Annotated in this window: 49 protein-coding genes and 1 pseudogene (1 of these 50 only partly in view); 27 read left to right on the top strand and 23 right to left on the bottom strand. The window is 71.3% G+C overall.

The features are described 5' to 3' along the window. Window positions 1–78: 78 nt before the first annotated feature. From ACIQMJ_RS37365 to ACIQMJ_RS37350, 4 genes are all read left to right on the top strand, one after another. Entirely contained in the window at window positions 79–2,184 is a 2,106-nt protein-coding gene (locus ACIQMJ_RS37365) for an RtcB family protein (protein ID WP_499765741.1), read from the top strand. Between the two features lie 152 nt (window positions 2,185–2,336). After that, the gene (locus tag ACIQMJ_RS37360) at window positions 2,337–2,831 is read left to right on the top strand and encodes a GNAT family N-acetyltransferase (RefSeq protein ID WP_499765740.1); all 495 of its coding nucleotides are present in this window, start codon (window positions 2,337–2,339) and stop codon (window positions 2,829–2,831) included. A gap of 112 nt (window positions 2,832–2,943) precedes the next feature. Further along, on the top strand, window positions 2,944–4,386 hold the full coding sequence (argG, locus tag ACIQMJ_RS37355; protein ID WP_499765739.1) for an argininosuccinate synthase: 1,443 nt from the start codon (window positions 2,944–2,946) through the stop codon (window positions 4,384–4,386). 246 nt (window positions 4,387–4,632) lie between these two features. Then, on the top strand, window positions 4,633–5,280 hold the full coding sequence (locus tag ACIQMJ_RS37350; RefSeq protein WP_499765738.1) for a bile acid:sodium symporter family protein: 648 nt from the start codon (window positions 4,633–4,635) through the stop codon (window positions 5,278–5,280). Between the two features lie 73 nt (window positions 5,281–5,353). On the opposite strand, the gene ACIQMJ_RS37345 is transcribed toward ACIQMJ_RS37350, so the two are convergent. Both ACIQMJ_RS37345 and ACIQMJ_RS37340 read right to left on the bottom strand, forming a co-directional pair. Then, window positions 5,354–6,394 (bottom strand): NAD(P)/FAD-dependent oxidoreductase, encoded by a 1,041-nt coding sequence (locus ACIQMJ_RS37345; protein WP_499765737.1) that lies wholly within the window; start codon window positions 6,392–6,394, stop codon window positions 5,354–5,356. A gap of 96 nt (window positions 6,395–6,490) precedes the next feature. Further along, window positions 6,491–7,054 (bottom strand): superoxide dismutase, encoded by a 564-nt coding sequence (locus ACIQMJ_RS37340; RefSeq protein WP_499765736.1) that lies wholly within the window; start codon window positions 7,052–7,054, stop codon window positions 6,491–6,493. Between the two features lie 123 nt (window positions 7,055–7,177). Between ACIQMJ_RS37340 and ACIQMJ_RS37335 the strand changes: the two genes are divergently transcribed. Together ACIQMJ_RS37335 and ACIQMJ_RS37330 are read left to right on the top strand one after the other, a co-directional pair. Next, entirely contained in the window at window positions 7,178–8,542 is a 1,365-nt protein-coding gene (locus tag ACIQMJ_RS37335; RefSeq protein ID WP_499765735.1) for a 3' terminal RNA ribose 2'-O-methyltransferase Hen1, read from the top strand. Then, window positions 8,542–11,031 (top strand): polynucleotide kinase-phosphatase, encoded by a 2,490-nt coding sequence (locus ACIQMJ_RS37330; RefSeq protein WP_499765734.1) that lies wholly within the window; start codon window positions 8,542–8,544, stop codon window positions 11,029–11,031. The genes ACIQMJ_RS37335 and ACIQMJ_RS37330 overlap by 1 nt, the downstream gene beginning before the upstream one ends. A 3-nt stretch (window positions 11,032–11,034) precedes the next feature. On the opposite strand, the gene ACIQMJ_RS37325 is transcribed toward ACIQMJ_RS37330, so the two are convergent. Genes ACIQMJ_RS37325 through ACIQMJ_RS37310 form a run of 4 tightly spaced genes read right to left on the bottom strand, consistent with a single transcriptional unit; the run spans window position 11,035 to window position 14,950 of the window. Continuing rightward, the gene (locus tag ACIQMJ_RS37325) at window positions 11,035–11,499 is read right to left on the bottom strand and encodes a DUF3995 domain-containing protein (RefSeq protein ID WP_499765733.1); all 465 of its coding nucleotides are present in this window, start codon (window positions 11,497–11,499) and stop codon (window positions 11,035–11,037) included. Between the two features lie 33 nt (window positions 11,500–11,532). Next, complete coding sequence (locus ACIQMJ_RS37320) at window positions 11,533–11,985, bottom strand: hypothetical protein (protein ID WP_499765732.1); 453 nt, start codon at window positions 11,983–11,985, stop codon at window positions 11,533–11,535. A gap of 40 nt (window positions 11,986–12,025) precedes the next feature. Beyond that, entirely contained in the window at window positions 12,026–12,649 is a 624-nt protein-coding gene (locus ACIQMJ_RS37315; protein ID WP_499765731.1) for a hypothetical protein, read from the bottom strand. Between the two features lie 57 nt (window positions 12,650–12,706). Continuing rightward, window positions 12,707–14,950 (bottom strand): hypothetical protein, encoded by a 2,244-nt coding sequence (locus ACIQMJ_RS37310; protein ID WP_499765730.1) that lies wholly within the window; start codon window positions 14,948–14,950, stop codon window positions 12,707–12,709. 430 nt (window positions 14,951–15,380) lie between these two features. Between ACIQMJ_RS37310 and ACIQMJ_RS37305 the strand changes: the two genes are divergently transcribed. From ACIQMJ_RS37305 to ACIQMJ_RS37290, 4 genes are read left to right on the top strand one after another with little or no spacing between them, the layout of a single operon-like run. Further along, on the top strand, window positions 15,381–16,511 hold the full coding sequence (locus ACIQMJ_RS37305) for an ABC transporter substrate-binding protein (protein WP_499765729.1): 1,131 nt from the start codon (window positions 15,381–15,383) through the stop codon (window positions 16,509–16,511). A gap of 3 nt (window positions 16,512–16,514) precedes the next feature. Next, window positions 16,515–17,426 (top strand): ABC transporter permease, encoded by a 912-nt coding sequence (locus tag ACIQMJ_RS37300; protein ID WP_499765728.1) that lies wholly within the window; start codon window positions 16,515–16,517, stop codon window positions 17,424–17,426. Further along, window positions 17,414–18,217, top strand: a complete 804-nt coding sequence (locus ACIQMJ_RS37295) for an ABC transporter permease (protein WP_499765727.1) — start codon at window positions 17,414–17,416, stop codon at window positions 18,215–18,217. Before ACIQMJ_RS37300 ends, ACIQMJ_RS37295 begins: the two co-directional genes overlap by 13 nt. A 1-nt stretch (window position 18,218) precedes the next feature. Continuing rightward, window positions 18,219–19,262 carry an ABC transporter ATP-binding protein gene (locus tag ACIQMJ_RS37290; protein WP_499765726.1) on the top strand — a complete coding sequence of 348 codons (1,044 nt, stop codon included), beginning with the start codon at window positions 18,219–18,221 and terminating at the stop codon, window positions 19,260–19,262. Between the two features lie 15 nt (window positions 19,263–19,277). Here ACIQMJ_RS37290 and ACIQMJ_RS37285 read toward each other — a convergent pair whose 3' ends face one another. Further along, window positions 19,278–19,892, bottom strand: coding sequence for a hypothetical protein (locus tag ACIQMJ_RS37285; protein ID WP_499765725.1), 615 nt, complete (start codon window positions 19,890–19,892; stop codon window positions 19,278–19,280). Window positions 19,893–20,112: 220 nt separating this feature from the next. Further along, window positions 20,113–21,543: an LVIVD repeat-containing protein gene (locus tag ACIQMJ_RS37280; RefSeq protein ID WP_499765786.1), complete on the bottom strand. Its 1,431-nt coding sequence runs from the start codon at window positions 21,541–21,543 to the stop codon at window positions 20,113–20,115. A gap of 222 nt (window positions 21,544–21,765) precedes the next feature. Here ACIQMJ_RS37280 and ACIQMJ_RS37275 point away from each other — a divergent pair, with 222 nt between their 5' ends. The 5 genes from ACIQMJ_RS37275 (at window position 21,766) to ACIQMJ_RS37255 (ending at window position 26,038) form a co-directional block, all read left to right on the top strand. Then, window positions 21,766–22,389, top strand: a complete 624-nt coding sequence (locus tag ACIQMJ_RS37275; RefSeq protein WP_499765724.1) for a DUF305 domain-containing protein — start codon at window positions 21,766–21,768, stop codon at window positions 22,387–22,389. 188 nt (window positions 22,390–22,577) lie between these two features. Beyond that, complete coding sequence (locus tag ACIQMJ_RS37270; protein ID WP_499765723.1) at window positions 22,578–23,486, top strand: ABC transporter ATP-binding protein; 909 nt, start codon at window positions 22,578–22,580, stop codon at window positions 23,484–23,486. Between the two features lie 4 nt (window positions 23,487–23,490). Further along, window positions 23,491–24,216: an ABC transporter permease gene (locus tag ACIQMJ_RS37265; protein ID WP_499765722.1), complete on the top strand. Its 726-nt coding sequence runs from the start codon at window positions 23,491–23,493 to the stop codon at window positions 24,214–24,216. Window positions 24,217–24,224: 8 nt separating this feature from the next. After that, window positions 24,225–25,424 carry a sensor histidine kinase gene (locus tag ACIQMJ_RS37260; protein WP_499765721.1) on the top strand — a complete coding sequence of 400 codons (1,200 nt, stop codon included), beginning with the start codon at window positions 24,225–24,227 and terminating at the stop codon, window positions 25,422–25,424. Continuing rightward, window positions 25,421–26,038: a response regulator gene (locus ACIQMJ_RS37255; protein ID WP_499765720.1), complete on the top strand. Its 618-nt coding sequence runs from the start codon at window positions 25,421–25,423 to the stop codon at window positions 26,036–26,038. Before ACIQMJ_RS37260 ends, ACIQMJ_RS37255 begins: the two co-directional genes overlap by 4 nt. Here ACIQMJ_RS37255 and ACIQMJ_RS37250 read toward each other — a convergent pair. The 8 genes and pseudogenes from ACIQMJ_RS37250 to ACIQMJ_RS37215 form a co-directional block, all read right to left on the bottom strand. Beyond that, window positions 26,011–26,406, bottom strand: a complete 396-nt coding sequence (locus ACIQMJ_RS37250; protein ID WP_499765785.1) for an allophanate hydrolase-related protein — start codon at window positions 26,404–26,406, stop codon at window positions 26,011–26,013. The genes ACIQMJ_RS37255 and ACIQMJ_RS37250 overlap by 28 nt on opposite strands. Before the next feature lie 491 nt (window positions 26,407–26,897). Then, window positions 26,898–27,041 (bottom strand): annotated as a pseudogene (locus ACIQMJ_RS37245) (XdhC family protein); the annotation flags it as partial. A gap of 31 nt (window positions 27,042–27,072) precedes the next feature. After that, window positions 27,073–28,497 (bottom strand): NCS2 family permease, encoded by a 1,425-nt coding sequence (locus tag ACIQMJ_RS37240; protein ID WP_499765719.1) that lies wholly within the window; start codon window positions 28,495–28,497, stop codon window positions 27,073–27,075. 183 nt (window positions 28,498–28,680) lie between these two features. After that, the gene (locus ACIQMJ_RS37235) at window positions 28,681–29,163 is read right to left on the bottom strand and encodes a nucleoside deaminase (protein ID WP_499765718.1); all 483 of its coding nucleotides are present in this window, start codon (window positions 29,161–29,163) and stop codon (window positions 28,681–28,683) included. An 81-nt stretch (window positions 29,164–29,244) separates the two neighbouring features. After that, entirely contained in the window at window positions 29,245–31,470 is a 2,226-nt protein-coding gene (locus tag ACIQMJ_RS37230) for a molybdopterin cofactor-binding domain-containing protein (RefSeq protein WP_499765717.1), read from the bottom strand. Continuing rightward, window positions 31,467–32,822 carry an 8-oxoguanine deaminase gene (locus ACIQMJ_RS37225; protein ID WP_499765716.1) on the bottom strand — a complete coding sequence of 452 codons (1,356 nt, stop codon included), beginning with the start codon at window positions 32,820–32,822 and terminating at the stop codon, window positions 31,467–31,469. The genes ACIQMJ_RS37230 and ACIQMJ_RS37225 overlap by 4 nt, the downstream gene beginning before the upstream one ends. Next, the gene (locus ACIQMJ_RS37220; RefSeq protein ID WP_141982755.1) at window positions 32,819–33,304 is read right to left on the bottom strand and encodes a (2Fe-2S)-binding protein; all 486 of its coding nucleotides are present in this window, start codon (window positions 33,302–33,304) and stop codon (window positions 32,819–32,821) included. Before ACIQMJ_RS37220 ends, ACIQMJ_RS37225 begins: the two co-directional genes overlap by 4 nt. Window positions 33,305–33,306: 2 nt before the next feature. Further along, window positions 33,307–34,179 carry an FAD binding domain-containing protein gene (locus ACIQMJ_RS37215; protein WP_499765715.1) on the bottom strand — a complete coding sequence of 291 codons (873 nt, stop codon included), beginning with the start codon at window positions 34,177–34,179 and terminating at the stop codon, window positions 33,307–33,309. A gap of 174 nt (window positions 34,180–34,353) precedes the next feature. Here ACIQMJ_RS37215 and ACIQMJ_RS37210 point away from each other — a divergent pair, with 174 nt between their 5' ends. Then, on the top strand, window positions 34,354–35,832 hold the full coding sequence (locus tag ACIQMJ_RS37210) for a PucR family transcriptional regulator (RefSeq protein WP_499765714.1): 1,479 nt from the start codon (window positions 34,354–34,356) through the stop codon (window positions 35,830–35,832). A 60-nt stretch (window positions 35,833–35,892) separates the two neighbouring features. Here ACIQMJ_RS37210 and ACIQMJ_RS37205 read toward each other — a convergent pair whose 3' ends face one another. Both ACIQMJ_RS37205 and ACIQMJ_RS37200 read right to left on the bottom strand, forming a co-directional pair. Next, window positions 35,893–36,246: an Imm1 family immunity protein gene (locus ACIQMJ_RS37205; protein ID WP_499765713.1), complete on the bottom strand. Its 354-nt coding sequence runs from the start codon at window positions 36,244–36,246 to the stop codon at window positions 35,893–35,895. A gap of 2 nt (window positions 36,247–36,248) precedes the next feature. After that, window positions 36,249–37,661 carry a DUF1996 domain-containing protein gene (locus ACIQMJ_RS37200; protein ID WP_499765712.1) on the bottom strand — a complete coding sequence of 471 codons (1,413 nt, stop codon included), beginning with the start codon at window positions 37,659–37,661 and terminating at the stop codon, window positions 36,249–36,251. 342 nt (window positions 37,662–38,003) lie between these two features. Here ACIQMJ_RS37200 and ACIQMJ_RS37195 point away from each other — a divergent pair, with 342 nt between their 5' ends. Further along, the gene (locus ACIQMJ_RS37195; protein WP_499765711.1) at window positions 38,004–40,001 is read left to right on the top strand and encodes a tetratricopeptide repeat protein; all 1,998 of its coding nucleotides are present in this window, start codon (window positions 38,004–38,006) and stop codon (window positions 39,999–40,001) included. 117 nt (window positions 40,002–40,118) lie between these two features. On the opposite strand, the gene ACIQMJ_RS37190 is transcribed toward ACIQMJ_RS37195, so the two are convergent. After that, the gene (locus tag ACIQMJ_RS37190; protein ID WP_499765710.1) at window positions 40,119–41,267 is read right to left on the bottom strand and encodes a hypothetical protein; all 1,149 of its coding nucleotides are present in this window, start codon (window positions 41,265–41,267) and stop codon (window positions 40,119–40,121) included. A gap of 354 nt (window positions 41,268–41,621) precedes the next feature. Between ACIQMJ_RS37190 and ACIQMJ_RS37185 the strand changes: the two genes are divergently transcribed. The 7 genes from ACIQMJ_RS37185 (at window position 41,622) to ACIQMJ_RS37155 (ending at window position 50,286) form a co-directional block, all read left to right on the top strand. Then, on the top strand, window positions 41,622–44,507 hold the full coding sequence (locus ACIQMJ_RS37185; RefSeq protein ID WP_499765709.1) for an ATP-binding protein: 2,886 nt from the start codon (window positions 41,622–41,624) through the stop codon (window positions 44,505–44,507). Between the two features lie 467 nt (window positions 44,508–44,974). Continuing rightward, window positions 44,975–45,106, top strand: a complete 132-nt coding sequence (locus ACIQMJ_RS37180) for a hypothetical protein (RefSeq protein ID WP_499765708.1) — start codon at window positions 44,975–44,977, stop codon at window positions 45,104–45,106. 169 nt (window positions 45,107–45,275) lie between these two features. Next, the gene (locus ACIQMJ_RS37175; protein WP_499765707.1) at window positions 45,276–46,205 is read left to right on the top strand and encodes an SMP-30/gluconolactonase/LRE family protein; all 930 of its coding nucleotides are present in this window, start codon (window positions 45,276–45,278) and stop codon (window positions 46,203–46,205) included. Window positions 46,206–46,417: 212 nt separating this feature from the next. Beyond that, window positions 46,418–48,862 carry a sensor histidine kinase gene (locus tag ACIQMJ_RS37170; RefSeq protein ID WP_499765706.1) on the top strand — a complete coding sequence of 815 codons (2,445 nt, stop codon included), beginning with the start codon at window positions 46,418–46,420 and terminating at the stop codon, window positions 48,860–48,862. Window positions 48,863–48,903: 41 nt separating this feature from the next. Beyond that, a complete protein-coding gene (locus tag ACIQMJ_RS37165; protein ID WP_211363642.1) occupies window positions 48,904–49,341 on the top strand; it encodes a roadblock/LC7 domain-containing protein in 438 nt (145 codons plus the stop codon). Then, the gene (locus ACIQMJ_RS37160; RefSeq protein WP_053718070.1) at window positions 49,341–49,712 is read left to right on the top strand and encodes a DUF742 domain-containing protein; all 372 of its coding nucleotides are present in this window, start codon (window positions 49,341–49,343) and stop codon (window positions 49,710–49,712) included. Before ACIQMJ_RS37165 ends, ACIQMJ_RS37160 begins: the two co-directional genes overlap by 1 nt. Next, window positions 49,693–50,286, top strand: coding sequence for a GTP-binding protein (locus ACIQMJ_RS37155; RefSeq protein ID WP_073886767.1), 594 nt, complete (start codon window positions 49,693–49,695; stop codon window positions 50,284–50,286). Before ACIQMJ_RS37160 ends, ACIQMJ_RS37155 begins: the two co-directional genes overlap by 20 nt. A 39-nt stretch (window positions 50,287–50,325) precedes the next feature. Here the strand turns inward: ACIQMJ_RS37155 and ACIQMJ_RS37150 are convergent, their stop codons facing one another. From ACIQMJ_RS37150 to ACIQMJ_RS37140, 3 genes are all read right to left on the bottom strand, one after another. After that, window positions 50,326–51,693 carry a tryptophanase gene (locus ACIQMJ_RS37150; RefSeq protein ID WP_499765705.1) on the bottom strand — a complete coding sequence of 456 codons (1,368 nt, stop codon included), beginning with the start codon at window positions 51,691–51,693 and terminating at the stop codon, window positions 50,326–50,328. An 8-nt stretch (window positions 51,694–51,701) separates the two neighbouring features. Further along, on the bottom strand, window positions 51,702–52,700 hold the full coding sequence (locus tag ACIQMJ_RS37145) for a tryptophan dimethylallyltransferase family protein (protein ID WP_499765704.1): 999 nt from the start codon (window positions 52,698–52,700) through the stop codon (window positions 51,702–51,704). 538 nt (window positions 52,701–53,238) lie between these two features. After that, window positions 53,239–54,102: a 3-hydroxybutyryl-CoA dehydrogenase gene (locus ACIQMJ_RS37140; RefSeq protein WP_499765703.1), complete on the bottom strand. Its 864-nt coding sequence runs from the start codon at window positions 54,100–54,102 to the stop codon at window positions 53,239–53,241. A 118-nt stretch (window positions 54,103–54,220) separates the two neighbouring features. Between ACIQMJ_RS37140 and ACIQMJ_RS37135 the strand changes: the two genes are divergently transcribed. Continuing rightward, on the top strand, window positions 54,221–55,249 hold the full coding sequence (locus tag ACIQMJ_RS37135) for a serine hydrolase domain-containing protein (RefSeq protein WP_499765784.1): 1,029 nt from the start codon (window positions 54,221–54,223) through the stop codon (window positions 55,247–55,249). A 57-nt stretch (window positions 55,250–55,306) separates the two neighbouring features. Here the strand turns inward: ACIQMJ_RS37135 and ACIQMJ_RS37130 are convergent, their stop codons facing one another. Beyond that, window positions 55,307–55,768: a CAP domain-containing protein gene (locus tag ACIQMJ_RS37130; protein WP_499765702.1), complete on the bottom strand. Its 462-nt coding sequence runs from the start codon at window positions 55,766–55,768 to the stop codon at window positions 55,307–55,309. Between the two features lie 145 nt (window positions 55,769–55,913). Between ACIQMJ_RS37130 and ACIQMJ_RS37125 the strand changes: the two genes are divergently transcribed. After that, a complete protein-coding gene (locus ACIQMJ_RS37125) occupies window positions 55,914–56,429 on the top strand; it encodes a SigE family RNA polymerase sigma factor (protein WP_499765701.1) in 516 nt (171 codons plus the stop codon). Beyond that, window positions 56,426–56,807 carry the 5' portion of a hypothetical protein gene (locus ACIQMJ_RS37120; RefSeq protein WP_499765700.1) on the top strand. The gene runs 272 nt beyond the window's last position, so the window shows 382 of its 654 coding nt (coding positions 1–382); its start codon is at window positions 56,426–56,428; its stop codon lies off the right edge, out of view. The genes ACIQMJ_RS37125 and ACIQMJ_RS37120 overlap by 4 nt, the downstream gene beginning before the upstream one ends.

Here is a 56,807-nt window from a genome sequence, read left to right as displayed (position 1 = left end):
CACGGGGCACGGGCGCGCGAATCTCGGTCGCGGAGCCGCCCGATCGGGCCTAACTTCTGCGGCGAGCAGAGGAGAACCGTGGAGCAGATCAGCAAGCGACTGGTGAACTGGGCGTCCATCCTGGACCAGGGCACGCGCGAGCAGGCCGAGAAGACCGCGCGGCTGCCGTTCATCCACCCGCACCTGGCGCTCATGCCCGACGCGCACCTCGGGAAGGGCGCCACCGTCGGCAGCGTCATCCCGACCCTGGGCGCGATCATCCCCGCCGCCGTCGGCGTCGACATCGGCTGCGGCATGATCGCCGTGCGCACCCAGTTCACCCTGGACGACTTCCGGTCCCGCCCGCTCGCGCCGCTGCGCGAGGCGATCGAGGACGCCGTGCCGCTGTCGGCCGGGAAGTACAACACGCGGATGACGGACACCGCGCGCGAGCGCGTCGAGGAGCTCACCCGCCGCGCGGAGGCGGCGGGCTTCGACCCCGGCCGGTACGCGGCCAACTGGGAGTTGCAGCTGGGCACGCTCGGCAGCGGCAACCACTTCATCGAGGTCACGCTGGACGAGACCGGGCGGGTGTGGCTGTTCCTGCACTCCGGGTCGCGCGGCGTGGGCAACAAGATCGCCCAGAAGCACATCCGGATCGCGCACGAGCAGTGCAAGCGGCGGTGGATCGACCTGCCCGACCCGGACCTGGCGTACCTGGTCGAGGGCGAGGACGAGTTCTGGCACTACATCCGCGAGATGCGGTGGGCGCAGGAGTTCGCCTGGCTCAACCGCGAGGAGATGATGGACCGGGTCGTCGCCCGCGTGGCCGAGTGGACGGGCCGTGAGGTGGAGCGCCGGGAAGTGGTGAACTGCTTCGCCGGCGAGACGCAGGTCATCACCCGCACGGGCACGCGTCCGATCGAGGCTCTGGCAGGCGGCGTGCACGAACTGCTCACCGCGGACGGCGAGTGGGTCAAGGCACCTGTCCGGTCGTTCGGGCGGCAGGAGGTCCACGAGGTCGTGCTGGGCCGTTCCGGCGTGATCAAGACGCTCCGCGCCACCGCCGACCACCGCTGGCTCCTGCGGTCGCGCCGTGGGCACGAGTACGAGGCGACGACGGCCGAGCTGAAGCCCGGTGAACGACTCCGGTTCACGTTCCCCCGTCGGCCCGACGGTCTCGCGGTGGACCGCGAGGCGGCGGCTCGTGGGTTCGTGTACGGCGACGGGCACCGCGTCGGCAACCGCTCCTACGCGAACTTCTGCGGCACGAAGGACTTGGCGATGCTTCTCCTGTTCGAAGGGCTCGGGCGTCCGCCCCGCACGTACGGCGCGATGAAGCGGATCGCCGGGCTCCCGGTCGAGTGGAAGACCCGACGGCCGTCACTCGACGCACCCCCGGGCGTGCTGTACGGGTGGCTCGCCGGCTACTTCGCGGCGGACGGTGACGTCGACGCGACCGGCCGGCCGACGCTCGCCTCCGCGTCTCGTGAGGACCTGGAGTACGTGCGCCTGGCCTGCCAGGCCGTCGGCATCGGCACGTTCGGCATCAGGACGCGGATGCGCACCGGCTCCGGCACGGAGCCGACCGCGCTGCACCTCGTCGGCCTGATGCGCGGCGACCTCGATCCGGAGTTCTTCCTGATCGAGGAGCATCGCGCCCGGTTCGTGGCCGGGCGGCACGCTGCCGAGCGCCGTGGCTGGACCGTGCTCTCGGTGCGGCCGACCGGCGAGACGACCGAGGTGTACTGCGCGGTCGTCGACGACACGCATTCGTTCGCGTTGTCCGACAACATCCTCACGGGAAATTGTCACCACAACTACACGGAGCAGGAGACCCACTTCGGCAAGAAGGTGTGGTTGTCCCGCAAGGGTGCGATCAACGCCGAGAAGGGGCGGGCCGGTCTCATCCCGGGGTCGATGGGCACCGCGTCGTACGTCGTGGTCGGGAAGGGCAACCCGGTGGCGCTGAACTCCTCGCCCCACGGCGCCGGCCGCGAGTACTCCCGCTCGGCCGCGCGCCGGGCGTTCGACCGGGACGACCTGCGCAAGGCCATGGTCGGCATCGAGTACCGCGACACCGACGCGTTCATCGACGAGATCCCGGCGGCGTACAAGGACATCGACGTCGTGATGCGTGACGCGGCGGACCTGGTCGAGGTGCGCCACACGTTGCGGCAGATCGTCAACGTGAAGGGCGACTGACCGGCGGGTTGGTAGGGTGGCGGTGAAGATCACCGGAGCAGGAGCGGGGGTTGGTGAATATGGCTGTCGGCAGCCGTCTTCAGCATGCCCTCGCCCGGTGCGCGCGTGGCTGACGCGTGGCCGGGTCATCCCTTGATGACCAGGAGTTTCGAGTGTCTTCATCGTTCATCCCCGAGTTGATCACGGCACGGCTGGAGCTGCGGCCGTGGGTCGCGCGCGAGGTCGGGGCGGTGGTCGGCGGCGAGCGGTTGCCGCACTGGGCCGACGACTTCCCCGCGGAAGGCGACCGGGTGGTCGCCGGGCTCTTCGGTGACCACCCCGAGTGGCTGGGTGGTCACGGTCACCGGTTGGTGGTCGAGCGCGACAGCGGTCTGGTGGTCGGCTCGGTCGGGTTGTTCTGGCCGCCCGTCGACGGCGTCCTGGAGATCGGGTACGGCATCGTGCCGTCACGGCGGGGGCGCGGGTACGCCTCCGAGGCCGCCCGCGCCCTGACCGGGCACGCGTTCACCGCGTCCGGCGTGCACACCGTCCGGGCCGAGGTCGAGTTGTCGAACCCGGCCTCGGCGCGGGTCCTGGAGAAGGTCGGTTTCCGGCCGTTGGACGAGGTCACGGGGCAGGGCACCGCCTCGTACGCGATCACGCGGTAACCGTCCGGCGGGGTCGGTGGCGAGTCGGCCGCCGGCCCCGCGTTACCGCCGACGGGGGAGCACGCACCCCCCGGCTATGCATGGTCATGCAGCGTCGTGCATACTTCTAGTCGTGTCCAAGGTGCTCACTTACCTCCCCGCCGGCGAACACGTCGGCATCGCGTTCTCCGGTGGTCTCGATACGTCCGTGGCGGTCGCCTGGATGCGGGAGAAGGGCGCGGTGCCGTGCACGTACACCGCGGACATCGGTCAGTACGACGAGCCCGACATCGCATCGGTGCCCGGCCGCGCCGAGGTGTACGGCGCCGAGATCGCCCGGCTGGTCGACTGCCGCGCCGCCCTGGTCGAGGAAGGTCTCGCGGCGCTGGCCTGCGGCGCGTTCCACATCCGCTCCGGCGGCCGCGCCTACTTCAACACCACGCCGCTCGGCCGGGCCGTGACGGGCACCATGCTGGTGCGCGCCATGCTCGACGACGACGTGCAGATCTGGGGCGACGGCTCCACCTACAAGGGCAACGACATCGAACGGTTCTACCGCTACGGCCTGCTGGCCAACCCGTCGCTGCGGATCTACAAGCCGTGGCTGGACGCCGAGTTCGTCAGCGAGCTGGGCGGTCGCACGGAGATGTCGGAGTGGCTGCTGGCCCGCGGCCTGCCGTACCGGGCGAGCACGGAGAAGGCGTACTCCACCGACGCCAACATCTGGGGCGCGACGCACGAGGCCAAGGCGCTGGAGCACCTCGACGCGGGCATCGAGATCGTGGACCCGATCATGGGCGTGCGGTTCTGGGACCCCGAGGTGGAGATCGCCACCGAGGACGTCTCGATCGGCTTCGACCAGGGCCGCCCGGTGACGATCAACGGCAAGGAGTTCTCCTCCGCCGTCGACCTGGTGCTGGAGGCCAACGCCATCGGCGGCCGGCACGGCATGGGCATGTCCGACCAGATCGAGAACCGGGTCATCGAGGCCAAGAGCCGGGGCATCTACGAGGCGCCGGGCATGGCGCTGCTGCACGCCGCCTACGAGCGGCTGGTCAACGCGATCCACAACGAGGACACCCTCGCCGCGTACCACACCGAGGGCCGCAAGCTGGGCCGGCTGCTGTACGAGGGCCGCTGGCTGGACCCGCAGGCGCTGATGGTGCGCGAGTCGTTGCAGCGCTGGGTCGGCACGGCGATCACCGGCGAGGTGACGCTGCGCCTGCGCCGCGGCGACGACTACTCGATCATGGACACGACCGGGCCCGCGTTCAGCTACCACCCGGACAAGCTGTCCATGGAGCGGACCGAGGACTCGGCGTTCGGCCCGGTCGACCGCATCGGCCAGCTGACCATGCGCAACCTCGACATCGCCGACTCGCGCGCCAAGCTGGAGCAGTACGCCGGGCTGGGCATGGTCGGCAGCCAGTCGACGCTGATCGGCACGCCGCAGGTGGCGCCGACCGAGCTGATCGGCGCGATGCCCGAGGGCGGTGCCGAGGCCATCGCCTCGCGCGGCAAGGTGACCGACGACGAGCTGCTCGACCACGCCGCGCTGGAAGCCGGCAACGACTGACCGCTACGTGACGCGCGTGCGCCGCTCCCGTCGAGCGGCGCACGCGCGTTTCAACGCTTGTCGGCGCGCGCCAGGTGTTCGTGGACGCCGGTTCGCCGAGGTCGGTCGGCCCGCGGCCCGGCGGGTGGGCCTCACCGCCCGCGCGACCACGGCGAACCCTGGGCGAACGGCAACGCGGGAGAAGTAGCGGGCCGGCCGCCGGTGTGAGACTCCCTGTACCTCGCTCCGAGCGGAAGGCAGGGCGGCATGAACAACTCCACGGTACTCCTCCTGTTCCCGATCACCGTGGCCGTCATCATGCTCGGCCTCGGCCTCACGCTGACCGTCGCGGACTTCCACCGGGTGGTGAAGTACCCGCGGGCGATGGTGGTCTGCCTGGTCTGCCAGATGCTGGTGCTGCCCGCGATCTGCCTCGGCCTGGTCGTCGGGTTCGGCCTGCGGCCCGAGTTGGCGATCGGCATGATGCTGCGCGCGAGGTTCGCCATCCGGATGGAGCGCCCGGTCAAGGTCCTGTCCGTGGTCGTGCTGGCCGTGATGATCGGCAGCGTGATCAGCGGCTTGGGCGAGGAGGTCTTCGAGATTCTCGGCGACATCATCCTCGTGGTGGTCCTGTTCAACCTGTCGGGCATGGCGATCGGGTACTTCGGCCCGCGCCTGCTGAAGGTCGGGCCGCGCGAGTCGATCGCGTCGGCGTTCGAGATCGGCCTGCACAACGCGCCGCTCTCGATCGCCATCGCGATGAGCCCGACGTTGCTCGACAGCACCGAGATGGCGATGCCGTCGGTGACCTACGGCTTCGTCATGTTCTTCACGGCCCTGGTCTTCGGCCTGGTCGTGGCTCGCCGCGCGCCCGCGCCGACCGCCGACCGGGCGGTCACGCCGAGCGGGACGTGACCGCTGCCGGCCGGAGTCCCCTCGCCCGCACCGGGTCCGCGCGCGTCGCGGTCCGGCGCGGGCGCCACGGGCTTCACAAGCCGTGGCGGCGGTCACCCGCGACCAGTTCGGCGACCCGGGCCTCGGACTCGGCGGAGAACGGGCCGCGGTAGGCGGCCACGGCCAGGCGGGTCTCCTCCGCGATCAGGTCGGCGTTGATCTGCGCGCCGGCCGTGGCGCCCGCCGCGGCGGACGTGCCGACCTGCGCGGACAGGTCCGTGACGTTGCCCGCGGCCCACACGCCGGGCACGTCCGTGCGGCCGGTCGGGTCGGCCGGGATGTGCTCGCCCATGCCGGACGGGTGCGGCACGGGGTGCAGGCCCAGCCCGGCCAGGAACCCGGCGCGCGCCACCATCCGCGACCCCACCGCCACCACCTCGCGGCCGACCGTGCGGCCGTCGGCCAGCCGCACGCCGACGATGCGGTCACCGGCGACTTCCACGGCCGCCACCTCGCCCGCCACCACGTCGACACCGCGCGCGGCCAGCTGCTCGGCCTGCTCGCCGGTCGGCGGGTGCGTGTGGGAGAAGAGCGTGACGTCGGCGCTGAGCTGCCGGAACAGCAACGCCTGGTGCGTGGCCATCGGCCCGGCCGCGAGCACGCCGATCGCCTGGTCGCGCACCTCCCAGCCGTGGCAGTACGGGCAGTGCACCACGTCGCGGCCCCACCGCTCGCGCAGCCCCGGCACGTCCGGAAGCTCGTCCACCAGACCCGTGGTCACCAGCAGCCGGCGGGCCCGGACCGCGCGGCCGTCGGCCAGCGCCACGACGAACCCGTCGCCCTCCCGCGTCACGGCGTCGACCTCGCCGGTCACCACGTGACCGCCGTAGTGGCGCACCTCCGCCCGGCCCCGTTCCACCAGTTCGGCGGGCGGCATCCCGTCGCGGGCGAGCAGCCCGTGCACGCCGTCGGCCGGCGCGTTGCGCGGCGACCCGGCGTCGACCACGACCACCGAACGCCTCGACCGCGCCAGCATCAGCGCGCCGTTCAACCCCGCGGCACCGCCGCCGACCACCACCACGTCATAGCTGTCAGCCAGCTGAAAGGTCATCACGACCACCTCCGCGACCACCATGCGCGGAGCGTGGACGGATCGGCAAACCTTGTTGCCGATCCGGCAACAAGGAGGGCCGGCCCCCGGCTCCCACCGGGCCGGCCTCCGGTCAGCGGCTCAGAACGCCACCGTGGCGCAGCCGAGCCGCGGCCCCGCGGTGCCCGCCTTGCCCGGTTCGGTGGCCGTGCGCTGCGCGTGGACCACGACCGACCCCGCCCGGCGGTCGGCGAACCGCCAGGGCACGACCGCGCCGACCACGGCACCGCCCCGTTCGTCGGTGGTGAAGTCGAGCCAGATCTCGTTCTCGGGGTTGGCGTAGGCCGGGTCCACCGAAGGTTGGTTCGGGTCGACCACGTGCTGGTGGTGCGCGCCCGCGTCGGTCGGGGCCGCGCCGCACGGCCGCTGGTGGGCGTGGGCGCCGTAGGTGCGGTGGGGGACCAGGCCGTAGACGCTGAGCAGCGTCTTCGTCGACCGACCCACCGGGGTGGCCACGACCATCACCGCCGCGCCCGGCGCGATCAGCGCCGGGTCGTAGGTGTAAGCCTTGATCGCGGTGTCGGGGGTGGCGAAGCGGGCCACCGTGACCGCGACCCCGGAGCCTCGTGGCGAGCCCCCGGCGACCGCCGGCGTCACCGCCGCCGCGACCAGTCCGCCGATGACCAGGGGAACCAGACGTTTCACAGTTCTGCCTTTCGCGTGGACAAGGCGGCGGCCCACCCGAAGCTAGCACCGACCGCTCGCGCGGTGGCGGCAGTCGCCTGATTCGGGCGCGGGCACCGGCTCGGCTCGTCCACACTGGACGGCGTGCTGCTCACCCTGACCACGACCCACCAGCCGGCCACCGACCTCAGCCACCTGCTGCACAAGCACCCCGACCGGGCCCAGTCGTTCACCACCTCGTCGGGGACCGCGCACGTCTTCTACCCACGGGCGGACGACGAGGAGTGCACGGTCGCGCTGCTGCTGGAGGTCGACCCGATCGCCCTGGTGCGCGGTCCCGGCAGCACGCTCACCCAGTACGTCAACGACCGCCCGTACGTCGCCGGCTCGTTGTTGACCGTGGCGCTCGGCTCGGTGTTCCGCACCGCGATGAACGGCCGCAGCGAGAGCCGCGCGGAGGTGGCCGCCACCCCGATCCCGCTCACCGTGCGCGTGCCCGTCCTGCCCCACCGCCTGGTGGAACGGCTGTTCACCCCGCTGGGCTGGACCGCGGACATCACCCCGATCCCGCTCGGCGACGGTGGCGCCGAGGGCGACGACTCGCGCTACGCCGACGTCACCCTCACCGGCACGCACACACTCTCCGCCGCCCTCAAGCACCTGTACGTGCTGCTGCCCGTCCTCGACGGTGACAAGCACTACTGGGTCTCCGAGGACGAGGTGGACAAGCTGCTGCGCGCGGGGGAGGGTTGGCTCGGCACGCACCCGGACCGCGAGCTGATCACCACCCGCTACCTGATGCGCCGACGCCCGCTGGTGCAGTCCGCGCTGGCCCGCCTGGCCGACGTGGAGGAGGTCGAGCCGGAGGAGCTGGACAACGCGCTGGTCGAGCCGAAGGTCTCGCTGGCCGTGCAGCGGCGTGAGGCGATCCTGGAGCAGCTCGCGGTGGCCGGTGCGCGGTCCGTGCTCGACCTGGGCTGCGGTGGCGGCGCGTTGCTGCGCGCCCTGCTGGAGAACCCCGACTTCACCCGCGTCCAGGGCGTGGACGTGTCCGCGAACGCCCTGGCCACCGCCGCGCGCAGGCTGCACGTGGACACGATGTCGGACCGGCAGCGCGCCCGCCTCACGCTGCGCCAGTCGTCGCTGACCTACGCCGACCCGGACCTGAAGGGCTACGACGCCGCCGTGCTGATGGAAGTGGTCGAACACCTGGACCCGGACCGGCTGCCCGCGCTGGAGCACTCGGTGTTCGCCGTCGCACGCCCGCGCACGGTCCTGGTCACCACGCCGAACGTGGAGTACAACCCGCTGTTCGAGACCCTGCCGGAGGGGCGGCACCGGCACTCCGACCACCGCTTCGAGTGGACCAGGGCCGAGTTCGAGGAGTGGGCGGGCGGCGTCGCGCGGCGGCGCGGCTACACCGTGCGCCACCTGCCGATCGGACCGGTGGACGCCGAGCGCGGCGCGCCGACCCAGCTCGCCGTGTTCACCCTGGGGGAGGACGACTGATGGAGCTCAAGATCCCGGACCTGTGCCTGGTGGTGCTGATCGGCGCCTCCGGCTCGGGCAAGTCCACGTTCGCGCGCCGGCACTTCCTGCCCACGCAGGTCCTGTCCAGCGACTACTTCCGCGGCCTGGTCGCCGACGACGAGAACGACCAGTCGGCGTCCGCCGCGGCGTTCGAGGCGCTGCACTTCGTGGCGGGCAAGCGCCTGGACGCGGGCCGCACCACCGTTGTCGACGCGACCAACGTGCAGCGGTCCGACCGCGCGCACCTGGTCGAGCTGGCCCGCGAGCACAACGTGCTGCCGGTCGCGATCGTGCTGGACCCGCCGGAGGAGGTCTGCCTGGCCCGCAACGCCGCCCGGCCCGACCGCGACTTCGGCGCGCACGTGGTGCGGCGGCACCGCACGGCGCTGCGCAAGTCGTTGAAGCACCTGGGCAAGGAGGGCTTCAAGCGGGTGCACGTGCTGCGCTCGCAGTCCGAAGTGGACGAGGCGGTGATCGTGCCGGAGCGCCTGCTCAACGACCTTCGGCACGAGACCGGGCCGTTCGACGTGATCGGCGACGTGCACGGCTGCCGCGCCGAGCTGGAGGACCTGCTGGTCAAGCTCGGCTACGAGCTGGTGCGCGACGAGGCGGGACGCCCGGTGGACGCGGTTCCGCCGGCGGGACGGCGGGCGGCGTTCGTCGGCGACCTGGTCGACCGCGGCCCGGACACGCCCGGTGTGCTGCGCCTGGTCATGGGCATGGTCGAGGCCGGGCACGCGTTCGCGGTGTGCGGCAACCACGAGCAGAAGCTGGTGCGCGCCCTGCGCGGCCGTGCCGTGCAGGTCAAGCACGGCCTGGCGGAGTCGCTGGCGCAGCTCGCGGCCGAGCCGGAGGAGTTCCGCGAGCGCGTCGTGCGGTTCTGCGACGGGTTGATCGCGCACTACGTGCTCGACGGCGGGGACCTGGTGATCGCGCACGCGGGGCTGCCCGAGCGCTACCACGGCCGCGCGTCGGCACGGGTGCGCGGCTTCGCGCTCTACGGCGACACCACCGGCGAGACCGACGAGTACGGCCTGCCGGTGCGCTACCCGTGGGCGACCGAGTACCGCGGCAAGGCGACCGTGCTCTACGGGCACACGCCGACGCCGGAGGCCGAGTGGGTCAACAACACGATGTGCCTGGACACGGGCGTGGTGTTCGGCGGCAGGCTGACCGCGTTGCGCTACCCGGAGCGCGAGGTCGTGGCGGTCGAGGCGCACGAGGTCTGGTACGAGCCGGTGCGCCCGCTCGTCGTGCCCGAGGCGGAACGGGAGCCGGACGTGCTCGCGCTGTCCGACGTGACCGGCCGCCGGTTCGTCGAGACTGCCCACCGCGGCCGGATCGGAATCCGCCCGGAGCAGGCCGCGTCGGCGCTGGAGGTGATGAGCCGCTTCGCGATCGACCCGCACCACCTGCTGTACCTGCCGCCGACGATGGCGCCGACGGCCACCTCGCGGCGGCCGGACGTGCTGGAGCACCCGGAGGACGCCTTCGCGGAATACCGCAACGCCGGCGTGCGCGAGGTGATCTGCGAGGAGAAGCACATGGGGTCGCGTGCGGTGGTCCTGGTGCGCCGGGACGGGGGAGGCGTGGTCCACACGCGCACCGGCCGCGCGTTCTTCGACCAGCCGTTGGGCGACGAACTGCTGGCACGAGTGCGGGCGGAGGTGACACGGGCCGGGCTGTGGGACGAGTTCGACACCGATTGGCTGCTGCTCGACGCCGAGCTGCTGCCGTGGAACGCGAAGGCGTCCGGGTTGATCAAGGAGCAGTACGCCTCGGTCGGCGCGGCGGCGACGGGCGCGCTCGGCGTCGCGGTGGACGTGCTCGCGCGGGCGGCGGCACGGGGCATCGACGTCGGCGGGCTGCTGGCGCGCACCGAGGGCAGGTTGGCCAACGCGACCGGCTACCGCGACGCCTACCGGCGGTACGTGCGGCCGACCGACGGCCTGTCCGGCGTCACGCTCGCGCCGTTCCAGCTGCTCGCCGCCCGCGGCCGCACGTTCCACGACCGCGACCACCTGTGGCACCTGGACGTGCTCGGCCGCCTGGGCGGCGAGACGTTCACCCCCACCCGGCGCCTGGTCGTGGACACGACCGACGACGAGCAGGTCGCCGCGGGCATCCGCTGGTGGGAGGACCTGACCGCGGCGGGCGGCGAGGGCATGGTCGTCAAGCCGCTGGCGAACCTCGTCCGCGGCGACCGGGGGCCGGTGCAGCCGGGGGTGAAGGTGCGCGGGCGCGAGTACCTGCGGATCATCTACGGCCCGGACTACACCGAGCCGGAGAACCTGGAACGGCTGCGCAAGCGTGCCCTGGGCGCGAAGCGCGCGCTCGCGATCCGCGAGTACGCGCTGGGCCTGGAGGCGTTGGAACGCGTGGCCCGCGACGAGCCGTTGTGGCGCGTGCACGAGTGCGTGTTCGCGGTGCTGGCGCTGGAGTCGGAGCCGGTGGACCCCCGGCTCTGAGCGTCACGGGGCGGCGGGCAGGCGGCGGAGCCTGCCCAGCCGCCACCCCGTCGTCGCCCAGCACTCACCCCAGACCAGGAAGAACGGTGACCACAGCAGCAGGTCCCACCGGGCCGGCACGAGGGCGAGTTCGGCGTGCTCGGCCGGTGGGCGGGTGACGCCGGTCAGCACCAGGGTGTCGCCGACCAGACCGAAACCGGCGACGCCGATCGCCCGGACGATCATGAAGACGCTTAACGCCCAGGCGACCACCCGCAGCAGGCGCGGCAGGACCGTGCCGCGGACGGCGGCGAGCGCGACCACGACGCCGACCGCCGCCGCCCCGGCCGGCACCCAGTGGCTCGTCACGAACAGCGGGTCGCGGGCGAGCAGGCGTTCCCGCAGGTGCGGCGGCAGCGGGTCCTTGTCCGCCAACGCGTTGGCCCCCAACGCCTGGGCGCGTTCATCGAGCCGTAGGCGACCGCGCACAGGGCCGCGCCGTACCGGGCGAACCTCGCCCGGTCAGGCCGCGACACGCCCCGTCGCCTTCACGTAGGACCGGACCATCTCCAGGCACAGCCCGCCGAGCACGAGACCCAGCACGCCGTGGTACCACCGCCAGCCCACGCCCAGGCCGAGGAAACCGTCCAGCACCATGATCCCGGCGCCGCCGACGACGGCGAGCGCCATCACGGTCAGCACCGCCAGCGCCAACGTCCTCGGCACCACGCGCAGCGCCCACGGCGTGACGGTGGCCAGCGCGACGGCCGCGCCCACCACGCCGGACGCGGTCGCGAACCACTGGGCCACGGCCGGGTCGAGGAAGTAGTCCTCGGTCTCGGCGGCCGACACCGGCGGCCCACCGGGGAACCCGAGCCGGGACTGCGCGGCGAACACGGCCTTGCCGGCGGCGTAGCCGAGGAACAGGACCGCCAGGGCGCACGCCGGCCAGCGGCGGCGATCGGCATCAACCATGGCCCGACGATAAGGCCGTGGGCGGCACGCGCGTTCCCGATCATGAGGATCGCGCGACCGCGCGCGAGTGGCTTCTCAGCCGAACGGCCCGAACGGCCCGGACGACCGGGTACGACACCGCCACCACCAGGGACAGCGCCGGCAGCGGCACGCCCAGCAGGGACTGGCCGAGCGCGTAGTCCGCCGCGGGCACGGCCAGGCACAGGGCGAAGGCCCACGGCGGCGCGGTCTTGGGCTTGGCGGGCGACGCCCACGGTGTCCGCTTGAACGGCTTGGCCACCGACAACCACACCTGGCAGGCCAGCGCCGACGCCATCAGCAGCGAGCCGACCCGCATCAGCGTCGGCGAGCCGTCCGGGTGCAGGTTCGGGCTGAGCACGTAGATGCCCGCGTACAGCTGGCTGAACGTGATCACGGCCTTCACGAGCACCCACCAGTGCCGGAAGTAGCCCCAGGCGGTGAGGCCGGACAGCATGAACCCGGTGAACGCCGACGTGGTGGCCATGAACTGGAGCACCTGCACGTCGAGCAGCAGCGCCACCTCGAACGCCGACCGGTCCGGCACGGCCAACGCGTGGTTCACCACCACGAACAGCGCCAGCGCCATGAACATCCAGCCCGTCGACGACACGACGTGCGCCCAGACCAGCAGCTTGCGGCTCACGAGCACCTCCACTAGTAGCCGTACTACGTATAGTACGGCTACTAGTGGAGTGGTGGGTCAGACCCGGCAGGGGCTGCCGCCGGGCTCGGTCGGCTCGATGTTGGCCTTCGCCTCACCGAGGACCACGTCGGTCAGCAGGGTGTCCAGGGCGAACGCCCGCTGCACCACGCTGGTCGACGTCGTCGTGGTGCTGTTGAGCTGCAACGAGCCGATCACCAGCGGGATGGTCAGCGGCGCGCTGCCCACGGCCACCTGGACGCCGTTGATCCGCAAGCTCGCGATCTGCGACGACCCCGCGAACACCGGGTTCAGGTTCGCGTCGCACGTCACCGACGCCGTGGCCTGGATCACGCCGACCTCGATGGTCACCAGCAGGCTGCTGATCCGGGTGTACTCGACCCGCGCGGTCGACACCGCGCCGTCACCGGGCGTCGGCGGCAGGGCCAGCAGGTCGTCCGGTGTCTGGTTGGTCCGCGCGGACAACGCGTTCGCCCGCACGGTCAGGATGCCCGCCGACAGGTTCACGTCGGCCACCTGCGCGAAGTCGTCGACGCACGGCACGTCCGGCGGGTTGGCCCGCGCCACGACGATCCCCGCCAGGTTCAGCGCGGTCGCCTGGCAGGAGAACACGCCGGTCCGCTCGGAGGTCTTGATCCGCAGGTCGGACAGGACCGGGCTGGCGCCGGACGGGCTCGCCGCCAACGTCGCCCGCACCTCGATGTACCGGCCCACCCGGGCGAACTCCACCCCGTTGGACACCGGCGTGAACGTCTCGCCGGCCAGGCCCGCCTCGGTGTCGGACGTGCGCGCCTCGACCGTGATCGAGGTGCCCGGCGGGACGCTGCCCTGCGCCTCGGTGTTCCAGGTGACCGTGCCCCAGGTCTGGCCCGCGACGCCGCCGTCCTGCACCACCGACCACGTGCCGATCGGCGCGGTGATCTCACCGAGCACCGACCCGGTCATGTCGCTGTAGTTGTACGGCCCCGCGCCCGCGCCCAGGTCGACGGTCAGGTCGACCGCGCCGACGGTGAACCCGCCGCCGCCGACCGGACCGGCGTCCGGGTCGATGCGCTGCGCGTTGTCGGAGTTGATGTTGGTGACCCACACCTTGCCGTTGGTGTCCACCGCGACGCCGGTCGGGCCGTTGCCGCCGGGCAGGACCACGTTGCCGACGAACGTGCCGTCGGTGCGCAGGTGGCCGACCGTGTTGGTGCCGTTGTCGAGCGCGTGGGCGACCCAGACGTTGCCCTCCGTGTCGACCGCGACGCCCTGCGCGCGCGGGTGGCCGTGCGGGAAGGTCCCGAGCACGTTGCCCGCGGGGTCCATCTTGACCGTGTTGCCGGAGTTGACCTGGGTGTGCCAGATCTCGCCGGTCACCGGGTCCATGCCCAGGCCGTAGTCGCCGTGCGAGGTGTCCAGGCAGGCCCCCGTGCCGGTGCCCGGCTCGTACCGCAGCAGGTTGGTGCCGTACCGGGCGGACCACAGCGTGCCCGCCTTGTCGACCAGGCCGCCGTAGCCGCCGCAGCCGAAGCTGACCGGCGCGGTCAGCGGCGTGCCGTCCACGCCGGAGATCTTCTGGTGCTGGGTGTTCGAGCCGCCGGTCCACAGGTCGTTGTTGGCGTCCACGGCCACCGTGCGGGTGTTGGTGCCCGCGACCCGGCTGTAGGTGATCAGGCACTCGTCGGCCGCGGTGGTGACGCCGCCGTTGGAGTCCGCGCCGCCCGCGTTGGTCCACGGTCGGATGTCGGTGAGCCCGCGCGAGGTGGCGATCAGGCCGTCACCGTCGCGGTCCACGCAGGTGTTGTAGCCGAACGGGCCCTTCAGGTAGTCGCCGTTCGGGTTGGCGGTGCCGTCGGCGTTCGACCGGGTACCGCCCCGGATCACGCCGACCCGGGTGACCGAGCCCCGGCCGCCGCCCTGCTCGTTCCGGTTCGACAGCCACGTGTTGCCGAGCTTGTCGACGGTGGTGCGGGAGGGGTTGCGGCCCTGGCCGTCCGGCGCGGACAGCCACTCGCCGACGATCTCGCCGGTGTTGACGTCGATGCGGACCATCGTGCCGCGCGCGGAGGCGGCGACGTTGACGTACGGGAAGAACACGGTCTGGCGGTTGAGCTGGAGCTGGTCGTTGTCCGGCGCGTCGTGGTTGACGTCCTGGAGCACGCCCTGGTCGAAGTCCGCGTCCAGCGTGTAGAGCACGTCCTCCCCCGGAACGGGGGCGGCGACGGCCGCCGGCGCGCCGGCGAGGGGGAGCAGGAGCGCGCCGGCAGCGGCGAGCGCCAGAGATCTTCGGGGGTGACGCATGGATCTGCCCTTCTCGGGTGGGATTCGCGGGTATTCGGGCATTTCCGTCACGTGACAACCGGGTGTCGAGGGCGGCTCGGAACGCGTTACCGCTCCCAAAAAATGTGAGTAGACAATTAGGCAAAAATCGGGTGAAAATTTCACGCGCTTCCGAGCGCGGTTCGTTCGAACGGCTCAGCGCGGCGATCCCCACGGTCACTGTCGACCTTGTCGCGTACGCCGAACAGCCCAGGCGGTGGGCCGATCCGGGCCGATCCGGACGCGCTCCTCGTCAACCCTCCGGTCACTCCCGGAACACCCGAAATTCACGCTGCCGGTCGACTGGGTCGCAGTCCGCGCCGGTTGCTTGACAAACGCGCGCGGTGTCCCGAATCCTCCGCTGGTCGACCCGTTTTGGTCGTCTGCGAATAAACCCCGAGGAAGGTTCGACGTGAACTGCACCCGAGTCCTGCGGTCGGTGGGCGTCGGCGTCACCGCGTTGGCGTTGATCACCGCCTGCGGCGCGCCGCCGCCCGGAGACGGCGCCTCGAACGGCACCTCCGCCGCCACCGCGAAGTCCGCCGCCGACTTCGGCGGGATGGACGAGCTCGTCGAGGCCGCCAAGGGGGAGGGCCGGCTGAACGTCATCGCCCTGCCGCCGGACTGGGCCAACTACGGCGAGCTGATCGAGGCGTTCGAGGCGAAGTACGGCATCGAGGTCGACTCCGCGCAGCCCGACGCGTCCAGCCAGGACGAGATCAACGCCGCCAAGCAGCTCAAGGGCGGTGACCGCGCGCCCGACGTGTTCGACCTCGGCCTGACCGTGGCGCTGGCCAACACCGACGTGTTCGCGCCCTACCAGGTGCGGACGTGGGCCGACATCCCCGACGAGCTCAAGGAGCCGTCCGGGCTGTACTGCGGCGACTACGGCGGTTTCATGTCCATCGGCTACGACGCGGCCAAGGTGCCCGCGCCGACCGCGGTCGAGGACCTGCTCAAGCCCGAGTACCGGGGCAAGGTCGCGCTCAACGGCGACCCGACCCAGGCGGGCGCCGCGTTCTCCGGCGTGGTGATGGCCGCGCTGGGCAACGGCGGCTCGGCCGACGACATCGCACCCGGCGTGGAGTTCTTCAAGCAGCTCAAGGCCGCCGGCAACTTCCTGCCGGTCGACCCGTCGCCCGCGACGATCGAGTCCGGCCAGACGCCCGTCGTGATCGACTGGGACTACACCAACGCCGCGCAGACCGCCAAGCTCGCCGGCAAGGTCGACTGGCAGGTCGTCGTCCCGGCCGAGGCGCAGGTCGGCGGGTACTACAACCAGGCGATCAACAAGGACGCGCCGCACCCGGCCGCCGCGCGCCTGTGGCAGGAGTTCCTGTACTCCGACGAAGGTCAGAACCTCTACCTCAAGGGCCTGTCGCGCCCGGTGCGGATGGACGCGATGACCAGGTCCGGCACGGTCGACGCGGCCGCGGCGGCGAAGCTGCCGAAGACGTCGGACAAGCAGGTGTTCCCGACCCAGGAGCAGTCCGACAAGGCCAAGCAGGTGCTGGCCGCCGCGTGGGCGCAGGCGGTGGGCTGACCGGTGGTCGCACCCGTCACCACCGGGGTCGGGAAGGCCGACCGCGCCGCTCCCGGCACCGGCCCCGGCCGCGGTTGGGTGGCCTGGCTGGTCGTGGTGCCGTTCCTGGCCTACGTCGGCACGTTCCTGGTGTACCCGACCGCGCTGGTGCTGGCCGGGGCGTTCCAGGACTCCGACGGCGGGTTCACGCTCGCCAACCTGGCCGACCTGACCCGCGGCCCGTACCTGCGGGCGTTCCTGCGCAGCGTGGAGCTGTCCGCGATCACCGCCCTGCTGGGCGCGGTGCTCGGCGCGCTGCTGTCGTGGGCGGTCGCGGTCGGCGAGCCGGAAGGGCCGCTGCGCCGCGTGGTGGTGGCGGGCGCGGGTGTGCTCGCCCAGTTCGGCGGCGTGCCGCTGGCGTTCGCGTTCCTGGCCACGGTCGGCTTCCAGGGCTTCGTCACGCGGTTCCTGCGCGAGTCGTTCGGCGTGGACCTGTTCGCCGGCGGCGCGTGGCTGTTCGAGCTGCCCGGCCTGACCCTGGTCTACACGTTCTTCCAGATCCCGTTGATGGTCATCGTGTTCCTGCCCGCGCTGGACGGCCTGCGCCCGCAGTGGCGGGAGGCGGTGGACAGCCTCGGCGGCACCGCGTGGACCTACTGGCGGCACGTCGGCGGCCCGATCCTGCTGCCCGCGTTCCTCGGCGCGGTGCTGCTGCTGTTCGCCAACGCGTTCTCCGCCTACGCCACGGCGGCGGCGCTGGTGTCGCAGGGCAGCCCGATCGTGCCGTTGCAGATCCGGGGCTTCCTGACCGGCGAGGTGCTGCTGGGGCGGGAGAACCTGGGCAAGGCGCTCGGCCTGGGCATGGTTGTGGTGGTCTGCGTGGCGATGGGCCTGTACGCGGTGGTGCAGCGGAGGTTCGCCCGATGGCAGCGGTGACCAGGCCGGCCCGGTCGGCCAAGCGGGCCGTCGCCCGGTACTCGATCCTGGTGGTGCTCGGCGCCTTCTTCCTGCTGCCGCTGGTCGCCATGGCGGAGTTCTCCACGCGCGGCGCGGGCGGCACGCGGAGCCTCGCGTCGTGGGCGGCGATCCTGGACGACCCGGACCTGGTCGAGGCGATCCTGGTGTCGGTGCAGCTCGCGGTCGCCAGTTCCCTGGTCGTGCTGGTGCTGCTGGTGCCGACGATGACGTGGATCAGGCTGCGGCTGCCCGCGCTGCGGCGGCTGGTGGAGTTCCTGTGCCTGCTGCCCGTGGCGATCCCCGCGATCGTGCTGGTGGTGGGCATGGCGCCGCTGTACGCGTGGGTGAACTACTTCCTCGGCGACTCGCCGTTGACGCTGACGTTCGCCTACGCGGTGCTGGTGCTGCCGTTCGCCTACCGGGCGATCGACGCGGGCCTGTCCGCGATCGACCTGAAGACGGTGGCCGAAGCCGCTCGCGGGCTCGGCGCGTCCTGGGGCACGGTGCTGCTGCGGGTCGTCGTGCCCAACATCCGGACCGCGCTGATCGGCGCGTCGCTGCTGTCGGTGGCGCTGGTGCTCGGCGAGTTCACCATCGCGTCGCTGCTGAACTTCGACACGGTGCAGGTGCGGGTCAACCTGCTCGGCAAGCGCGACGCGGGCGTGTCGATCGCGGTGTCGCTGCTGAGCCTGCTGTTCGCGTTCGCGCTGCTGTTCCTGCTCTCGTTCATCGGCAGGCGGCGGCGCGCCGCCGCCGTCGGGGAAGGCTGACATGGGGTACCTGCGACTGGACGGGCTGCGCAAGGCGTTCGGCGGCCAGACCGCGCTCGACGGGCTCGACCTGGACCTCGCCGAGGGCGAGCTGGTCAGCCTGCTCGGCCCCAGCGGCTGCGGCAAGACGACCGCGTTGCGCATCGTCGCCGGGTTCGAGACCGCCGACGCCGGTTCCGTGCGGGTGGACGGCCGCGACCTCAGCCGCGTGCCCGCGAACAAGCGGGACATGGGCATGGTGTTCCAGGCGTACAGCCTGTTCCCGAACATGACCGTGACGCAGAACGTGGCGTTCGGCCTGCGGCTGCGCAAGGCGCCCGACCGGGCCGGGCGGGTCGCCGAGCTGCTGGAGCTGGTCGGCCTCGCCCACCTCGGCAAGCGGTACCCGCACCAGCTGTCCGGTGGTCAGCAGCAACGCGTGGCGCTGGCCCGCGCCCTGGCGATCCGGCCGCGGGTGCTGCTGCTGGACGAGCCGCTGTCCGCGCTGGACGCCCGGGTCCGGGTGACCCTGCGTGACGAGATCCGGCGCATCCAGACCGAGCTGGGCATGACCACGCTGTTCGTCACGCACGACCAGGAGGAGGCGTTGGCCGTCTCCGACCGGGTGGGCGTGATGTCGCACGGCCGGCTGGAGCAGCTGGACACGCCGGCGGTCGTGTACCGGGAGCCCGCGTCGGCGTTCGTGGCGCGGTTCGTGGGCGTGACGAACGCGGTGCACGGCGTCGCGGAGGCCGGCGGCGTGCGGCTGGGCGCGTTCCGGCTGGCCACCGACGCGGCGGACGGGCTGACCGGCCAGGTCGAGGTGATCGTGCGGCCGGAGGACATCGCGATCACGCCGCACTCCGGTCCCGCCGACGGCGCCTTGACCGGGGCCGTGCTCACGCAGAGCTTCCTCGGCCCGGTCACCAGGCTGTCCGTGCGGCTCGACGGCGGCGACCAGGTCGTGCGGGTCGACCAGCCGTCCCACCGCGCGGCCGACTTCCCTCCCGGCACGGCCGTCGCGCTGGACCTCGCGGTCGGCAGGCTGATGGTCGTCGCGGCGTGACGGCGGGGTCGGGCGCTACGGCCGGCGCAATTTCGTGAACTTGAGCCGTTCGTCGTCGGAAAGCGCCGAATCGGTCAAAACGCGCACCCCGCGCGCGCCGATCGGCTGGCCGTTCACGGAAGTCACCCAAGTGGTCGGCACGTCGGTGAACAAGGTGACTTCCGGCGTGTCGGCGAAATGGCCGTAACCCAACACCGTCGACCGGCTCACGTTCGGCCCGTTGAGCACCACGTAATCCTGGTCGGCCGCCGTCGGGTCGGTCACCCACGGCACCTCCTCGCCCAGCGTCCAGCCGCCGACGCCGCCGTAGCGCAGCAGGAACGTCCGGGCGTGGTGGATGGTGACCACGTAGTGATGGTCGCAGCCCGGGTCGACCGGGGTGGGCGTGCGGGTGAAGTTCAGGCCGTACGGGACGCCCGCCGCGCGCAGGGTGCGCGAGAACGCGGCCAGGTCGCCGCCGCCGGTGCTGATCGCCCGGGACAGCGCCGACCACGCGCCGGTGGCCGTCTGGTTCGGCAGGCGGGCGCCCGGCCAAGGGTCGCGAATGGTCATGCCGCCCCAGATGAGACGCACGGCCGGGGCGGGCCAGACATTGTCTCGTTCACCCCGGTAGAGGGTCATGTCCGGCATCGGAATACTCCTCGCGAGGAATTCGTGCAGAGGAATCGGTCCCGATCCTACGCGGAGTAGGAGGAAACGCGGACGAATTCACCGCCAAGGAGTACCGGGCCGCGAAAATGCGGTGTTAAAAGGGGGAATATGCAGTGTGCCGGTCACCGGACGGGCAGAGGGGCCCGCCGCTGGCGAGCGGCGGGCCCCTCCGGGTGTCACGACGGTCGGATCGTCCGGGCTAGCGCGGGAACAGGTCCCGGTACGCGCCCTGCGTCTGCACGTTCAGCTCGCCGACGCGGATGAGCTTCGCCGTCGCGGTCCGCGGGTCGCGGATGTCGAGCACGTCGAAGCCCTTGGCCATGTCGGAGGAGAAGATGTAGCCGTTGTAGTAGTACGCCGACCACGAGCCGCCCCCGGCGCCGTTGGGCAGCGGGCCGCGCTCGAACCAGCCGATCTCCTTCGGGTTGCGGGAGTCGGTGAAGTCCCAGATCGAGATGCCGCCCTGGTACCACGCCTGCACCATGATGTCGCGGCCCTGCACCGGGATCAGCGAACCGTTGTGCGCCACGCAGTTCTCCGTGTCGCCCTGGGTCCGGGAGATCTTGTAGTAGGAGCGGAACTCCAGCTTGCGACCGTCACCGCGACCGGTGATGTCGTAGATGCCGTCCGCGCCCCGGGTCGGGCCGATCTTCTCGTTGCAGGTCGGCGCGCCGCCGCCACCGAGCTCGTCGGTGAAGACGACCTTGGTGCCCTCGTTGTTGAAGGTGGCCGAGTGCCAGAACGCGAAGTTCACGTTGTCCTGCACGCGGCTGATCTCGCGGGGCTTCTCCCGGTCGGAGATGTCCCACAGCACGCCGTCACCCATGCAGGCGCCGGCCGCGAGGTCCTTCGACGGGTACACGGTGATGTCGTGGCAGCCCGAGGTGGCGCGGACGTAGCCCTCCTCGATCGTGCCGTCACGACCGGGGTTGCCGCCGTCCGGGAACAGCACGGTCTCGCTCAGCAGCGACGCCGACGCCGGGTCCTTCAGCGGCACCTTGACGATGGAGATCAGGTCGTGCGGCGGCTGGCAGTCCGGGAAGGTCGCGTTCGGGCCGTACGACGAGACGTACAGGTACGCGTTCTTGCCCTTCTTGTCCGGCACCAGCGTGTGCGTGTGCGAACCGCACTTGGTCTCGACCGCGGCGACGTACTTCGGGTTCTTCTTGTCGCTGATGTCGAAGATCTTGATGCCCTCCCACGCGTCCTTGTTGGTCGCGGAGAGCGGCGTGCTGGCGCAGGAGTTGTCGCTGCGCGAGGAGTCCGTGGACAGGAAGAGCAGGTTGTCCTTGACCGAGATGTCGTTCTGCGAACCCGGGCACCAGACCGAGCTCACGATGGACGGCTTGTGCGGGTTGCGCACGTCGTAGATGACGAAGCCGTCGTAGTTGCCGTCGAACGCGTAGCCGTTCTGGAACGCCAGGTCCGACCACGTCGACGACGCGGTGAACGGGGCCGGCTTCGGCAGGTTCGCCAGGTGCTTGACGTTGCGGCTGTTGCGGATCTCGTCGACGCCGGGGATGCCGGCGGCCGGCTGCTCCTGGCTCGACAGCTGCGTCTCGGACAGCCCGGCCAGGTCGGCGTCGTCCGGCGCCGCCGTCGCCTGCGGCGCCCAGGCCACGACCGACAGGCTGAGCGCGAAGGCGCCCAAGACCGCGCCCGGCGTTCTGCGCCGGCGGGTCGAATCGCGTGCTTCCACTTCCAGGTTCCCCTTCCAGCCCACTGCAGGGCCCGCAGTATCACCCGTTCGCAAGGCTAAGGACCAGACCCGATCGTCGGATTTTTCTCCACTTCCGGCAGGTGGAACGTCCGGGTACGTTGACGGCCGACTTGAGTTGTAGGGGGTAGTGGGATGCGGATCGTGTTCGTCGCGGTGTTGGTGGCCGTCCTCGCGGGCTGCACGTCCCAGTCGGACGACCAGCCTCCGATCATCGCGCCGCAGGGGCCCGGCGAGCAAGCGAAAACGTTGGCGCCGGAGGACTTCGGCACCGATCGCTGGATCGCGCCGAGCCAGGCGGACCTGGAATACGTGGCCCGCATGATCGTCCACCACCGACAGGCGCTGGAGATGACCGCGCTGGCGCCGGAACGCGCGCAGGACGAGACCGTGCGCGGCCTGGCGTCGCGGATCCACGACACGCAGGGCCCGGAGATCGCGGCGATGGAGCAGTGGCAGCGGCAGTACGCGGAGAGCGCGCCGGCGCACGGCCACGACGGCGAGCTGCCCGAGGTCGACCACGCGTCCATGCCCGGCATGGCCACCGACGAGCAGATGGCCGCGCTGAAAGCGGCCCGGGGCGCCGACTTCGACCGGCTCTTCCTGCGGCTGATGATCGCCCACCACGAGGGCGCGGTGCAGATGGCCGTCCAGGTGCTGTCCACCGGGCGTGACGTGCGCGTCGAGGAGATGGCCAACGACGTGTCCGTGTCGCAGACCGACGAGATCGACCGGATGAAGGCGATCACCATCCCCTGACCTCCCCCAACGCGTGAGTCGAACGCCCAGGTCCCGAGAGTCCTACGTTCAGGACCCCTGAGTTCAACGCTCAGGAACACCCCTGAGGGTGGATCGGGGTGGTCTACGGGAAGATCAACCGACCGGTTGATGCGAGGTGTGGCCCGCCGTGTGATCCGCCGGGCCGCCGCCGCGACGACGCTGGTGGCATGGCAATCATCGAGGTGGTCGACCTCGTCAAGACCTACGACCGGACGGTCGCGGTGGACGGCGTCTCGTTCACCGTCGACGAGGGGGAGATCTTCGGCATCCTCGGCCCGAACGGGGCCGGGAAGACGACGACGGTCGAGTGCGTGGAAGGGCTGCGCGCCCCGGACGGAGGCACGATCCGCGTCGACGGCCTGGACCCGCGGCGCGACCGGGCGGAGCTGCGCACCCGGCTGGGCGTGCAGTTGCAGCAGAGCGAGCTGCCCGACCGCATCCGGGTCGGCGAGGCGCTGGACCTGTACGCGTCGTTCTACCGCGACCCGGCCGACTGGCGGGAGCTGCTGGCACGCCTGGGCCTGGCCGATCGGGCCAGGACCGAGTACCGCAAGCTGTCCGGCGGCCAGAAGCAACGCGTCTCCATCGCGCTGGCGCTGATCGGCAAGCCCAAGGTCGCCGTGCTCGACGAGCTCACCACGGGCCTGGACCCGCAGGCGCGCCGCGACACGTGGAGCCTGGTCGAGCAGATCCGCGACGCCGGCGTCACGGTCGTGCTGGTCACCCACTTCATGGAGGAGGCCGAGCGGCTGTGCGACCGGATCGCCCTGATCGACGCGGGCAAGGTGGTCGCGGTCGACACCCCGGCCGGACTCGTGTCCCGGGTGGACGGTGAGCAGCGGGTCCGGTTCCGGCCCTCGGCGCCGCTCGACGTGGACCTGCTCACCGACCTGCCCGAGGTCTCGCAGGTCGAGCGGCACGGCCCGCAGCTCGTCGTGACCGGCACCGGCAACCTGCTGCACGCCGTCACGTCGGTCCTCGCCCGCAACCAGATCGTCGCCGCCGACCTGCGCATCGAGCAGGCCGGCCTGGACGACGCCTTCATCCGCCTCACCGGCCGCAAGCTCTCGGAGTAGCAGCATGCTGAAGATCGTCAACACCGAGTGGAAGCTGTTCCTGCGCGAGCCGAGCATGGTCGTGTTCGCCATCTTCTTCCCGACCATCCTGCTCCTGGTGCTCGGCGCCATCCCGGCGCTGCGCACCCCCGACCCGAACTTCGACGGCGTCCGGTTCATCGACGCCTACGTGGGCACGCTGGTGGTGATCGCGCTGGCGTTCCTGGGGCTGAACAAGCTGCCGTCCACGGTCGCCACCTACCGCGAGAAGGGCGTCCTGCGCCGCTTCTCCACCACCCCGGTCCACCCGGCGCGCCTGCTCGTGGCGCAGGTGCTGGTCAACGTGATCGCGGGGGTGATCTCGATCGTGCTGCTCATGGTCGTGTGCCGGGCGGTGTTCGACATCGACCTGCCGCACCACCCGCTCGGGTTCCTGGCGACGTGCCTGCTGGGCATGCTGTCGCTGTCGGCCCTGGGGCTGCTGGTCGCGGCCTGGGCGCCGAACGCGCGGGCCGCCGGCGGGTGGGCGACGGTGGTGTTCATGCTGGTCATGTTCTTCGGCGGCGCGTACCTGCCCCGGTTCCTGATGCCGGAGTTCCTGATCCGCGTCGGCGAGTACCTGCCGCCGGGCGTGGGCGCGTTGCAGGAGTCGTGGCTGGGCGGCGCGCCGGACCCGGTGCAGCTGGGAATCCTCGCCCTCATCACGCTGGCGGCGGGTACGGTCGCGGCAAAGTCGTTCCGCTGGGAGTAGGTGCGCGCGTGAGGGACGATCTCGACGTCTGGGAGAAGCGCCTCGACGCCGTCGGGCACGCCATCCCGTACTTCGTCCTGGTCCTGCCGACGGTCGTCTACCTGGCGACGGGCACCGACCCGTGGCAGGCCGAGGTGGTCAACGTCGCCATCGCGGCGGTCACCGGCCTGTGGATGCTGTGGTGGTTCACCCTGCACCCGGGCTGGCGGTCCCGGACCGGGCTGATGGCGGTGTTCTTCGTCGGCGTCCTGGTCGCGTACGCGGTGCTGGGGCTGCGCGACCCGATCTTCGGGTTCTTCTCCTTCGCCGGGTACGTCTACGCCATCGAGGTGCTGCGGGGCCGCTGGAAGTTCGTGGGCGTGGTCGTCAACGGCGTGCTGGCGGCCACCTCCCTGCACGGCGGTTTCCCGCCGGCCGAGTGGGGCGCGATCGTGATCTACCTGGTCATCGTGCTGGTGATCGTGACGATCGCCTGCACGTTCACCATGCTGGGCCACATCACCAGCGAGCAGTCGCGGCGGCGCAAGGAGATGGTCGCCGACATGGCGGCCATGATGGAGGAGAACGCGGGCCTGCACGCCCAGCTGCTGATCCAGGCTCGGGAGGCGGGCGTGCTCGACGAGCGGCAGCGGTTGGCGCGGGAGATCCACGACACCCTCGCCCAGGGCTTCACCGGCATCATCACGCAGCTCCAGGCGGACGAGAACCCGCCGCGGCACGTCGAGACGGCGTTGCGGCTGGCGCGGGAGAACCTGGCCGAGGCCCGCCGCTCGGTGCACGCCCTGCGCCCGCCCGCGCTGGTCGACGCGAACCTGCCGGACGCGTTGGCCGAGGTCACGGCCGGGTGGACGGACCAGACCGGGGTGGCCGCGTCGATCAGCACGACGGGTGCGGCGCGCGCTCTGCACCCCGAGGTGGAGGTGACGCTGCTGCGTGCCGCGCAGGAGGCGTTGTCGAACGTCGCCAAGCACGCGCGCGCTTCGCGGGTCGGGTTGACGCTGTCGTACATGGAGGACGTGGTGACGCTGGACGTGCGCGACGACGGCACGGGCTTCGACCCGGGGGCGCGGACGGACGGGTTCGGGCTGGTCGGCATGCGCGAGCGGGTGTCCCGCCTGGCAGGCGCGCTGGTCGTGGAGTCCGAGCCGGGCGGCGGCACGGCGGTGTCCGCGTCGGTGCCCGCGATCCCGGCCGAGGTGGCCCGGTGATCCGGGTGGTGATCGTGGACGACCACCCCGTGGTGCGCGACGGGCTGCGCGGGATGCTCGCGAGCGCCGGGGACGTCGACGTGGTGGGCGAGGCGGCGGACGGCGGCGAGGCGGTCGCGGTCGTGCGGGCGCTGCGGCCGGACGTCGTGCTGATGGACCTGCGGATGCCCGGCGTGGACGGCGTCACGGCCATCGAGCGGCTGCGCGGTTGCCCGACCCGGGTGCTGGTGCTGACCACGTACGACACGGACAGTGACGTGCTGCCCGCGATCAAGGCCGGGGCGACGGGGTACCTGCTCAAGGACACCCCGCGTGACGAGCTGTTCCGGGCGGTGCGGTCGGCGGCCAGGGGAGAGGCGGTGCTGTCACCGTCCGTGGCGACGCGGTTGGTGGGTCAGGTGCGGCAGCCCGCGGCGGAGCCGTTGAGCGACCGGGAGGTGGAGGTGCTGGGGCTGATCGCGCGCGGCTGCACGAACCGCGAGGCGGCGGCGAAGCTCTTCATCAGCGAGGCGACGGTGAAGACGCACTTGGTGCACGTCTACGCCAAGCTGGGGGTGAAGGACCGCGCCGCCGCCGTCGCGGTGGCCTACGAGCGGGGGTTGCTGGGCGCCTGACCGCCGGCCAGGTACGCGCGCCAGTCGCCGAGCGCGGTGATGTCGGTCAGCTCGGGGCTGTCCAGGTACGCGTGGCGCAGCACGGTCGCCAACGCGGCGCTGCCGTCCTCCAGCTCGACCACGCCGAGCTCCAGCTGGGGCGGTTCGGCGGGCAGCAGGTGGTCGCGGAGCACGGTCAGCGGCACGTCGTACAGCTCGCCGACCACCCGGCCCGAGCCGGAGGCGTGCATCGCGGGGAACCGGTCGCCCACCGAGAAGTAGCGGTACCCGGGCGTGCTACGGGCGGCACGCAGCAAGGGAGTCCCCCGCAACTGGTGGTGCAGCGGGCCGCCGCGCATGCCGCCGCCGTTCAGGAAGAGCAACGCCATCGGGTGCCTCCTTGCGGATCGGGACGTCGGTCCGGGACAGGGGCAGGCAGCCTCGGTGACGCCGTCGGACGCAGGGAACCTGTCCACAGTGGCGAAGACCGGTCGGGCATCGCACACCGTGACGTGGTACCCGAGGAACTTCCCTTGTCGAGCCACTGCCGAGGCGTGGTCGACGGCGCCGAACACCAGCAGTCGCGGGGCCGTTCCCAGGACTCCACAAGGCAGTTGTCCACAACTTGCGAAGACGTGGGTGCGGTGGCCGGGAATTCCACCCAACCTGTGCCCATGGCCAACCACCTCGTCAACACCACCGGACGCCCCTCCACCGCCGCCTCCAGCGTGGCCCGGACCTCGGGGGTGGCGAGCTGGACGAAGATTTCCAACTCGCCGCCGCAGGTGAGACCGACCGCGAACGCGTCCTCGGTCGAGCACCCGAACCGCGCGAGCCGCGGCTTGCCCGTGGCCGGCACCTCCAGGGCCAGCTCGTACACCGCGCCCTCGACGCACCCGCCCGACACACCGCCCACGACTCACCCGTCCGGGTGGACGGCCAGTGCCGCGCCCACCGGTCGGGGCGCGCTGCCGCGCGCCGACACGACGGAGGCGACGGCGAACGGCCCGGTCCACCCCGGCACCGAAGCGGCCAACTCGCGCACGACACCCTCCCTAGCGCAGGACGGCGGTGAACCCCTCGACCCCGAAGTACAGGACGAACAGCACCGCGATCACGGTCATCAGCCAGCCGACCGAGCGCCACTGGCCCTTGCAGGTCTTGATCACCACGTAGGCGACGAGCCCGGCGCCGATGCCGTTGGTGATCGAGTAGGTGAACGGGATCACCGCGGCCGTGAGGAACACGGGGATCGCGTAGTCGGCGTCCTCCCAGGGGATGCGCCGGCACTGTGCCATCATCAGCCCGCCGATCACCACGAGTGCCGGTGCGGCGGCCTGCGCGGGCACGACCGCCGCGAGCGGGGTGAACAGCAGCGTGGCGGTGAGCATCACCCCGGTGACCACGCTGGCCGGACCGGTCCGGGCGCCTTCGCCGACGCCCGCGGCCGATTCGAGGAACACCGTGTTGGGCGACGACCCCGTGACGCCGCCCGCGACCGCGCCGAACCCGTCGACCAGCAGGATCCGGCCCATGCCGGGCACCTTGCCGTCCCGGGTGAGGCCGGCCTCGTCGGCCACCGACGTGATGGTGCCCATGGCGTCGAAGAACCCCGAGAGCACCAGCGTGAACAGGAAGACCGTCGCGGTGATCGCGCCCGCCGAGGCGAACCCGCCGACCAGGTCCACCTCGCCGAACAGCCCGAAGTCGGGCGCGGCCACCACCGAGTCCGGCACGTCGGGCGTCACCAGGCCCCAGCCGGACACGGCGAACACCGCGTTCACGACCACGGCCAGTGCGGTGGCCACCGCGATGCTGATGAGCACCGCGCCGGGCACGCCCCGGGTCATCAGCACGATCATGAGCAGCAGCCCGACGCAGAACACCGCGATCGGCCAGCCGGTCAGGTGCCCGTCCAAGCCCATCCGGACCGGCACGGTGGAGCCTGCCGCATCCGGCGTCCGCGTCACGAACCCGGCGCTGACCAGCCCGACCAGCGCGATGTAGAGGCCGATGCCGATGGTGATGGCCGTCTTCAGCGGCCCGGGGATGGCGTTGATGATCCGCTTCCGCACGCCGGAAGCGGCCAGCACGACGATGCACAGACCTTCGAGCACCACGAGGCCGAACGCCTGCGCCCAGGTCATGGCCGGCGCGAGCTGGAACGCGACCACGCCGTTCACGCCCAGGCCCGCGGCCAGCGCCAGCGGCGCGTTGCCCACGACGCCCATCAGGACCGTCATCACGCCGGCGGCCAGCGCGGTCGCCGTGGTGACCTGGTCGACGGTGAGGCGCGCGCCGGTGATGTCGGCCGAGGCGCCCAGGATCAGCGGGTTGAGCAATACGATGTAGGACATCGCCACGAAGGTGGTGATACCGCCGCGCACCTCCCGGCCGATGGTGCTGCCGCGTTCGCTGACGCGGAAGAACCGGTCGAGTCGTGTCGTCCGCGTGGGGATGTCATCCCTGAGCCGGGTCATGACGTTTTTCCCATGCCGGTGGGCGCGTTCGGCGGGGCGAAGCCGGCAAGCACGGCCCCGCCGAACGCGTGTGGATCGGTGTGCTCGGTGCTCCGGTCGGCACCCGCGGCCCAGGGCCGCTCCGGTGTGCGCCGCCTGCTCGGGGCCCGCCTGCTCGAGCGCTGCTTCCCGGGCGTGGTCCGGCTAGTAGTCGACGCGGTCGGTCCGCGACAGCCACGCGGCGAACGGCGCGGTGTCCTCGCCCGTGGAGATCTGGTGCACCGGCAGGCTCCACGTCTCGCGGGGCCGGCCGAACAGCTCGTGGAACTCGCGGTCGTCGAACCCGGCCGCGGCGGCGTCGTGCCGGTCGGCGGCGTAGACGACCCGGTCCACCCGCGCCCACAGCGCGGCGGACAGGCACAGCGGGCACGGCTCGCACGACGACACCAGCACGCAGCCGGTGAGCCGGAAGTCCCCGATGGCCCGGCACGCCGCCCGGATGGCGACGACCTCGGCGTGCGCGGTGGGGTCGAGCGTCGGGGTGACCTGGTTGGTTCCGGTGGCGACCACTTCGCCGGCGCGGACGACCACGGCGCCGAACGGGCCGCCGCCGTCGGCGACGTTGCGGGTGGCCAGCTCGATCGACTCGCGCAGCCAGGCGTGGTCGGGGGACACGGACGTGGTCATGGGGTGCTCCTCGGGGCGTGCGCGAACGCGCCGCGGCAGCCGCGGCGGCTGCGACGTGCGGGACGGGGACGGGTGCGGGGATCAGGTGCCGGTGATGTGCTCCGGTCGCACGGGCACGCGGGTCAGGGCGAGGCCGGTGGCGGCGCGGATGGCCGCGACGATGGCCGGCGTGGACGAGATGGTGGGCGGCTCGCCGACGCCCCGCACGCCGTAGGGCGCGTTCGGGTCGGCGAGCTCCAGCACGTCGATGCTCATCGGCGGCATGTCGAGCACGGTCGGGATGAGGTAGTCGGTGAACGACGGGTTGCGCACCTTGCCGCCCTCGACCTGGATCTCCTCCATCACGGCGAGCCCGAGGCCCTGCGCCGACCCGCCCTGGATCTGACCGAGCACGGCCTGCGGGTTGAGCGCCTTGCCCACGTCCTGCGCGCAGTCCAGCTCGACCACCTTGACCAGGCCCAGCTCCACGTCCACGTCCACCACGGCGCGGTGGGCCGCGAACCCGTACTGGACGTGGGCGTTGCCCTGCCCGGTCTCCGGGTCGATGGGCTCGGTGGCGCGGTGCCGCCACTCCACGGTCTCGTCGATCACGTCGTCGCCCAGCAGCCCGGCCAGGTCCACGTCGGCCGGGTCGCGACCGCCGGCGAGCTTGGTCAGCTTCTCCCGCACGGCGGCGCACGCGGCCTTCACCGCGCCGCCGGTGACGTAGGTCTGGCGGGACGCGGACGTGGAGCCGCCGTTGCCGATGCTGGTGTCCATCGGCAGGATCGTGACCCGCTCCACGCCCAGCTCGGTGCGCACGATCTGCTGCATGATCGTCACCAGGCCCTGGCCGACCTCGGCCGCCGCCGTGTGCGCCAGCGCGGCCGGCTCGCCGTTGATCACCTGCAACCGGACGCGTGCGGTCGAGTAGTCGTCGTAGCCCTCGGAGAAGCAGATGTTCTTGATGCCCACGGCGTAGCCGACACCGCGCACCACGCCTTCGCCGTGCGTGGTGTTGGAGACGCCGCCGGGCATGTCCCGCAGGTCGACCGCGGTCGCCAGGGGCGGCATAGGCTTGTCCCGCACCAGCTTCAGCAGCTGCGCGACGGGCGCGGCGGAGTCGACCACCTGGCCGGTCGGCATGACCGAGCCCTCGCTCATCGCGTTGACGATCCGCACGTCGACCGGGTCCATGCCCAGCGCCTCGGCCAGCTTGTCCATCTGCGACTCGTAGGCGAACCCGGCCTGCACCGCGCCGAAACCGCGCATCGCGCCGCACGGCGGGTTGTTCGTGTAGACGCCCCAGCAGTCGACGGTCACGTTGTCCACGTCGTAGGGGCCGACGCCGAGGGTGGCCGCGTTCGCCACCACCGCGGACGTGCTGGAGGCGTACGCGCCGCCGTCGAGGTGGATTCGCGCCTTGACGTACACGAGCTTGCCGGTGCGGTCCGCGCCGTGCTCGTAGTGCAGCACCGCGGGGTGCCGGTGCACGTGGCCGTAGAACGACTCCTCGCGGTTGTAGACCATCTTGGTGGGCTTGCCCGTGTGCAGCGCCAGCAGGCATGCGTGCACCTGCATGGACAGGTCCTCGCGCCCACCGAACGCGCCGCCGACGCCGGACAGCGTCAGCCGCACCTTCTCCAGCGGCAGGCCCAGGGCCGCCGCGACCTGGCTCTGGTCGACGTGCAGCCACTGGGTGGCGACGTAGAGGTCGACGCCGCCGTCCTCGGCGGGCACGGCCAGCCCGGACTCGGGGCCGAGGAACGCCTGGTCCTGCATGCCGACCTCGTACCGCCCGGTGACGACGACCTCGGCTCGCGCGTGCTGGTCGCCCCGCCGCACGGGCACGTGGCGCACGAGGTTGCCGCCGGGGTGCAGCGGCGTGGCGTCCACCGCCGTCTCCATGTCGACGACGGGGGTGAGCACCTCGTACTCGACCTTGATGCGCTTCATGGCGCGCTGCGCGGTCTCGGGGTGGTCCGCGCCGACCAGGGCAACCGGTTCGCCCTGGTAGCGCACGACGTCCTCGGCGAGGACGGGTTGGTCCTTGTGCTCCAGGCCGTACCGGTTCTGCCCGGGCACGTCCTGGTGTGTGAGCACGGCGTACACCCCGGGCACCTGCAAAGCCTCGGTCAGGTCGACAGAGGTGATCCGCGCGTACGGGTGCGGGCTGCGCAGGGTTGCGCCCCAGATCATGTCCTCGTGCCACAGGTCCGAGGCGTAGGCGAACTCGCCGCGGACCTTGAGGTTCCCGTCGGGCCGCTGCGCGTTGGAACCGATGCCACCGGCCACGGCGGAGGTCAGTTCGGCGGGGGTGAGGCTCATCGCGTCCCCTTCAATCGCTCGGCGGCGGCGCGCAGGTCGCGCGCGAGGTCGGTTTCGGAAGCGGTGCGCAGCTCGCCGTCGTCCACCACGGTCCGGCCGCCCACCAGCAGGAGCTTGAGCTTCGGCCGCGGACCGAGGACCAGGGCGGCCACCGGGTCGTCGATGCCCGCGTGGTCGAGGCCGTCGAGCCGCCACACGGCCAGGTCGGCGAGCTTGCCCGGCTCGATCGAGCCGATCTCGGCGTCGCGGCCGAGGCAGCGCGCACCGCCCATCGTGCCCAGCCACAGCGCCTGCCGGACGTCCAGCGCCTTGGGCCCGCCGCGTTGCCTGGCCTGCAACAGGGCCTGGTGCAGCTCTTCGACCATCCCACCGGACTCGTTGGACGCCGCGCCGTCCACGCCGAGGCCGACCGGCGCGCCCGCGTCGAGCAGGTCGCGCACCGGGGCGATGCCGGTGCCCAGCCGGCCGTTCGAGGTGGGGCAGTGCGCGCTGCCGGTGCCGGTCGCGCCCAGCCGCTTCACCGCGTCGGGTGACAGGTGCACGGTGTGCGCGAGCCACACGTCGTCGCCGAGCCAGCCGAGGCGTTCGGCGTACTCGGTGGGCGTGCAGCCGTACTCGGCCTGGCACTGGTCCTCCTCGTCGACCGTCTCGGCGAGGTGGGTGTGCAGCCGGACGCCCTCGGCGCGGGCCAGGTCCGCCGCGCCGGTCATCAGCTCGGCGCTGACCGAGAACGGCGAGCACGGCCCGACGGCCACCCGGACCAGCGCGTCCGGGCCGGTGTCGTGGTGGTCGGCGATGGCCTGTTCGGTGGCCAGGAGCGCGGCTTCGGTGTCCTCGACCAGGTTGTCCGGCGGGAGGCCGCCGTGCGACCGGCCGCGGTCCATCGAGCCGCGGATGGCGTGCAGGCGGACGCCGATGCGCCGGCCGGCCTCGACCAGGGCGGCGAACTGGTCGCCTCCCTCGCGGGGGTGGACGTAGTGGTGGTCGGCGGCCGTCGTGCACCCGGTGGTCGCGAGCTTCGCCAGCCCGGCGGAGGCCGCCGCGTGCGTGATGCCGGCGTCCAGGCCGCGCCACACCGGGTAGAGCGTGGTCAGCCACTCGAACAGCGTGGCGTCCTGCGCGATGCCCCGGGTGGCCCACTGGTAGAGGTGGTGGTGGGTGTTGACCAGACCGGGCGTGACCAGGCAGCCGCTGCCGTCGACCCACGTGTGGGGGCCGGTCGGCTTGGGCGCCTGGCCGGGCCCGACGGCCGTGATCCGGCCGTTCTCGATGACGACGTGGCCGAACGCGTGCTCGGTGCCCGCGGCGTCCACCGTGGCCACCGCGACGCCGTCGAGGATGGTCGGCGTCATCGGGTCGCGCCCTCCGGGTCCGCCTTGCGGGTCGCCGCCAGGCGCACGGCGTCGAGGATCTTCTCGTACCCCGTGCAGCGGCACAGGTTCCCGGCCAGGGCCTCCCGGATCTCCGGGTCGCTCGGCCGCGGCACCCGGTCGAGCAGGTCGTGCGCGGCGACCACGAGACCGGGGGTGCAGAAACCGCACTGCACCGCGCCCGCCTCCACGAACGCCTCCTGGACGGGGTCGAGCCGGTCGCCGTCGGCCAACCCCTCCACCGTCCGAACCTCGCGGTCCTGCACCTGGCCCGCGGCCACCAGGCAGGAGCACACCGGCGTGTTGTCCAGGTACACCGTGCACGAGCCGCACTCGCCCTGCTCGCAGGCGTTCTTCGAACCGGGCAGACCGAGCCGCTCGCGCAGCAGGAACAGCAGGCTCTCGCCCTCCCACACGTCGTCGGCCTGCCTCGGCTCGCCGTTCACCGTCACGTTCACGCGCATGGTCAGGCCACCTTCTCGGAGTAGTCGCGCCAGGCCCAGTCGAGCGTGCGGCGGGCCAGCACGGAGAGGGCGTGCTTGCGGTACGCGGCCGAGCCGCGCACGTCGTCGATGGGGCTCGCGGCCTGCGCCACGAGGTCGCCGAAGCGCCGCTTCACCGAGTCGAGCAGCGGTTTCGGCGACTCCCACTGGTTGGCGGAGGTCAGTTCGGCGGACAGGAACTCCTCGGCGGCCGTCGCACGGCGCGGCGTGGGCGCGGCACTGCCGACCGCCGCCCCGACCCGCTGCCGCTCGGGGTGCAGGGCGACGGCGAACGAGCACACCGCGATGACCATGGCGTTGCGCGTGCCGACCTTCGCGAACTGCTGCGGCGCCCGCGTGGCCGGCACGCGGACCGCCGTGATCAGCTCGTCCGGCTCCAAAGCGTTGCGCTTGACGCCCAGGTAGAACCCGGTGGCCGGGATGAGCCGAGTGCCCCTGGTCGAGGCGACCTCCACGGTGGCGTCCGCGGCGAGCAGCACGGGGTGCGTGTCACCGGCGGGGGAGGCGGCGCCCAGGTTGCCGCCGACCGTGCCGCGGTTGCGGATCTGCGGCGAGCCGACCGTGCGGGACGCCATCGCCAGCCCGGGCAGGCGCTCGCCCAACTCGTCGATGATCCGGCTGTAGGGGACGCCGGAGCCGATGCGCACCACGTCGTCGTCGAGGTCCGAGGCGCGCAGCTCGGCGATCCGGGTCAGGTCGAGCAGGGCGGGCGGGCGGCGGTGGTCGAAGTTCAGCTCCACCATCACGTCCGTGCCGCCGGCGATGGGCACCGCGTCCGGGCGCTGCGCCTTCAGGGCCAGCGCCTCGGCGAGGGTGTCAGGGCGGAGGAAATCCATCGGCTACCTCGGTGGGTGGGGTGCGCGGTGTGTGAGCCAGTACACAGACCGGGGACGGTGATCGGCTACGGCGGGGCGCATGAATCCCAGGCTCCTACGGCGAGGGGATTTGTGCTTTCCTACAAACACGATCGGACGAAGGTAAACCGCCGAGATGACGTCGAGGAGGCGCCCGTGTTGCTGGTTCGGAGCCTGCTCGGGATGCCGGAACTCCGCCTCCGCCTGGTGAGCGGCGCCGACTCGATTGACAGGCCCGTGACCAGGCTCTACGGCACCGAATTGCCGGATCCGGCCCGTTACCTCTCGGGTGGGGAGCTGGTGCTTTCCGGGCTGTTGTGGCACCGGACCGCCGCCGATTGTGAAAAGTTTGTCGCGTCCTTGGCGGCGGCCGGGGTCGCCGCGTTGGCGGCCAGCCCACCGGATGCCGGGGAATTGCCCGCGGCGCTGGTCGAGGCGTGCGAACGGCACGGCGTGCCGCTGTTGGAGGTCCCGGTCGACCTGTCGTTCGCGGCCATCACCGAACGGGTGGTGCTGGAGCTGGCGGCCGAACGGGTGGGCGACGCCGGCGTGCTCCTGGGCCGGCACCGGCGGCTGCTGACCGTGGTCGCCGACGGCGGTGGGCTGTCCGAGCTGGTGGCGGCGGGCGCGGGCGAGCTGGGCGCGCCCTGCTGGGTGCTGTCGTGCACGGGCCACGTCGTCGCCGGGCCGGAGCTGCCGGAGGCGGCGGCGTTCGTGCGGGAGTTCCTGCTGGCCGACCGGCTGCCCAAGGTCGTGCGCGGGACGACGTTGCTGCCGGTGTCCGCGCGCGGCGGGTCGCGGCTGACCTCGTGGATCCTTCTGGTGTCCGGCGACCGCACGCACGACGAGGTGGCCGCCGAGCTGGCCAGCCTCGTCGGCGTGGAGCGGGCGCGCGTGGTGCAGGGCAGGGAGATCGAGAACCGCGCGGCCGGGCCGTTGCTGCGGCAGGTGTTCGCCGGTGGCGACGTCGCCGCGCGGATCGCGGCGGTCGGGTGGGACGCCGACGCGCCGCTGCGGGTGCTGGCCGCGTCGGTGTCGGACGGGCCGGCCGAGCAGGCCGTCGCGCTCGTGGAGGAGGTGCTGGCGTCGGTCACGTCGACGTTCCTGGTGGCCGCCGCGGGCGCGGAGGTGTACGCGCTGGCGCCGTCCGGGGCGTGGACCGACGGGGTGCGGTCGGCCTTGCGGGCGCTGGAACCGGGGTTGCGCTCGACCAGGGTGCTGGTCGGCATCTCCTCACCGGCCGGGCACACGGGGCTGCGCGGCGCTGCGGAGGAGGCGTCGCACGCCCGGCGGCTGGGTGAGCGGCGGACCGGCCGCACGTGCGTGGTGGCGGGGGAGGAGATCGCCCTGCACCAACTGCTGCTGGCCGGCGTGCCGGAGGAGCTGCGCCGCTCCCTGCGCCGCCGGCTGCTCGGCCCGGTGCTGGACTACGACGCCGAGCACGGCTCGGACCTGGTGGGCACGCTGCGGGTGTTCCTGGACTGCTCGGGCTCGTGGACCACGGCCGCGGCGCGCCTGCACGTCCACGTGAACACCCTGCGGTACCGGGTGGGCCGGGTCGAGGACCTGCTGGGCGTGGACCTGTCGGACTTCGCCGAACGGGTGGACCTGTACCTGGCGCTGCAAGCCGGCTGAACCGGCCGGAAGACCGCCGTCCCCGACCAGCCGCCGCGCAGGCCGGGGACGGCGTCCTCCTCACCTCACGCGCTGCCACGGCACCAGCGTCGGACGCTGCCCCGTGGCCAGGAACTCCTCGATCGCGACCGCGAGGTCGGCGACCGGGATCTCGCAGTGGGTGGGGAAGTCGACCCCGGCGTACCGGGGACGTCGGCGCGGGCCCTCGCCGAGGCTCGCCCACGAGCCGGTGATCACGTCGGTGAACAGCATCGCCCCGCGGTCGCCGCGCACGCCGACCCACACCCTGTGGTCCGGGCAGTCGGTGTGCACGAGCGTGGCGTCCTGTGCCGCGGTGAGGCGGTCGAGCAGCCGGCGCACGTCCTCGGTGGCGCGCAGTTCGTCCACACCGGACGTGAAGTTCGCCTGGATCATCGTCACTCCCTGCACCGGCGACCGGAGTTCACGCACTGCACCAGCCGGTTCATGATCTCCTCGGACATGACGTTGGCGAAGTCGTCGTGGTCGGAGAACGGGTTGTGCTTCTCCTGGGGGAACGCGTCGACCGCGTACTGCCCGGCCACTTGCACGTCCCGCGGGATGTCGTAGGTCAGGCTGATCCGCAGCTGCGGCACGGCCTTGAAACCGCGCGGGCACCTGCCGTTCTCGTCCGAGTAGGCGACGTGGTCGCGGTGGTTGGCGCTGTCGGTGTTCTTGCCGTCCCAGCAGCCGGCGAAGTCGTGGACGCGCTTGACCTTGCTGCCCTCCGGGCAGATCGGGTACTTGTCGATCAGCACCTTGTCCTCGAACCCGGTGCAGGTCCACGACTTGCGGGCGTTCTTCGGGCCGTTCGTGGAGACCTTGGCGTCGCCGTACAGGACGCGCAGGAACTGCGGCATCGGCTCGACCTTGCCGACGGGGCTGCCGCGGAAGGTGATGTCCACGACCTCGGGGCGCTGGATCTCTCCCTCGTTGCCGGGCAGCTCGTTCTCGTCGCCGGCGGTCTTGCCGTCACCCTTCTCCGGCGCGTCGGCCTCGGCTTCCCGGGCCGCCTCGGCGATCTTGGCGTCGTTGGCGTCGCCGTCCTTCACCGTGCACGGGGCGAGCCTCCGGAGCCCGCGCGGGCGTTCGGCGACCCGGTCGATCGCCTGGACGATGCGGTCGATCGACGCGGTCCGCTTGTCCCGCAACGGGCGCAGCACCGCGTTGTTGACGAAGTTCGGGTCCTCGACGTTCGCCGCGCCCCTCAACCGGTTGTTGGCCTCCGCGATCTGGTCCTTCATCGCCTGGAGGTTGCGGTCCACCTCCGCCTTGGCCTGACGCGGCACGGTGCGCAGCTTGCGCCGCACGTCCGGGCACTCGACCTCGGCGCCCGCCGGTTGGCCCGGCTCCTCGCCCTCGTTCTCGCGGTCGATCCGGACCACAGGCCAGAAGTAGGCCGACTTGTCACCGTTCTTGCAGGTGGTGTCGGCTTCGAGCAGGCTCTCGTCGGTCGAGTCGGCGTCGGTCGACACGTTGCCCACGTAGTCGTGCAGGTGCTCGGCGCCGTTGCGGACCCCCGGCTGCGCGATGAAGTTGTCCGGGTTGAAGTGGCCGTTCTCGTTGCGGCCGCAGTCCACGGTGAACGTGCCGGTGCTCGCGCCCCGCTGCGGCCGGGGCGCCCGCACGTTGCGCTGCTGCTTCGTGATGTCGACGAACAGGGCGATGTCGGCACCGTCCGCCTGGGCGGTGCCCTGATCGCCGGTGGTGCTGATCGCGACGGCCAGGCCGATCGTGAGCGCCAACCCGGTCACGCCGGCAGTCAGCTTCGTGCGCCGGGAGAAGCGGTGCCGCCCCTGGTTTCGCGTCATGGATGTGTCACCTCGTCGTAGGTACGCGCATGTGAGCGTTGAACCCCGACCGCCGGTGGGCGGTGGACACAGTGGCATACGTACCGCACCCAGTCCGCGACCTGACCGTTACCTGTTCGTTATCTCAGGCGACCCCTATCTTCCATCCCTCCCGGCCAAGCCCTTGGCCACAGGCCCCGATCGTTGCGGGTTCGGCTCGCTGCGGCGAGCATTCCTGCCACTTCTGTGACACTCGGACCACGTTACGTACACGGGGAGGGGTGCACGTTGACGCAGGGCAGGGACAACGTGGTGTCCGGAACGGCCCATGGCCCGGTGGTCCAAGCGGGCAGCATCGGGGAGGTGCACTTCCACGATCAGCGACGAGAGCCGCGCATCCCGTACCAACTGCCGCCCTCGCCCAGGCTGTTCACCAGCAGGTCGAGGGAACTGGCCGCGCTGGACGGTTGGCTGCTGGAGAACGAGGGGCATCCCCTGGTCGTCGTGGTGAGCGGGCCGGGAGGAGTGGGGAAGACCTCGTTGGCGTTGCGCTGGCTGCACGCCACCCGGGCGAAGTTCCCGGACGGGCAGCTGTACGTCGATCTCGCGGCCATGACCGGTGCCGGACCCATGACCCCGGACGAGGTGCTCGAGTGGTTCCTGCTGGCGCTGGGCGTGCCCGCTGCCGACATACCGTGGGGCCTACCGCGAAGACAGGCCGCGTTCCGCTCCCTGACCGCGGACCGGGCGATCTCCGTGCTGCTGGACAACGCGGTCTCCGCGGCCCAGGTGCGGCCGCTCCTGCCGACCTCGCCGCACAGCGCTGCCGTGGTGACCAGCCGGTGGCGGCTCAGCGGCTTGGCCGTCGACGGCGCCCGATTCGTGGAGGTCGAGTCGTTCGACGAGGACTCGTCGCTGGAGTTGCTGGAACTGGCCGTCGGCACGCGCGTCGCGTCCGAACCCGACGCGGCGCGGGAACTGGCCCACCTGTGCGCGGGCCTGCCCATCGCGTTGTCGGTGGTCGGGGCCCGGTTGTCCACCCACCCGCGGCGCTCGCTGTCCAAGGAGGTCGGAGCGCTGCGCGCGGAGCGCTTCGGCACGCTGACCTTGGCCGACGGGGTGTCGGTCGAGGCGGTGTTCGACGTCTCCTATCTCGAGCTGCCACCAGGGCACGCGCGGGCGTACCGCCTCTGCGCCCTGCACCCCGGGGCGTCGTTCGGCGTGGAGGCGGCGGCCGCCGCGGTGGGCGAGCCGCCGGAGGACGTCGAACCGGTCCTGTCGGACCTGGTGGAGAAGAACCTGCTGAGCGAGGTCGAGGACGAGCGTTTCCGCTATCACGACCTGTTGCGGTTGCACGCCCGTCGACACGCGGAGTGGGACTCGGCCGCCGAAGGCGACGCCGCTGTGCGCCGTGTCGTCGAGTGGTACCTGGACCGCGCGGTGGCCGCCGATCTGGCCGTGGTGCCGGACCGGCCCCGCGTCGGACCGCGCTACGAGTCGGCCGACGCGGTATTCGACCACCTCACCGCTGCGTTGGACTGGCTGGAGGTGGAACGCGCGAACCTGGTGATGGCCATCCGCGAAGCGGCCGACCGGGAGTGGCACGCGCTCGCGTGGCAGGTCGCGGAGACCCTGTTCGGCTTCTTCCTCCACCGGCACCACTTCGCCGACTGGATCTCGGCCTTCGAGACCGGGGCGGAGGCGGCGCGGCGGGACCGGCACGCGGTGGCGGAATCCCGACTGCGCATGCAGTTGGCGATCGGCTACCTGAACGTGGGACGGCAGACGGACGCGTCCCGCGCGGCGTCACGGGCCCTGGAACTGGCCTACCAAGCGAGTGACTTCGCCTCGGTGGCCACCGCGCTGCGCCAACTGGGGCGCATCTGCCGCGACAGGGGCGACGTCGAGGACGCGCTGGCGTACTTCCGGCGGTCGCTGGAGGTGGAGTCGGCGCTGGGCAGGCGACGCGGCGAAGCGCTCGCCCACCGCAGGATCGGTGAGGCGCTGACCGATCTGGAGCGGTACGAGGAAGCGGTCGCCGCGCTCACCACCGCCGCGTCGATCATGGCGGAGCTGGGCCAGGTGCTCGAACTGGCCCGCATCCGCACCGTGGCGGCCGTGCCGACCCTCGCCCTGGGACGGGTGGACGACGCGGCCCGTCTGTTGGACGCCGCGTTACCCGTGATGGCGGAGACGGAGTCGCCTGACTACCTGGCCGACGTGTTGCTGTTGTTGGCCGACGTCGCGTCACATCGAGGTGACCGGAAGCAGGAGCACGACCACCTCAAGGCCGCGGAGGTGGCGTACACCCGAGCCGGGCAACCGGTACCCGAACGCGTCCGGTCACGCCTTCCCGAGTAGATGACCACATCGGCCACCGCCACCCACCGCCAGGTGGCGACGCCGTCCTCCGCCACGATGAACCCGTCGCGCGGGCCGCCGACGACCCGCCACACGCCGGGCGCCTCGGCCTGCCACTCACCCGACGACACGGGGCACCGCCGGCGGCGAGACGGGCACCGCTCGTGTGGGCTCGGACAGGCCCATCAGGCGGTACATCGTGCGGCGGAGGATCACGCCGGCCTGATCGGGACAGGAGGTGATCGCCTCCGTCATCCCGGGAACAACCGCGGCGTCGTCGAGCGAAGGGCGGTGTGGGTCGAGCATCGGCGCCCGTCGATACACGAGGTCGGCCAGGCTTCCCTCGCGCAGGAGGCCGTCGGGCAGCGGCACGACCGCCACGGGCTTGCCGATCGCCGCCGCGTACTGCGTGCACGACCCGTGATCCCCGACCACCACGTCCGCCGCCACGACCGCGGCCCGCCAGCCCTCGTCGGGCGGAATGACGAGCAGTCCCCGCGGCAGCCACGCGCGAACCTGGCGGGCGCCGTGCACGCTCCAGGTGTTGGGGTGCAGTACGGCCGCCACCGGCCGGCCGGTGGCCAGGAGTCGTTCGTACAGCTCGATGTGCGCGCCGAACGTCGAGTGCGGCGTCCACGTCGAGCAAACGGTGACCAGTCGCTGGTCCGGCGTCACACCCAACGCCCGGCGGTAGTGCTCGCGGTATGGCGTGCCGGCCCGCATCCGGTCCAGGCAGATGTCCCCGGCGACCACGGCGGCGGATTCGGCCTCGGGGCACGATTCCCGCAACGCGTCGAGCTCGTCGTGATGCGACAACGCGATCGCCGAGGCGACGACGCGCCCGTCGCGGACCAGCTGCTCGCGGGCCAACCCGTGTGTCGGGAGCGCACCGGGCCGTCGTGGCCGTGACCGCGACTTCAACACCCCCGCACCGTGCGGCACGACCAGCACCTCGCCGTGCACCTGGTCGATGCCGCGGAAACTGGCCGCGAGCACCAGGTCGAACCGGTGGCGGGTCGCCTGGCTCCACGGCAGCACGTGACCGCCGAGCCCGCGCACGAACTCGGTCGTCCCGTGCACCGCGCCTTCGGTCGTGAACAGCACCTGCACCCTGTGATCCGCCTCCAGCAGCGGCACCAGGTCCGCCAACCTGGTTCCCGCGACCACGTGCGGCACCACCAGCAGCACCGACTTGCACCCCGCCCTCGTCACCCGGCTCTCCGCGCCCAGGCCGATCGGCCCATTCGTCCACAGGTCTCCGCTCACGTGGCACCTCCGATCAGGTTCGTCCGACCAGTTGCCACGAGAATCGACGACGGACCTGTCGGAGCACTCTGCGGTGATCTTCCGAAACCCTCGAACCGCTGTTCAGGGGGGCTGTTGCACGTGCGGTTCCGCAAACTTGCGGGCTGGTCTGTCAGGTATCTGTCAAACGTCTGTCGGGGCGCTAATAGCGATCTCGCAACAGTAATTGCCACCTGGTCGTGAGGTGCACCAGACTTCGACTGGACGTCAGCGAGGGGTGGCGCTGTGACCTGCTTGTTTTCGATCTTGGGTGAGACGCGAATACGCATCGGCTCCCGGTTGGACAGGAGTTGGGGGACGCCGAAGGCCCGGGGGATGCTCGCTGTGCTGCTGACCGGCCCGGGCAGCTGGTTCACCACTTCCGAACTCGTGGAATGGATGTGGGCGGAGGACGACAAACTGCCCCGGAACCTGGCCCAGACGTTCTACGGCTACTCCGGTCGGATCAGGCATGCGCTGCAATTGATGAACGCCGGCGTGGAATTGGAGAATCGAAAAGGCGGCTACCGGGTGACCGCCCTTCGGGCGAACGTCGACTACTTCTTGTCGGCTCAACTGCTCGACCGAACGCGAGAGGTGGGCGAGCCGCAGGGCACCTTGAAGGCGGTCCGCCGGGCGATGGAGTACTGGGCCGACGACATCCCGCTCGCCGACCTTCCGGGCGAACCGGCGCTGGCGTGGCGCCGCCAAGCGCACGAGAACGTCTGGTTGCCGATGCAGAGCGCTTTGTGCTCCGGTTTGCTGGCGGCCAACGACTTTCGCGGCGTGATCGCGCACGTCGACGGACTGCCGGCCGCCGATTCGGCGTACCTGCCGCTGGTGATGCACCGGCTGCAGGCGATGCACGGCTTGCACTTGCGCAGTGAGATGGACGCCTACTACTACGCGATGAGACGTCGGCTCCAGGACGAGTTCGAGGACGCCGCCGCCGCGTCGCTCAAGAAGTTCTACGAAAGCTTGGCGGAGCCGGCGCAGGTGCGGCTGCGCGGGCCTGCCCGAACGCCGGCTGCGCCGCGACGATTGCCCCACGACGTCGAGGACTTCGTGGGACGGGACGCCTTGCTCGCCAAGATCGACGCCGTGACGGGCTGCGCCGGGGAGGAGCCCCGACCTGGTGTGGTCCTGCTGCACGGCACTGCGGGCGTCGGAAAGACCGCTCTGGCGTTGCACTGGGCGCACAGGGTCGTCGAGATGTTCCCCGATGGCGCGCTGCACTGCGATCTGAAGGGGTTCGCCGCGGACAAGGCGTTGGAGGCCAGCGTGGTGGTCGACCGCTTCCTCGAAGCACTGGGTGTCGACGTGGACCACCTGACCACCGCCGACCGACGGGCGCGGCGACTGGAGTCCACCTTGCAGGACCGCCGGGTGCTGGTCGTCCTCGACAACGTTCGCGGACTGCCGCAGGTGTCCCCGTTGCTCCCGCTGCTGCGTGACTGCACCGTCCTGATCACCAGCCGCAACCGGTTACCCGGTCTGGGGCCCCGCGCCTTCCCCGTGACCCCACTGGTCCCAGCGGAGGCCGCCGGGATGCTCGAAGCCCGGATCGGCGACCGCGCCGTGCGCGACCGGTGGGCGGTGGCAGACCTGGGGGCGCTGTGCGGCGCCCTGCCTCTGGCGATGGAGATCGTGGCCCACCGGATCGCGGCGAGTCCCGGCGCGGCGCTCGCCGAGTTCGTCGCCCAGTTGAAGGACGAGCGCCGGTTGTTGAACCTCGGCAACCACGGTGCCGACGGCGACATCAGCCTGAAGACGGTGTTCTCGTGGTCCTATCGCGCGTTGACCGGCCTCGATCGTCGAGCGTTCCGGTTGCTCGGCCTGCACCCCGGCCCCGACTTGAGCATCGACGCGGTCACCGCCGTGCTGGGCACGACCCGGTCGGCCGCGTTGGACTGCCTCGAACTGCTGACCTCGGCCCACCTCCTCGAACAGCCCGGCCCTCTGCACCGCTACCGCTTCCACGACCTGCTCCGCGACTACGCCGAGGAGTGCGCGCGGGTGGACGAGACGGAGCAGGAACGTGAACTGGCCGAGCACCGGCTCGTCGACTTCTTCCTGCACACCGCGAAGGCGGCGGACTCCGTGGCGTTCTCGTACCGCGCGGGGAAGGAGGTCGATGAACCAGTGGCGGGCGTGCTGCCACTGGACTTCGCCCATGACCGCGCGGCGCAGGACTGGATCATCGAGGAGCGAGCGAATCTCTGCGCGGTGATCGACCTCGCCGCCCGCCGCGGTCTGCATTCCCGGGTGTGTCAGATGGCCCACGTCGTCACGGACATGTTCCGCAGGTGCGGCTACTACGAGGAGTCCCGCGAGGTGCTGACCCTCGCAGTCGGGTCGGCGCAACTGGAGGGTGACGCGGACGCCGAGGCTGCGGCGTATAACGACCTCGGCCTGGTGTGCTTCGAGCAGTCGGCGTTCTTCGAAGCGCGCAAGCACTTCCACCGGGCCCACGCGATGGCGCAGTGGATGGGCAGCAAGCGCGGCACGGCGACTTCGCTGCACCTGCTGGCCCGGGTGGACATCGCCGAGAACAGAGTCGAGGACGGGGTGAGCCGTTACCAGGAAGCCCTGCGTCTCGCCCACGAGGTGAACGACCGCGGGGTGGCGGCGGGCACCCTGCATCGCTTGGGTGTGCTTGCGATGTCCCAGAACAACCGCGTGGATGCGGCGAAGCTCTTCCACCGCGCCTTGGAACTGCGTGAAGAGCTCGGCATCTTGACCGGCCAGGCGGACACCCTCGGCGAGCTGGCTGAGTTGCACCGCCGACAAGGCGAGTTGCGCACCGCCGAGGACTACATCACCCGGGCCGTCCGGTTGCACATGCGCACCAGAGCCCAGGCATTGGCCGCGCATGCCTGTCAGGTCTGGGCAACGATCCATCGTGATCGCGGTGACGTGATCGGCGCCACCCACTGCGCGCGTCGCGCCGTCCAACTCTACGACCGGGTCGGCGACTCCAAGCACAAGGCGGACGCTCTGGTGCTCCTCGGGGAGCTGAGGTGGACGGCGAAGGCCCACGCGGCGGCCGTCGAGGGCTGGGAACAGGCGTGGAAGATCTTCACGGACGCCGGCGATCCTCGCGCTGCCGAGGTGGCGGCAAAGCTCGATCCGTTCGGCGGCGAACGCACCGTGCCCACTGCTCGGAGTTCCCGTTGGTCGGAGGAGCCCTCCGAACTCGGACGTGAGACCCGTCGGGCATGAGTGGCCAACCACCGAAGCGCTGAATAGAGGCCGTCCGCCGGACGGCAACCACTTGGTCACGGCGAAGCAATCGCACAAATACCAAGACGGACGTCCGGCTTAGTAGTCGCCGGAACCGCATTTGTGCGTCTCCCCTGGGTAGGCGGATGAGTTCCGATCAGGGTCCGAGACTGCGAGATTGGGCGAATCTCAGGTATCTCGACACCCTGCGTAACCACCTGTATGGCCTAGTCTTGCGGTGATCGGGTGGACGTGCTCACGGCTCTGTCGGCCGTAGCTGATCACGGAAGACGTACCACTGGGGCGAGCGTCGCTCGATCGTGTGTGCGATCGACAGTATTCCCCTCGTTCGGCCTAAGCAGCATCATTCCACCCGAGTGCCAGCCCTCTGAGAGGCTCTGCCACGATCTGTCCACCTCCGAGGTCGGGACCGGAGGTCAACAACCGGCTACTCTCGAGAAGAGGTAATGACGTTGTTTGACCGCCTGAAGCGTTTCGGCGTGGCGTTCACCCTTATGGGGATGCTCGCAGTGCCGGCCGAGACCGACTACTGGTCGATCGACGCGGTCGACGGCATCTCGGTGGTGGAGGCCGCCTGACGCGTGATCGGGGATCGGGCCCGTTCGAGTGGCGGGCCCGACTCTCCTGCCGGTCGGGTTGCTGTAGAAGCTTCGCCGCGAGCTCGGCGCTCTTCACCTCGGCCTGATCAGTGGGAAACACTCCGGGGCGTCTCACGAGCACGTGCTCACGAGCGAAGAAGGAGTGGTCATGCATCGCACACCCGGTGTGCTGGCCGCCGTGGTGCTGGGGGTTTCCCTGGTCACCGCCGCGCCCGCCACCGCAGCGCAAGCACACCCGTTCCCCGCGCAGTTCCCCCTGCCCGACGGGTTCCTGCCCGAAGGCATCGCGATCGGCGCGGCGCCCACCGCGTACTTCGGGTCGCGGGCCGATGGGGACCTGTTCCGCGTCGACCTCCGCACCGGGCGCGGTGAGGTGTTCAGCCAGGGGCCCGGTACGGCGTCGGTCGGGGTGAAGGTCGACCGGCGCAAGAGGGTGTTCGTGGCCGGTGGTGGGGGTGGGGACGGGCGAGTCGTCGACGCCCGGACCGGAGTGATCCTCAAGTCCTACCGGTTCGCGGCGGATGCGAACACTTTCGTCAACGACGTGGTGATCACCGAGGACGCGGCGTACTTCACCGACTCGCGGAAGGCGGTGCTGTATCGCGTGGCGTTCGGTCGGCACGGGGCGTTGCCCGAGTCGCACAGCGAGATTCCGCTGTCGGGCGACTTCGTGCTCACGCCGGGTGTCAACAACGCGAACGGCATCGCGGAGACGCCCGACGGCAAAGCGCTGGTGATCGTCCAGAGCAACACCGGGCAACTGCACCGGGTCGACCCGCGGACCGGCGTGACGGCCGTCGTCGACCTCGGCGGCGAGGTGCTGACCAACGGCGACGGACTGCTGGTCGAGGGCCGCACGCTCTACGTCGTGCAGAACCGGCTCAACACCCTGGCGGTGTTCTCGCTGGCCAGGGACGGTGCGAGCGGTCGGCTCGTGACCAAGGTCACGGACCCGCGGTTCGACGTGCCGACCACGGTGGCGTCGTTCGCGGGCCGGCTCTACCTGCCCAACGCCCGCTTCACCACGCCGCCCACGCCCACGACGACGTACGACGCCGTTTCGGTGCCGAAGCCGTGAAAGTGAGGGGGCCGGTGTCGAGAAGTTCACATCGGCCCCCTGTTCGGGGCATCACTCGACTAGGTAACCTCATCGTCGCGTCGCGCAAGTGATCGCTGTCTCTTCGTAATAATGATCTTCGAGTGTTACCGTTCCGTCGCCGATCGGGTGAAGAAGAGGCAGCGTTACTAGTGCTGCGCCTGACCTGGCAACGGACGAGGCTGCGGAGCGCTGTGAAGCAGAAGAGCACCACGGAGACGAACTACAAGACGATCCGTTCACGACTCACCGGTGTCGTCGTCGTCCCCAGCATCGTCCTGCTCATCATGTGGGCGCTGTTCTCGTCGTACACCCTGTTCGACGGCTTCTACCTCCGCGCCGTCGCCTCCGGCGTGAAGGACGCGTCGATCCCGGCGGTCCAGACGTTCGCCGCGCTGCAGAAGGAGCGCGAGCTCAGCATGACCGCGCTGAGCCAGCCCGATCGCGGCACCAGCGACCTCGAGGTGCAGCAGGCGGAGACCGACCGCGCGGTCGACGGGATGCGCGCGGCGTTCGACGAACTGGCGTCGCAGGCGCCGCAGGAGATCGTCGACAAGATCAACGCGCTGAACGTGCTGCTCGACCAGCTGCCCCAGCGCCGCGCGGCGCTCGACGCGGGCCGCGCGTCCAAGAGCGAGATCTACACGTACTACAACAGCCTCCTCGACGCCGGTGACGCGCTGTTCAGCGTGCAGGCCCGCGTGGTGCCCGACCACGAGTCGGTCAAGGGCGCCATCACCTCCACCGAGTACTTCAAGGCCGCCGACTGGATGTCCCGCGCGACCTCGCTCGCGTCGAGCGCCCTGGCCGCCGGGTCGTTCACGCCCGAGGAGCACATCGAGTTCGCCAACCTCGTCGGCGCCTACCACTCGTCCTACGACTCGATCGCGCCCTACGCCCGCCCCGAGGTGCGCGAGCACTACCAGTTCATGATCGAGGGCGACCAGTGGAAGCGGCTGATCGAGTTCGAGGGCCGGCTGATCCAGAACGGCCCGAAGCCGTCCAACGCCGGGTCGCTCCAGGAGTGGCAGAACGTCAGCGGCCCGATCTCCGACGAACTGGTCGCGCTGGTCAGCGAGCAGGCGTCCGGCGCGGTCGGCGTCACCATGGCCCGCGGCGAGAGCAAGTTCCGCACCGTGCTGATCGGCAGCCTGGTCGCCCTGCTGGCCGTGATCATCGGCATCCTGATCGCGATCCGCACGTCGAACCGCCTGGTCAACCGGGCCCTGATCACGCGCCTGGCCGCGTTGAAGAAGGACTCGCTGACCCTGGCGCACGAGCGGCTGCCCGACATCGTCGACCGGCTCCGCGAGGGCAAGCACGTCGACGTGGAGGTCGAGGTGCCGCCGCTGGACTACGGCAGCGACGAGATCGGCCAGGTGGCCGACGCGTTCAACGCCGCCCAGTACACCGCCGTCGCCGCGGCCGTGAAGGAGAGCCAGGCGCGCGAGGGCGTCAACCGGGTCTTCCTCGACATCGCGCACCGCAACCAGGGCTTGGTGCACCGCCAGCTGAAGATCCTGGACAAGCTGGAGCGCGAGGAGGAGAACCCCGAGCAGCTCGACGCGCTGTTCCAGCTCGACCACCTCGCCACCCGCGCCCGCCGCAACGCCGAGAACCTGATCATCCTCGCGGGCGAGCAGCCCGGCCGGCAGTGGCGCAAGCCCGTGCGCCTGCTCGACGTGCTGCGCGCCGCGGTCGCCGAGACCGAGCAGTACGTCCGGGTCAAGGTCAACCCGGTGCCCGACACCGCGCTGGTGGGCGCGGCCGTCGCCGACACCATCCACCTGATCGCCGAGCTGGTGGACAACGCCACCGCGTTCTCCTCGCCGCGCTCGCAGGTGCAGGTGCACGCCAGCGAGGTGCCGCAGGGCATCGTGGTGGAGATCGAGGACCACGGCCTGGGCATCAACCCCGAGGACCGCGAGCAGCACAACGCGATGCTGGCCGACCCGCCGGAGTTCGACGCGATGCGCCTGCGCGGGGAGTCGCGGCTGGGCCTGTTCGTGGTCGCCCGGCTGGCCGCCCGCCGCGGCATCCACGTCGAGCTGCGCGACTCGCCCTACGGCGGCACGCTGGCGCTCGTCCTGATCCCGTCCGCGATCGTCGCGGGCCCCACCACGGCGACGGAGCCCGCCGAGACTCGGCAGCTCCCCCGCCGCACCTTCCACGACATCCCGGAGCAGGGCGACGACTCAGTGCGAGACGCCAGGTTTCCCGACAGTTCCCGAGACCTGGAAGGGTTCTGGGCCCAAGCCGAGGCCGCGGCCAACGAACATCCCCTTCCAGAGGTCGAACGACTGAGCGGCGGGCTGGACCTGTCGCAGCGCAGCGGCGAGCTCGAGCTGTCGCAGCGCAGCGGCGAGCTGGAGCTGCCGCAGCGGAAGCGGGCCACGTCGGAGTGGCCCGCCGAAGAACCGGGATCGGCCGCGACCGCCGCCGACCGACCCGAACTGCCACGCCGGCGCCGCCAGCAGAACCTGGCGCCGCAGTTGGTGCGCAACGATTTCCACCCTTCGCCCGAACCGCTCCCCGAGGTCGATCCCGAGAAGTCCGCCGAGAGGGTCCGCAAGGGCCTGTCGGCGTTCCAACGGGGCACACGCGACGCCCGTCGGACACCCGACGACCTCGAACCGTGATCAGCAGTGGCCGGACGACTGGAAACCGGAAAGGCAACCCGATGAACGACATGACCAGCCAGCACAACGAACTGAACTGGTTGTTGGAGGACCTGGTCGGCCGGGTGGTCGGAGCTCGGCACGCGGTGGTCCTCTCGGCCGACGGTCTGCTGCTGGGCCGCTCGCCCGGGTTGTCGAAGGACGACTCGGACCACCTGTCGGCGATGGCCTCGGCGTTCCAGAGCCTGGCCCGCGGCACGGGGCGGCACTTCGGCGGCGGCGCCGTGCGGCAGACCATCGTCGAGATGGAGCACGCCTACCTCTTCGTCACCGCGGCCGGCCACGGCGCCTGCCTGGCCGTCCTGGGCGAAGAGGACTCCGACATGGGCATGATCGCCTACGAGATGAACATGCTGGTCAAGCGGGTCGGCACCTACCTGTCGTCGGCGCCGCGCGGCACGACCGCGGCGAGCCTGCCCGCCGCCCGAAGGTCGTCCTGATGGCCGGCCGCGAGGACTGGTGGTACGACGAGGCGGCGGGCCCGCTGGTCCGCCCGTACGCGATGGTGCGCGGCCGGACCCGGCCGCTGCGACCGGAGCTGCACCTGGTGACCCAGGTGCGCGCGATGCCGTCGCCGTCGGACCCGGACGCGTTGTCGGTCGAGCACATGGAGATCATGGAGCTGTGCCGGCGACCGCTGTCCGTGGCCGAGGTCGCCGCGTACCTCGACGTGCCGCTGGTCGTCGTCAAGGTGCTGCTGAGCGACCTCATCCAACGCGGTGACGTCGTGATCCGAGACCCCTCCCGAGTCCCGCAGGTGCCGGACCGGAACCTGCTCCAGGCGGTGTTGGATGGTGTCCGTGGAATCTGAGCGGCCGGGTGGGGAACTGCTCGTCCCCACCCCAGTGAAGATCGTCATCGCCGGTGGTTTCGGCACCGGGAAGACGACGATGGTCAACTCGGTCAGCGAGATACCGCCGCTGCACACCGAGGAGCTGCTCACCGAGGCCGGTGTCGGCGTCGACGACGTGCTGGGCCTGGAGTCGAAGGAGACGACCACGGTCGCGCTCGACTTCGGCCGCATCACCATCAACCCCGAGGTGGTGCTGTACCTGTTCGGCACGCCGGGCCAGAACCGGTTCTGGTTCATGTGGGACGAGCTGGCCTACGGCGCGATCGGCGCGGTGATCCTGGTCGACACGCGGCGGCTGGACAGCAGCTTCCCGTCGATCGACTTCTTCGAGCGGCGCGGCATCCCGTTCATCATCGCGGTGAACTGCTTCGAGGGCGCGCACAGCTACGAGGTCGAGGAGGTGCGGCGGGCCCTGGACGTGGACGCCGCCATCCCGCTCGTGCTGTGCGACGCGCGGGACCGCGAGTCGGCCAAGACCGTGCTGGTGAGCCTGATCCAGCACACCATGGACCGGCTCGACGCCATGGCGTGAGGTGGTGGGTGACCGGCGTGCCGGTCACCCACCACCCGGCTACACCACCGGTTCGAGCCGGCAGTTGAAGTGCCGCAGCAGCTTCGGCACGTGCGTCAACCGGTACCCCGGCACCCGTTCCGGGTCCTTCGCGATCTCCGCCAGTGTCTCGCCGACGTACTCCAGGTGGCTCTGGGTGTACACCCGGCGCGGGATGGCGAGGCGGACCAGCTCGTACGGCGCGGGCTTGAGCAGCTCGCCCGCGTCGTCGAGCTCACCGAGGTACAGCGAGCCCAGCTCGGCGCACCGGATGCCGCCGGCCAGGTACAGCTCGGTGGCCAGCGCGAACCCCGGGAAGCGGCTCGGCGGCAGGTGCCGCAGCAGGCGCCCGGCGTTGAGGTACACCGCGTGCACGCCGGTCGGCCGCACGCTGTCCACCCCCGCCGCCCGGGCCAGCTCCGCCACGTACGCGGTGGCGTCGGCCCGGGCCCGCAGGTACTCCGGGTCGGTGACCTCCAGCAGGCCCTGCGCCAGCATCTCCAGGTCGCGACCGGAGAGACCGCCGTAGGTGCGGAAGCCCTCGGTCGCGATCAGCAGCAGCTCGCACCGGGCGGCCAGCTCGGGGTCGCGGAGCGCGAGCAACCCTCCCATGTGGACGATGGCGTCCTTCTTCAGGCTGGCCACGCACCCGTCGGCCAGCCGGAACGCCTCCTCCGCGACCTGCCGCGGCGTGTGGTTCTCGTAACCCGGCTCGCGCTGCGTGACCAGCCACGCGTTCTCCGCGAACCGCGCCGCGTCGAGGAAGAACGGCACGCCGTGGCGTCGGGCGAGCTCACCCGCCGCCTTGATGTTGGCCATCGACACCGGCTGCCCGCCGCCACCGTTGTTGGTGATGGTGAGCAGCACGAGGGCGACGTCCTGGGGCCCGGACAGGACGGCTTCCAGCGCCTCCAGGTCGATGTCGCCCTTGAACGGCGCGTCGTCGTCGAGGTCCCGGGCGGCCCGGCACGGCAGGTCGAGCGCCGTGCCGCCGAGGATCTCGACGTTCGCCCGCGTGGTGTCGAAGTGCGTGTTGCTGACGCTGACCTGGCCCGGCTTGAGCAGCGCGGTGAACAGGATCCGCTCGGCCGCGCGCCCCTGGTGGACGGGGAACGCGTGGGGGTAGCCGGTCAGGTCCTGCACCACGTCGTGGAACCGGTAGTAGGAGCGCGCACCCGCGTAGGTCTCGTCACCGCGCAGTCCCGCCGCCTGCTGCTCGGCCGACAGGGCGCCGGTGCCCGAGTCGCTGAGCAGGTCGATCGTCACGTCGGTGGCGGCGAGGTTGAACGGGTTGTACCCGGCGGCGGCCAGCGCCCGCTCGCGGTGCGCGCGCGTGGTGATCGGGATGGGCTCCACGACCTTGATGCGGTACGGCTCCATCGTGGGCATGGGTGCTCCTAGCCTGCCAGGCTGATCGAACGGGGTGAGGCCACGTCGTACGCCTCGGACGAGAGGTAGACCGTGATGCCGGGACGCGGCCTGCCCATGCGCAGCGACACGTGGGCGATCAGGCCGACGCCCTCGTCCAGCGGCCGTCGGGCGATGGTGCGCAGGGCGCTGTCGAACTGGGTGGGGTCCAGGTCGTACTTGGCCATCACCGCGAGCACCCGCCGGCGGGCTTCTTCGTCGTCGGCCACGTAGTCCCGGATCGGCACGTACAGGGAATAGCCGCTGGGCGCGTCGGCGTCGCCGTCCAGGAACGTGTAGCTGGAAATCAGCGGGCGCTTGTCGAACGTTCCGGTGTTGCCGCCGGTGAGCAGGCAGAAATCGGGCACCCTGTCCACATCGACCCCGCGCGCGGCCTTCGCGGCCCGCGTGACGTCCGTTACATCTGCGGCGTGGTGGGAGATGTAGACCTTCACCCGGGCGCGCCGTTGTTCGACGAGGTCGAGCGCGAAGAAGGAATACCTGTCCAGTCCCGGCCGGGTCACCGCGTGCGTCCGCAGCACCGGGAAACCGGCGGCGAAACCGGTCCGGTCCAGACCCTCGCGGACCAACTCCTCGGCGGCGGCTTCGCCACGCACTTCAGGGTTGAAGTACACCTTCACCGCGGGGGCTTCGTCGGGGCGGAACACCAACGAGTACCAGAAGGTGAAATCACGTTCCGGGTCGGCCGGCAGGAACAGGTCCTTCACCGCGTCGAAACGACGGGTGTCGAGGTTCCCGCGACGCTTCATCCGGTCCAGCGCGGCGAGCGCCGCGGCCGTGTTGGCGGCACGGGACGGCCTGGTCGCCGTGGGTTCGACGATGGTGCGGAGCACCGGTGCCTCGCCCGCGGCGAACGCCGTGGAGAACTCCACCGGGGTGTGGTCGTCGGCCACGTCGGACGGCCACTCGGGGCTGGTGGAAACCGGGCGGAGACCGCCGGGCCCGAGCGCGTCCGCGAGCAGTCCCACGGATTTGACGGTGTTTTCCGTGATGCCCAGAGAATGCAGCAGGGCGCTGAGCTGGCGGCCCGTGAAATCGCGTATGGCTACTTTTTGAGGGTCCAAGGCGGGGTTCTCCTCGTGGGGGGCGAGTCGAAAGTTACGCTAGGCGAAGCAATCTTGTCCACCAGGCGGCCGTAGCGTGACGTAGGGCACTCTAAAGGCAGGTCACAGGTCCTGTCGATCAGTAGTCACGAGGACGGGGACGGTAATCAAGACTGCTCCGAACGGCCTATTGACGAGGTCCGCGTCAGTCTTTCGCACTAATCCCGCGCGGCGGTCCGATGACGGATCGTGGCATTTTGTCCCGACGCCGGGCCGAGGTACGGTCGGTCGTTTGCCGGCTAATGCAGTCCACCATTCAAGACGTTGCTGTTAATTGTTCGTGCCGTCCTGCGCGTGACGACGGCGTCCGCCTTGTGGTAAAGCGGCCCGGACACGCGGACGGGGCCGCCGATCACCCGGATCGACGGCCCCGTGCACGCCCGGACCGGGCGCGGCGTCGGTGTCAGGACGCGTAGTTGTGGAACCCGCGCCCGCTCTTCTTGCCCAGCAGCCCCGCGTCCACCATGCGCAGCAGCAACGGCGGCGGCGAGTACAGCGGCTCCTTGAACTCCTCGTACATCGACTCGGCGATGGCCTTGGTGGTGTCCAGGCCGATCAGGTCGGTCAGGCGCAGCGGACCCATCGGGTGCGCGCAGCCGAGCACCATGCCGTTGTCGATGTCCTCGGCGCTGGCGAACCCGGACTCCAGCATCCGGATCGCGGACAGCAGGTAGGGGATCAGCAGGGCGTTGACCACGAACCCGGCGCGGTCCTGCGAGCGGATGACCTCCTTGTGCAGCACCCCGGTCACGAACGCCTCGGCCCTGGCCCTGGTCTTGTCGCCGGTCAGCAGCGACGGCACCAGCTCCACCAGCTTCAACACCGGCACCGGGTTGAAGAAGTGCACGCCGATGACCTGCTCGGGACGGCTGGTGGCCATGCCCAGCTTCATGATCGGGATCGAGGAGGTGTTGGACGCGAAGATCGCGTCCGGGTCCACGACGACCTTGTCCAGCGCCGCGAACACCTCGGTCTTGACCTGCTCGTTCTCCGCGACGGCTTCCACGACCAGGTTCCGGTCGGCGAAGTCGGCGAGGTCGGTGGTGAACCGCAGGCGCTTCAGTGCGGCGTCGCGGTCCTCGGCGGACAGCTTGCCGCTGCGCACACCCCGGCCGAGCGACGAGGCGATCCGCCCCCGCGCGGCCTCGGTGGCCTCCGGGCTGACCTCGGACACCAGCACGTCCAGCCCGGCCCGCGCGCAGACCTCGGCGATGCCGGAGCCCATCAGGCCCGATCCCACCACTCCAACACGTTGAATGTCACTCACGCCCCGATCCTGCCAGGGGCGTCACGGCGGGGCACGTCCCGACTGTGGTTTTCCCCAGTCGACCGGGTGGTGCTCCTCATTACCGGCCGCCGCGGCGGTGCCTAGCGTGGTCCCCGTGATGATCAACACTGCGATCGCCGGCGTGCTGCTGGCCGTGACCGGCACCTTTCCCGCGCTGGACGGGTGGGTGCAGCAGGGGTGGGCGTCCGGCGCGCTGCTGACTGTGCAGGACTCCGCCGGCACCCGGGCGGACGCGGCGGGTGAGGCGTCGGTGGGCGGGCACTTCCGGATCGGCAGCACGACGAAGGCGTTCGTGGCCACCGTCGTGCTGCAACTCGTGGACGAGGGCAGGGTCGGGCTGGACGACCCCGCGGACCGGTACGTCGCCGGCGTGCCCCGGGGCCTCAACGGCGACCGGCCCACCGTGCGCCAGGTGCTCAACCACACCAGCGGCCTCTACGACTACATGCACGAGGAGGGCTACTCGACCAACCGGTGGCGCGGCGCGGACCGGTTCCGCACCTACCAGCCGCGGCAGCTGCTGGACGTGGCGTTCGCCCGGCCGTCCTACTTCGACCCCGGGAAGGGGTGGCACTACTCGAACACCAACTACGTCGTCGCCGGGATGCTGATCGAGCGGGTGACCGGCCGGGCGTACGGCGACGAGGTGCGCTCCCGCATCCTGCGCCCGCTCGGCCTCGCGCACACGGTCGTGCCGGGGCAGTGGCCCGGTCTGCCCCACCCGCACGCCCGCGGCTACACCGAGGTCGACGGGCGACTGGTCGACGCGACGCTGATGAACCCGTCCCTGGACTGGGCGGCGGGCGAGATGATCTCCACCGCCGAGGACCTCGACCGGTTCTTCGACGCGCTGCTGAGCGGCGGGTTGACCAGCGCGGCGTCCCTCGACGCCATGCGGCAGACGGTGGAGGACACCGGCACGATCTTCGCCTACGGGCTGGGGTTGCAGCGGTTCGACCTGCCGTGCGGCCGCTCGGTGTGGGGTCACGGCGGCGAGCTGATCGGCTACCGCACCTACGCCACGCGGGCCGACGACGGCAGGCGGGCGACGTTGTCCTACAACCCGCTGCCCGCCGACGTGCCGGGGGAGGAGGTCATCGGGTTGTTCGGCTCGATCTACTGCTGACGCCCGCCCGGACGTTCGCACCCGTCGGCGACGGCGGGTGCGAACCCGGCGGGAGGGTCAGCCCGTGACACCGAAGTCCTGCGTCCAGTAGATCTTGTTGCTGCCGTCGGCGGTGTGGGCCACGCCGAGGTCGCGCAGTTCGCAGTTCACGATGTTGGCCCGGTGGCTCTCGCTGTCCATCCACGCGCTCACGACCTCCTCCGCGGTGCCCTGACCGGCGGCGATGTTCTCCGCCATCATCCGGAAGTGATACCCCGCATCGGTGGCCCGTTGTGCCGCTGTGCTGCCGTCCGAGCCGGTATGGCTGAAGTTCCCGGTGCGCGCCATGTCGTCGCTGTGCCGCTTGGCCGCCGCCGCCAGCTGGGCGTTGGGCGTCAGGGCCGGGCAGCCCACGGCGGAGCGTTCCCCGTTCGTCAGAGCCAGAACCCGGTCTTCGAGAGTGGGCGCGGCGAGTGCCGGGGCGGCCGTGGACAGCAGTGCCGCGATGGCCGCCGCGGCGGTGAACGCGCTGCGCTTCATGATCGTTCTCCTCCTCGTGGGCGGGACCTCTGCTGTCAAGGGGTTCCCACTCGCGGGAGGACTTGTATTCCACGATCGGTGGAACCGTGATGACGGCGTGTCAACCGACTCCGGGACGTGGGTCGTCTTGGGGGTGGAGGTAACGATGCGCAGTGATCCGCGATCCCCCGAGGGGTTCGCCGAGTTCGTCGCCGAGCGGTCCGACGCGCTGGTCCGCGCGGCCTGGCTGCTCACCGGCGACGCCCACAAGGCCGAGGACCTGGCCCAGGTGGTGCTCGTCCGGTTGTGGGAGCGCTGGTCGAAGGTCGACGAGCCCGCCGCCTACGCCCGGCGCGTGCTCTACACGACGTACATGACCTGGTGGCGGCGGCGGTGGCGGGCCGAGACGCCGTCCGCCGCCGTGCCCGAGACCGTGACGCGGGAGGACGTGGCGGGCGACGCCGTGGTGCGGCTGGCCGTGCGCGGTCGGCTCGCGCGGTTGAGCAGCCGGCAGCGGGCCGTGGTGGTGCTGCGGTTCTTCGAGGACTGCAGCGTGGAGGACGCGGCCCGCGTGCTCGGCTGCTCCACCGGGTCGATCAAGACGCACACGTCGCGCGCGCTCGCCGTGCTGCGGGAGGACGCCATGCTCCGGACGTTGGTGGAAGAGGGGGTAGTGCTGTGAAGGGCCTGCGCGAGCTGTTGGTGGACGCGGTGCCGGAGCTGCCGGAAGTCGACCGGCTGGTGGAGGTGGGCCGCCGGGTGCGGCGGCGGCGCCGGACCCGCGGGGTGGTGGCGTCGGCCGTCGCCGTGGCGCTGACCGCGGGCGCGCTGGCGAGCGCCCAGTGGTTCGGCTCGGCCCGGGAGGAGAGCCCGGCCGCCACCCCGCCGCCGATCGCGGTGACGCCCGTCCTCGACTGCCCCGCCGAACTCGTGGAGCGCCCGTACCCGCCGGTGGAGTCGGCCGAGCCGGTGGCGGAGGAGTCCGCGGTGAACGCCCTGCTCTGCGTCTACGGCGGGTCGACCATCCTGTCCCGCTACGAGATCGAGCACGACGTCGCGA

Origin of the sequence: Actinosynnema sp. NPDC091369 (assembly GCF_044757065.1) — a bacterium.
In the GTDB taxonomy this organism is placed as follows: Bacteria; Actinomycetota; Actinomycetes; order Mycobacteriales; family Pseudonocardiaceae; genus Actinosynnema.
The sequence above is the reverse complement of the archived record's forward strand: the minus strand, read 5'-3'. Positions and strand labels throughout refer to the sequence as shown.

Coding starts and splice junctions, on each gene's coding strand:
- ACIQMJ_RS37350 (WP_499765738.1), top strand. CDS start 4,633: ATGAACAACTCCACGGTACTCCTCCTGTTCCCGATCACCGTGGCCGTC.
- ACIQMJ_RS37345 (WP_499765737.1), bottom strand. CDS start 6,394: ATGGTGGTCGCGGAGGTGGTCGTGATGACCTTTCAGCTGGCTGACAGC.
- ACIQMJ_RS37330 (WP_499765734.1), top strand. CDS start 8,542: ATGGAGCTCAAGATCCCGGACCTGTGCCTGGTGGTGCTGATCGGCGCC.
- ACIQMJ_RS37320 (WP_499765732.1), bottom strand. CDS start 11,985: ATGGTTGATGCCGATCGCCGCCGCTGGCCGGCGTGCGCCCTGGCGGTC.
- ACIQMJ_RS37310 (WP_499765730.1), bottom strand. CDS start 14,950: ATGCGTCACCCCCGAAGATCTCTGGCGCTCGCCGCTGCCGGCGCGCTC.
- ACIQMJ_RS37295 (WP_499765727.1), top strand. CDS start 17,414: ATGGCAGCGGTGACCAGGCCGGCCCGGTCGGCCAAGCGGGCCGTCGCC.
- ACIQMJ_RS37290 (WP_499765726.1), top strand. CDS start 18,219: ATGGGGTACCTGCGACTGGACGGGCTGCGCAAGGCGTTCGGCGGCCAG.
- ACIQMJ_RS37285 (WP_499765725.1), bottom strand. CDS start 19,892: ATGCCGGACATGACCCTCTACCGGGGTGAACGAGACAATGTCTGGCCC.
- ACIQMJ_RS37275 (WP_499765724.1), top strand. CDS start 21,766: ATGCGGATCGTGTTCGTCGCGGTGTTGGTGGCCGTCCTCGCGGGCTGC.
- ACIQMJ_RS37270 (WP_499765723.1), top strand. CDS start 22,578: ATGGCAATCATCGAGGTGGTCGACCTCGTCAAGACCTACGACCGGACG.
- ACIQMJ_RS37265 (WP_499765722.1), top strand. CDS start 23,491: ATGCTGAAGATCGTCAACACCGAGTGGAAGCTGTTCCTGCGCGAGCCG.
- ACIQMJ_RS37250 (WP_499765785.1), bottom strand. CDS start 26,406: ATGGCGTTGCTCTTCCTGAACGGCGGCGGCATGCGCGGCGGCCCGCTG.
- ACIQMJ_RS37240 (WP_499765719.1), bottom strand. CDS start 28,497: ATGACCCGGCTCAGGGATGACATCCCCACGCGGACGACACGACTCGAC.
- ACIQMJ_RS37235 (WP_499765718.1), bottom strand. CDS start 29,163: ATGACCACGTCCGTGTCCCCCGACCACGCCTGGCTGCGCGAGTCGATC.
- ACIQMJ_RS37230 (WP_499765717.1), bottom strand. CDS start 31,470: ATGAGCCTCACCCCCGCCGAACTGACCTCCGCCGTGGCCGGTGGCATC.
- ACIQMJ_RS37225 (WP_499765716.1), bottom strand. CDS start 32,822: ATGACGCCGACCATCCTCGACGGCGTCGCGGTGGCCACGGTGGACGCC.
- ACIQMJ_RS37220 (WP_141982755.1), bottom strand. CDS start 33,304: ATGCGCGTGAACGTGACGGTGAACGGCGAGCCGAGGCAGGCCGACGAC.
- ACIQMJ_RS37215 (WP_499765715.1), bottom strand. CDS start 34,179: ATGGATTTCCTCCGCCCTGACACCCTCGCCGAGGCGCTGGCCCTGAAG.
- ACIQMJ_RS37205 (WP_499765713.1), bottom strand. CDS start 36,246: ATGATCCAGGCGAACTTCACGTCCGGTGTGGACGAACTGCGCGCCACC.
- ACIQMJ_RS37200 (WP_499765712.1), bottom strand. CDS start 37,661: ATGACGCGAAACCAGGGGCGGCACCGCTTCTCCCGGCGCACGAAGCTG.
- ACIQMJ_RS37185 (WP_499765709.1), top strand. CDS start 41,622: ATGCTCGCTGTGCTGCTGACCGGCCCGGGCAGCTGGTTCACCACTTCC.
- ACIQMJ_RS37180 (WP_499765708.1), top strand. CDS start 44,975: ATGACGTTGTTTGACCGCCTGAAGCGTTTCGGCGTGGCGTTCACCCTT.
- ACIQMJ_RS37175 (WP_499765707.1), top strand. CDS start 45,276: ATGCATCGCACACCCGGTGTGCTGGCCGCCGTGGTGCTGGGGGTTTCC.
- ACIQMJ_RS37165 (WP_211363642.1), top strand. CDS start 48,904: ATGAACGACATGACCAGCCAGCACAACGAACTGAACTGGTTGTTGGAG.
- ACIQMJ_RS37160 (WP_053718070.1), top strand. CDS start 49,341: ATGGCCGGCCGCGAGGACTGGTGGTACGACGAGGCGGCGGGCCCGCTG.
- ACIQMJ_RS37155 (WP_073886767.1), top strand. CDS start 49,693: ATGGTGTCCGTGGAATCTGAGCGGCCGGGTGGGGAACTGCTCGTCCCC.
- ACIQMJ_RS37150 (WP_499765705.1), bottom strand. CDS start 51,693: ATGCCCACGATGGAGCCGTACCGCATCAAGGTCGTGGAGCCCATCCCG.
- ACIQMJ_RS37135 (WP_499765784.1), top strand. CDS start 54,221: ATGATCAACACTGCGATCGCCGGCGTGCTGCTGGCCGTGACCGGCACC.
- ACIQMJ_RS37130 (WP_499765702.1), bottom strand. CDS start 55,768: ATGAAGCGCAGCGCGTTCACCGCCGCGGCGGCCATCGCGGCACTGCTG.
- ACIQMJ_RS37125 (WP_499765701.1), top strand. CDS start 55,914: ATGCGCAGTGATCCGCGATCCCCCGAGGGGTTCGCCGAGTTCGTCGCC.